This window comes from Pseudomonas sp. ACM7, assembly GCF_004136015.1.
In the GTDB taxonomy this organism is placed as follows: Bacteria; Pseudomonadota; Gammaproteobacteria; order Pseudomonadales; family Pseudomonadaceae; genus Aquipseudomonas; species Aquipseudomonas frigoris.
In genome coordinates, this window is the sequence record NZ_CP024866.1 from 5,245,231 (window position 1) to 5,302,901 (window position 57,671).

The 57,671-nt window shown below is 60.1% G+C and carries 48 protein-coding genes and 3 pseudogenes (1 of these 51 running past the window's edge); 29 read left to right on the forward strand and 22 right to left on the reverse strand.

Annotated features, from left to right (window positions below; all coding sequences use genetic code 11):
* Nucleotides 1-2,599, forward strand: a 2,599-nt coding sequence (locus tag CUN63_RS24990; RefSeq protein WP_129445153.1) for an S-layer family protein, incomplete at its 5' end; no start/stop codon positions are given.
* 624 nt (nucleotides 2,600-3,223) lie between these two features.
* Here CUN63_RS24990 and CUN63_RS24995 read toward each other — a convergent pair.
* Nucleotides 3,224-3,592 carry a hypothetical protein gene (locus CUN63_RS24995; protein ID WP_129443377.1) on the reverse strand — a complete coding sequence of 123 codons (369 nt, stop codon included), beginning with the start codon at nucleotides 3,590-3,592 and terminating at the stop codon, nucleotides 3,224-3,226.
* A gap of 230 nt (nucleotides 3,593-3,822) precedes the next feature.
* Nucleotides 3,823-8,781 carry an Ig-like domain-containing protein gene (locus tag CUN63_RS25000; protein WP_129443379.1) on the reverse strand — a complete coding sequence of 1,653 codons (4,959 nt, stop codon included), beginning with the start codon at nucleotides 8,779-8,781 and terminating at the stop codon, nucleotides 3,823-3,825.
* Nucleotides 8,782-9,159: 378 nt separating this feature from the next.
* Between CUN63_RS25000 and CUN63_RS25005 the strand changes: the two genes are divergently transcribed.
* Nucleotides 9,160-10,098: a hypothetical protein gene (locus CUN63_RS25005; protein ID WP_129443381.1), complete on the forward strand. Its 939-nt coding sequence runs from the start codon at nucleotides 9,160-9,162 to the stop codon at nucleotides 10,096-10,098.
* Between the two features lie 262 nt (nucleotides 10,099-10,360).
* On the opposite strand, the gene CUN63_RS25010 is transcribed toward CUN63_RS25005, so the two are convergent.
* Both CUN63_RS25010 and CUN63_RS25015 read right to left on the reverse strand, forming a co-directional pair.
* Nucleotides 10,361-10,972, reverse strand: a complete 612-nt coding sequence (locus CUN63_RS25010; protein WP_129443383.1) for a glutathione S-transferase — start codon at nucleotides 10,970-10,972, stop codon at nucleotides 10,361-10,363.
* A gap of 76 nt (nucleotides 10,973-11,048) precedes the next feature.
* Nucleotides 11,049-11,969 (reverse strand): MurR/RpiR family transcriptional regulator, encoded by a 921-nt coding sequence (locus tag CUN63_RS25015; protein ID WP_033057626.1) that lies wholly within the window; start codon nucleotides 11,967-11,969, stop codon nucleotides 11,049-11,051.
* Nucleotides 11,970-12,280: 311 nt separating this feature from the next.
* Between CUN63_RS25015 and iolC the strand changes: the two genes are divergently transcribed.
* The 14 genes from iolC (at nucleotide 12,281) to CUN63_RS25090 (ending at nucleotide 30,196) form a co-directional block, all read left to right on the forward strand.
* Nucleotides 12,281-14,218: a 5-dehydro-2-deoxygluconokinase gene (iolC, locus tag CUN63_RS25020; RefSeq protein ID WP_129443385.1), complete on the forward strand. Its 1,938-nt coding sequence runs from the start codon at nucleotides 12,281-12,283 to the stop codon at nucleotides 14,216-14,218.
* Between the two features lie 149 nt (nucleotides 14,219-14,367).
* On the forward strand, nucleotides 14,368-15,261 hold the full coding sequence (gene iolE / locus CUN63_RS25025; protein ID WP_129443387.1) for a myo-inosose-2 dehydratase: 894 nt from the start codon (nucleotides 14,368-14,370) through the stop codon (nucleotides 15,259-15,261).
* The gene (iolB, locus tag CUN63_RS25030; RefSeq protein WP_129443389.1) at nucleotides 15,258-16,100 is read left to right on the forward strand and encodes a 5-deoxy-glucuronate isomerase; all 843 of its coding nucleotides are present in this window, start codon (nucleotides 15,258-15,260) and stop codon (nucleotides 16,098-16,100) included. The genes iolE and iolB overlap by 4 nt, the downstream gene beginning before the upstream one ends.
* A 30-nt stretch (nucleotides 16,101-16,130) precedes the next feature.
* Complete coding sequence (locus CUN63_RS25035) at nucleotides 16,131-17,633, forward strand: CoA-acylating methylmalonate-semialdehyde dehydrogenase (protein WP_129443391.1); 1,503 nt, start codon at nucleotides 16,131-16,133, stop codon at nucleotides 17,631-17,633.
* A gap of 25 nt (nucleotides 17,634-17,658) precedes the next feature.
* Nucleotides 17,659-18,480 carry a TIM barrel protein gene (locus CUN63_RS25040; RefSeq protein WP_129443393.1) on the forward strand — a complete coding sequence of 274 codons (822 nt, stop codon included), beginning with the start codon at nucleotides 17,659-17,661 and terminating at the stop codon, nucleotides 18,478-18,480.
* A gap of 125 nt (nucleotides 18,481-18,605) precedes the next feature.
* On the forward strand, nucleotides 18,606-20,537 hold the full coding sequence (gene iolD / locus CUN63_RS25050) for a 3D-(3,5/4)-trihydroxycyclohexane-1,2-dione acylhydrolase (decyclizing) (RefSeq protein WP_129443395.1): 1,932 nt from the start codon (nucleotides 18,606-18,608) through the stop codon (nucleotides 20,535-20,537).
* Nucleotides 20,538-20,580: 43 nt separating this feature from the next.
* Nucleotides 20,581-21,606 carry a Gfo/Idh/MocA family protein gene (locus CUN63_RS25055; RefSeq protein ID WP_129443397.1) on the forward strand — a complete coding sequence of 342 codons (1,026 nt, stop codon included), beginning with the start codon at nucleotides 20,581-20,583 and terminating at the stop codon, nucleotides 21,604-21,606.
* A 145-nt stretch (nucleotides 21,607-21,751) separates the two neighbouring features.
* Nucleotides 21,752-22,612 (forward strand): sugar phosphate isomerase/epimerase family protein, encoded by an 861-nt coding sequence (locus tag CUN63_RS25060; RefSeq protein ID WP_129443399.1) that lies wholly within the window; start codon nucleotides 21,752-21,754, stop codon nucleotides 22,610-22,612.
* Nucleotides 22,613-22,751: 139 nt separating this feature from the next.
* Nucleotides 22,752-23,804 (forward strand): Gfo/Idh/MocA family protein, encoded by a 1,053-nt coding sequence (locus CUN63_RS25065; protein WP_129443401.1) that lies wholly within the window; start codon nucleotides 22,752-22,754, stop codon nucleotides 23,802-23,804.
* Nucleotides 23,805-23,964: 160 nt separating this feature from the next.
* Nucleotides 23,965-24,891, forward strand: a complete 927-nt coding sequence (locus tag CUN63_RS25070; protein WP_129443403.1) for a sugar ABC transporter substrate-binding protein — start codon at nucleotides 23,965-23,967, stop codon at nucleotides 24,889-24,891.
* 70 nt (nucleotides 24,892-24,961) lie between these two features.
* Complete coding sequence (locus tag CUN63_RS25075) at nucleotides 24,962-26,527, forward strand: sugar ABC transporter ATP-binding protein (protein ID WP_129443405.1); 1,566 nt, start codon at nucleotides 24,962-24,964, stop codon at nucleotides 26,525-26,527.
* A gap of 57 nt (nucleotides 26,528-26,584) precedes the next feature.
* Nucleotides 26,585-27,607 (forward strand): ABC transporter permease, encoded by a 1,023-nt coding sequence (locus CUN63_RS25080; protein WP_129443407.1) that lies wholly within the window; start codon nucleotides 26,585-26,587, stop codon nucleotides 27,605-27,607.
* 328 nt (nucleotides 27,608-27,935) lie between these two features.
* Nucleotides 27,936-28,340, forward strand: a complete 405-nt coding sequence (locus tag CUN63_RS25085) for a TraR/DksA family transcriptional regulator (RefSeq protein ID WP_007907888.1) — start codon at nucleotides 27,936-27,938, stop codon at nucleotides 28,338-28,340.
* A 632-nt stretch (nucleotides 28,341-28,972) separates the two neighbouring features.
* The gene (locus CUN63_RS25090) at nucleotides 28,973-30,196 is read left to right on the forward strand and encodes a methyl-accepting chemotaxis protein (RefSeq protein WP_371928237.1); all 1,224 of its coding nucleotides are present in this window, start codon (nucleotides 28,973-28,975) and stop codon (nucleotides 30,194-30,196) included.
* Between the two features lie 115 nt (nucleotides 30,197-30,311).
* On the opposite strand, the gene CUN63_RS25095 is transcribed toward CUN63_RS25090, so the two are convergent.
* The 3 genes from CUN63_RS25095 to CUN63_RS25105 all read right to left on the reverse strand — a co-directional run bounded on the left by CUN63_RS25095 (nucleotide 30,312) and on the right by CUN63_RS25105 (nucleotide 31,318).
* A complete protein-coding gene (locus CUN63_RS25095; RefSeq protein ID WP_129443411.1) occupies nucleotides 30,312-30,551 on the reverse strand; it encodes a DUF2789 domain-containing protein in 240 nt (79 codons plus the stop codon).
* A gap of 131 nt (nucleotides 30,552-30,682) precedes the next feature.
* Nucleotides 30,683-30,913, reverse strand: coding sequence for a hypothetical protein (locus CUN63_RS25100; protein WP_033057642.1), 231 nt, complete (start codon nucleotides 30,911-30,913; stop codon nucleotides 30,683-30,685).
* 156 nt (nucleotides 30,914-31,069) lie between these two features.
* On the reverse strand, nucleotides 31,070-31,318 hold the full coding sequence (locus CUN63_RS25105) for a hypothetical protein (RefSeq protein ID WP_129445154.1): 249 nt from the start codon (nucleotides 31,316-31,318) through the stop codon (nucleotides 31,070-31,072).
* 413 nt (nucleotides 31,319-31,731) lie between these two features.
* Here CUN63_RS25105 and CUN63_RS25110 point away from each other — a divergent pair, with 413 nt between their 5' ends.
* The 3 genes and pseudogenes from CUN63_RS25110 to CUN63_RS25120 all read left to right on the forward strand — a co-directional run bounded on the left by CUN63_RS25110 (nucleotide 31,732) and on the right by CUN63_RS25120 (nucleotide 33,540).
* Entirely contained in the window at nucleotides 31,732-32,202 is a 471-nt protein-coding gene (locus CUN63_RS25110; protein WP_008151679.1) for a hypothetical protein, read from the forward strand.
* A pseudogene (locus CUN63_RS25115) lies at nucleotides 32,202-32,405 on the forward strand (hypothetical protein). Before CUN63_RS25110 ends, CUN63_RS25115 begins: the two are co-directional and overlap by 1 nt.
* 118 nt (nucleotides 32,406-32,523) lie before the next feature.
* The gene (locus tag CUN63_RS25120) at nucleotides 32,524-33,540 is read left to right on the forward strand and encodes an ABC transporter substrate-binding protein (RefSeq protein ID WP_129443413.1); all 1,017 of its coding nucleotides are present in this window, start codon (nucleotides 32,524-32,526) and stop codon (nucleotides 33,538-33,540) included.
* A 124-nt stretch (nucleotides 33,541-33,664) separates the two neighbouring features.
* Here the strand turns inward: CUN63_RS25120 and CUN63_RS25125 are convergent, their stop codons facing one another.
* A complete protein-coding gene (locus tag CUN63_RS25125; RefSeq protein WP_129443415.1) occupies nucleotides 33,665-35,797 on the reverse strand; it encodes a TonB-dependent siderophore receptor in 2,133 nt (710 codons plus the stop codon).
* Nucleotides 35,798-35,886: 89 nt separating this feature from the next.
* The gene (locus CUN63_RS25130) at nucleotides 35,887-36,273 is read right to left on the reverse strand and encodes a DUF2946 domain-containing protein (protein WP_129443417.1); all 387 of its coding nucleotides are present in this window, start codon (nucleotides 36,271-36,273) and stop codon (nucleotides 35,887-35,889) included.
* Nucleotides 36,274-36,368: 95 nt separating this feature from the next.
* Here CUN63_RS25130 and CUN63_RS25135 point away from each other — a divergent pair, with 95 nt between their 5' ends.
* Nucleotides 36,369-36,806 carry a DUF3995 domain-containing protein gene (locus tag CUN63_RS25135; protein WP_129443419.1) on the forward strand — a complete coding sequence of 146 codons (438 nt, stop codon included), beginning with the start codon at nucleotides 36,369-36,371 and terminating at the stop codon, nucleotides 36,804-36,806.
* A 112-nt stretch (nucleotides 36,807-36,918) separates the two neighbouring features.
* On the opposite strand, the gene CUN63_RS25140 is transcribed toward CUN63_RS25135, so the two are convergent.
* The 7 genes from CUN63_RS25140 to CUN63_RS25170 form a co-directional block, all read right to left on the reverse strand.
* Complete coding sequence (locus CUN63_RS25140; protein WP_033057651.1) at nucleotides 36,919-37,281, reverse strand: Na+/H+ antiporter subunit G; 363 nt, start codon at nucleotides 37,279-37,281, stop codon at nucleotides 36,919-36,921.
* Nucleotides 37,278-37,556, reverse strand: coding sequence for a K+/H+ antiporter subunit F (locus CUN63_RS25145; protein ID WP_129443421.1), 279 nt, complete (start codon nucleotides 37,554-37,556; stop codon nucleotides 37,278-37,280). The genes CUN63_RS25140 and CUN63_RS25145 overlap by 4 nt, the downstream gene beginning before the upstream one ends.
* Nucleotides 37,553-38,041: a Na+/H+ antiporter subunit E gene (locus CUN63_RS25150; protein ID WP_129443423.1), complete on the reverse strand. Its 489-nt coding sequence runs from the start codon at nucleotides 38,039-38,041 to the stop codon at nucleotides 37,553-37,555. Before CUN63_RS25150 ends, CUN63_RS25145 begins: the two co-directional genes overlap by 4 nt.
* Nucleotides 38,038-39,720: a monovalent cation/H+ antiporter subunit D gene (locus CUN63_RS25155; RefSeq protein WP_129443425.1), complete on the reverse strand. Its 1,683-nt coding sequence runs from the start codon at nucleotides 39,718-39,720 to the stop codon at nucleotides 38,038-38,040. The genes CUN63_RS25150 and CUN63_RS25155 overlap by 4 nt, the downstream gene beginning before the upstream one ends.
* Nucleotides 39,717-40,061, reverse strand: coding sequence for a Na+/H+ antiporter subunit C (locus CUN63_RS25160; protein ID WP_007986256.1), 345 nt, complete (start codon nucleotides 40,059-40,061; stop codon nucleotides 39,717-39,719). Before CUN63_RS25160 ends, CUN63_RS25155 begins: the two co-directional genes overlap by 4 nt.
* Nucleotides 40,061-42,979 carry a monovalent cation/H+ antiporter subunit A gene (locus tag CUN63_RS25165; protein ID WP_129443427.1) on the reverse strand — a complete coding sequence of 973 codons (2,919 nt, stop codon included), beginning with the start codon at nucleotides 42,977-42,979 and terminating at the stop codon, nucleotides 40,061-40,063. The genes CUN63_RS25160 and CUN63_RS25165 overlap by 1 nt, the downstream gene beginning before the upstream one ends.
* Nucleotides 42,980-43,251: 272 nt before the next feature.
* Nucleotides 43,252-44,277 carry a DMT family transporter gene (locus CUN63_RS25170; RefSeq protein ID WP_129443429.1) on the reverse strand — a complete coding sequence of 342 codons (1,026 nt, stop codon included), beginning with the start codon at nucleotides 44,275-44,277 and terminating at the stop codon, nucleotides 43,252-43,254.
* Between CUN63_RS25170 and CUN63_RS25175 the strand changes: the two genes are divergently transcribed.
* From CUN63_RS25175 to CUN63_RS25195, 6 genes and pseudogenes are all read left to right on the forward strand, one after another.
* Complete coding sequence (locus tag CUN63_RS25175) at nucleotides 44,272-44,835, forward strand: helix-turn-helix domain-containing protein (RefSeq protein WP_129443431.1); 564 nt, start codon at nucleotides 44,272-44,274, stop codon at nucleotides 44,833-44,835. The genes CUN63_RS25170 and CUN63_RS25175 overlap by 6 nt on opposite strands.
* A gap of 155 nt (nucleotides 44,836-44,990) precedes the next feature.
* Nucleotides 44,991-46,193 (forward strand): SfnB family sulfur acquisition oxidoreductase, encoded by a 1,203-nt coding sequence (locus tag CUN63_RS25180; RefSeq protein ID WP_129443433.1) that lies wholly within the window; start codon nucleotides 44,991-44,993, stop codon nucleotides 46,191-46,193.
* 10 nt (nucleotides 46,194-46,203) lie between these two features.
* Nucleotides 46,204-46,641, forward strand: a complete 438-nt coding sequence (locus tag CUN63_RS25185) for an acyl-CoA dehydrogenase (RefSeq protein ID WP_129443435.1) — start codon at nucleotides 46,204-46,206, stop codon at nucleotides 46,639-46,641.
* Nucleotides 46,641-48,047, forward strand: a complete 1,407-nt coding sequence (locus tag CUN63_RS25190) for an LLM class flavin-dependent oxidoreductase (protein ID WP_129443437.1) — start codon at nucleotides 46,641-46,643, stop codon at nucleotides 48,045-48,047. The genes CUN63_RS25185 and CUN63_RS25190 overlap by 1 nt, the downstream gene beginning before the upstream one ends.
* A gap of 56 nt (nucleotides 48,048-48,103) precedes the next feature.
* Nucleotides 48,104-48,190 (forward strand): annotated as a pseudogene (locus tag CUN63_RS32795) (ABC transporter ATP-binding protein); the annotation flags it as partial.
* 23 nt (nucleotides 48,191-48,213) lie between these two features.
* Nucleotides 48,214-49,653, forward strand: a complete 1,440-nt coding sequence (locus CUN63_RS25195) for an FAD/NAD(P)-binding protein (protein ID WP_129443439.1) — start codon at nucleotides 48,214-48,216, stop codon at nucleotides 49,651-49,653.
* Nucleotides 49,654-49,881: 228 nt separating this feature from the next.
* On the opposite strand, the gene CUN63_RS25200 is transcribed toward CUN63_RS25195, so the two are convergent.
* Nucleotides 49,882-50,106 (reverse strand): hypothetical protein, encoded by a 225-nt coding sequence (locus CUN63_RS25200; RefSeq protein ID WP_129443441.1) that lies wholly within the window; start codon nucleotides 50,104-50,106, stop codon nucleotides 49,882-49,884.
* 107 nt (nucleotides 50,107-50,213) lie between these two features.
* The gene (locus CUN63_RS25205; RefSeq protein WP_129443443.1) at nucleotides 50,214-50,948 is read right to left on the reverse strand and encodes an ABC transporter substrate-binding protein; all 735 of its coding nucleotides are present in this window, start codon (nucleotides 50,946-50,948) and stop codon (nucleotides 50,214-50,216) included.
* 305 nt (nucleotides 50,949-51,253) lie between these two features.
* Between CUN63_RS25205 and CUN63_RS25215 the strand changes: the two are divergent.
* A pseudogene (locus CUN63_RS25215) lies at nucleotides 51,254-51,850 on the forward strand (alpha/beta fold hydrolase); the annotation flags it as partial.
* A gap of 94 nt (nucleotides 51,851-51,944) precedes the next feature.
* On the opposite strand, the gene CUN63_RS25220 reads toward CUN63_RS25215, so the two are convergent.
* Complete coding sequence (locus CUN63_RS25220; RefSeq protein ID WP_129443445.1) at nucleotides 51,945-52,385, reverse strand: NUDIX hydrolase; 441 nt, start codon at nucleotides 52,383-52,385, stop codon at nucleotides 51,945-51,947.
* Between the two features lie 85 nt (nucleotides 52,386-52,470).
* Nucleotides 52,471-53,844: a nucleotide 5'-monophosphate nucleosidase PpnN gene (gene ppnN, locus CUN63_RS25225; RefSeq protein ID WP_129443452.1), complete on the reverse strand. Its 1,374-nt coding sequence runs from the start codon at nucleotides 53,842-53,844 to the stop codon at nucleotides 52,471-52,473.
* 211 nt (nucleotides 53,845-54,055) lie between these two features.
* Between ppnN and CUN63_RS25230 the strand changes: the two genes are divergently transcribed.
* Together CUN63_RS25230 and CUN63_RS25235 are read left to right on the forward strand one after the other, a co-directional pair.
* Complete coding sequence (locus CUN63_RS25230; protein WP_129443454.1) at nucleotides 54,056-54,580, forward strand: DUF3087 domain-containing protein; 525 nt, start codon at nucleotides 54,056-54,058, stop codon at nucleotides 54,578-54,580.
* A 216-nt stretch (nucleotides 54,581-54,796) separates the two neighbouring features.
* The gene (locus CUN63_RS25235; RefSeq protein ID WP_129443456.1) at nucleotides 54,797-56,374 is read left to right on the forward strand and encodes a sensor domain-containing diguanylate cyclase; all 1,578 of its coding nucleotides are present in this window, start codon (nucleotides 54,797-54,799) and stop codon (nucleotides 56,372-56,374) included.
* 2 nt (nucleotides 56,375-56,376) lie between these two features.
* Here the strand turns inward: CUN63_RS25235 and CUN63_RS25240 are convergent, their stop codons facing one another.
* Nucleotides 56,377-57,294, reverse strand: a complete 918-nt coding sequence (locus CUN63_RS25240; RefSeq protein WP_129443458.1) for a LysR family transcriptional regulator — start codon at nucleotides 57,292-57,294, stop codon at nucleotides 56,377-56,379.
* Nucleotides 57,295-57,346: 52 nt separating this feature from the next.
* On the reverse strand, nucleotides 57,347-57,671 hold the 3' portion of the coding sequence (locus CUN63_RS25245) for a DUF2784 domain-containing protein (RefSeq protein WP_129443460.1). It continues 50 nt past the right edge of the window; only the last 325 of its 375 coding nucleotides appear in the window; its start codon lies off the right edge, out of view — the gene reads right to left on this strand; it ends in the stop codon at nucleotides 57,347-57,349.

Here is a 57,671-nt window from a genome sequence, read left to right on the forward strand (position 1 = left end):
GCCGACTGCCCATGTCGACGAGACTTCGGTCGCCGAAGGCGGCACCGTCAGTGGCAACGTGTTGTGGAACGACGTCGGCGGCGCCGATGGCCTCGCCGCAGGGGGCGCGGTAGTCGGCGTGCGTGCCGGTTCCGACACTTCGACCTCAGCCGTTGGCGGCCTCAACACTCAGATCAATGGCACCTACGGTTACCTGACGCTGGACGCCAACGGCAANGCNGTCTACCACAGCAACCCGAACGCCGTGAGCGGNCNCGGGGCGACCGACGTGTTCACCTACACCGTGCGCGATGCCGACGGTGACCAAAGCACCACCACCATCACCATCGACGTGATCAACAGCTGCATCCGAGCGGTCAGTGACAGCGACGTGACCGTCTATGAAAAAGCCCTCGACCTGAACCAGGACGGTCAGGATCTGGCGGCCGGAACCGTCACCGGGAGTCAGCCGGGTCTCACGGCTGAAACCGCCAGTGGCACCCTGGTCGGCTCCGTCACCGGTGCCAGCGGTGCGATCACTTACACACTGGTCGGCAGCGCCACTGGCACCTACGGCCAAATCCTGCTCAATCCCGACGGCACCTACACCTACACGCTGACATCGGCGCCAAGCACCACGCCGCACGCCGACGATGGCGCGAATACCCTCAGCGAAAGTTTCACTTACAAAGCCACCGACGCTCTGGGCCATTCAACCACCAGCACCATCGTGGTCAAAATCGTCGATGACCTGCCGACCGCCAACCCCGACGCGGCCTCGGTAGCGGAGGGCGGCATCGTCAGTGGCAACGTGCTGGCGAACGACTTCAGCGATGCCGATGGGATTGGGGTGGTCGGCGTGCGTGCCGGTTCAGACACCTCGACCTCGGCCATCGGCGGCCTGAACAGCCAGATCAATGGCACCTACGGTTACCTGACGCTGGATGCCGCGGGCAACGCCGTCTACCACAGCAACCCGGACGCCGTGAACGGTCCCGGTGCGACCGACGTGTTCACCTACACCTTGCGCGATGGCGATGGCGACGAGAGGACCACCACCATCACCATCGACGTGAACAATAGCTGCATCAGCGACAACGACCAGGCCAGCTCGGTGTTGACGGTCATTGCGAACGCGCCACCGGTGGCGGTTGATGATCACATCATCACCAACGTGCTGTCGGGCAGCATTGTGGTGCCGGGCGAGTTGCTGCTGGCCAATGACACCGATCCGAATGGCGATCCGCTGACTGCTTCGCCGACCACCATCAGCACCGGTTGGATTGCCAAAGGCGCGGACTTCACCGGCACCAATCAAAACTTCAGCTTCACCGGCGGTAACGCGCAGGCGGTGACCCTCGCCCGCAGTGCATTCGTCGCCAACACGACAGCCATGACGGCGGTGTTGGTAGTCAGCGGGGCGCTGGGAGCGGTCAACAACCCCCACGATGAGGACCGCATCACCGTCGACCTCAAACAGGGTGAAACCCTCAACCTGGATCACAATCTGGCGGCCGGTCATGTCGCCATGGAGTACTCAATCAACGGCGGCGCATGGATCGCCCTCGGGGACGGGCAAACCCTCACCGCAACGTCGGACAGCACCTACCAGATCCACATCACCAACATCGACAACGGTGGTCCGGGCAACAGCGGGAAGGGGGCGGAAAACTACCAGCTGACCATGACCGTCAACTACGCCGGTGCCCACGACATCACGCCAGATGCCCACGGCACCTACGCCGCCAACGACAACCATGGCGGCAGCGACAACGCCGCCGTGACCATCACCTATCAGGACGGCCACACCCTCACCGGCACGGCGGGCGATGATGTACTGGTGGCGGGCGCCGATAACAACGTGATCAATGCCGGCGACGGCAACGACGTGCTCACCGCCGGTTCCGGCAACAACGAAATGCACGGCGGCGCCGGCAATGACTTGCTGTACAGCGGAGCGGGCAACGACCTGCTCGACGGTGGCACCGGCGTCGACACCGCGAGCTATGCCCACGCCACCGCCGGGGTCACGGTCAATCTGGGCGTGCTCGGTGCGCAGAACACCGTGGGCGCCGGCACCGACACTCTGACCGCGATCGAAAACCTCACCGGTTCCAACTTCAACGACGCCCTCACCGGCGACAACCACAGCAACATCATCAACGGCGGCCTGGGTAACGACATGCTCAACGGTGGGGGCGGCGACGACTTCCTGATTGGCGGTCTGGGCAACAACACCCTCACCGGCGGCAGCGGTGCCGACACCTTCCAGTGGCTCAAAGGCAACAGCGGCCACGACGTGGTCACCGACTTCACGCCGGGCATCGACAAACTCGACCTGTCGCAACTGCTGCAAGGGGAAAACAGCACCGCGGCGTCGCTGGATGACTACCTGCACTTCAAAGTCACCGGCAGCGGCGCTTCGGTATTGACCAGCATCGACGTCAGCGCCATGGCCGGTGCGGCGCCGAACCAGACCATCGACCTGGCGGGTGTGAACTTGGCCAGCCATTACGGCGTGACGCCGGGGGCGGGTGGGGTGATTGCGGGGGGGCACGATACGGCGACTATTATCAACGGGATGTTGAATGATCATTCGTTGAAGGTGGATACGGTGTGATCTGAAACGACAAAACCCGCCATCCCTGTGGAAAGAGATGGCGGGTTTTTTGGTGTTTGTAGGTTCGTCGTTCAGTTCGGAATCCATCCCTCACCCTAACCCTCTCCCAGAGGGAGAGGGCACTGACCGGGCGTGGCTCAAGTTATGAAACACACTCAAAAACTTGAGTTCCACACGATTTTTTCAGGTCAATGTAACTCGACCAAACAACTTGGGCCGGTAAATAAATGCGTCCCCTTTTCCTCGCTGTTTCCGAAATTCCCTTGCACCACATGCAACAAACCTAAACTCCATTTACCTCGCACCAGCACTCGAGTTTTTCGCGCTCGGCATCATCCTGTAGCGAGGGCCCGAGCACGGGTAGTACATTAGTCGCTTTTTCTAGAGACCAAAGGTGAAATCACATCCAAGCGTGCGATACCTGCTTTCGAGAACGAAAGATAGGCAACTCTTCCAGGTTCTCCGGTTATTTCAAGCGGCACATTTCCCAGATGAGCACCACTAGCATTATAAAAGCTCACGTACTGGCCACTTTTTTGCACGCCGGCATAGTAAAAGCTGACTCTTGAATAGGTAGATCTGAACGTGAGTCTGCCAAGTTTGGCTGCTGAGAACACTAAAGATCTATTGCCAAAAGCCGGCGAGTAACCAGTGGTGGTATACATCACAATGCCAGACGTTGGAGCATGAGCCGATACCCACCAGGCTGTTGACATCCAGCACGTTGCCCACCGCACCGTCGATAGCTGGCGTGGGCAAGGCACCATCCTGGTTGGGAATGCTCTGCACGTTCAGCGAAAAGGGTTGCGAGGGTTGCGATTGGCCGTTGCGCGTAACGGTGTAGCTGATGGTGACCGGCTTGCCCAGGTTAAAGGCAATCACCGACACCGGTACCGGAATCTCAAGACCGATACTGCTGATGGGGGCCGCCGTGATGGTGTGCGAACCGTCGACCGGGGTGCCGGCAGCGCCGGTCCAAGTCACGCTCAGCATAGGGCGGGTTACCGCCAGGGCGGTACTGTTAGCATCACCACTGCTTGATCGATGTGGGTGGCATGGTCGTAGCCAAAAACAAGGAAACGGGTTCGATCGGTTAACCGATCAGGTTTAACGAGGGAAACACCCTGCCGTTAAAAAGGCAGGGTGGGTAGCTTTGGGATATTGACGTAGNACCGGCTAATGGAGGTCCCCGGATTTCCTCCATCCGTTAAAAACCGATCGTATTACAGAGGCCTGAGCCAGTAGTAACTATGAAACTCCANGTCATCTCCCGGAATNNTGGACGCCACACCTACTCCTATCCTCCATGGCCCGTCGGCGTCAGGGAACCTGAGTGCGTCCGTACCCGTTCGGTGCGGGTAGTTGGGTGAAGGATAGGGGTATGGGTAGCTGGGGCCGCATAACCATCCGCCGACAATATGGATTACCGTCGTGTATTTCGTGCTAACGGCTTGGAGGAATCCAGGGTAATGGGTGGGAGAGGTGCCTTGGGCGGAGGACATTAATCCTCTGACAATACTTATCCGAATGGGAGGTTCCCCCTTGCTATGATGACCTTGTATGATGAAATTGTTGGAACAAGTGATGCTGATACTTTTTTGACGACCCGCGGCATCACCGACTTTGATCGTGGTTGATCCGTTACGCAGGCCAATGATGAGGCCCGTGTTGTCGACGGAGGCTATAAGAGGATTGTCTGAGGAGTAAGTGTAAGGTTGGGTGCCTCCCGAAGCGCTACGCCGCTGGGTCGTTCCGGCTGGATGATTTCCGCTAGGGAACCAATTAAATGTCGGATCAGCGGTAATGTTGAGCCCATTCAGGATCACGGGTGATGTATCCACGACGAGCTCTGCGCCGACGGTAAAGGTCCGTGCCNCCGANGTTACGCCACTGCCATACAACGCTTTGGCGGTGATGCTGTGANNCGCCACNCTCAGCGCAGACACCTTCAAGGTCCAGACCCCTGTGGTCAGGTCAGCCGTCGGCTGGCCTTTGGAGTCGGTGCCGTCGAGCACATCGACCTTTTGACCTCTGCTGGCGGTACCGGTCAGGATCACCGTTGTTTCCGTGGTGGTGGTGTTATGGGGAATCTCGACACCGCTCAGATCGCCTTTGACCGAGGTGATGGTCGGCGCCACGACCGCCGTGACGGTAAAGGTCCGCGCCGCCGAGGTTACGCCACTGCCATACAACGCTTTGGCGGTGAAGCTGTGAGCCGCCACGCTCAGTGCAGACACCTTCAAGGTCCAGACCCCTGTGGTCAGGTCAGCCGTCGGCTGGCCTTTGGAGTCGGTGCCGTCGAGCACATCGACCTTTTGACCTCTGCTGGCGGTACCGGTCAGGATCACCGTGGTTTCCGTGGTGGTGCCGCCGTGGGGAATCTCGACACCGCTCAGATCGCCTTTGACCGAGGTGATGGTCGGTGCCACGACNGCCGTGACGGTNAAGGTNCGCGCCGCCGAGGTTACGCCACTGCCATACAACGCTTTGGCGGTGATGCTGTGAGCCGNCAGGCTCAANCCGGGGANATCCAGCGTCCAGACACCGGTCGTTGGGTCGGCGATGGGTTCGCCTTTGGGGGTCGCACCGTCCAGAATCTGGACCTTNTGACCTCTGCTGGCGGTACCGGTCAGGATCACCGTGGTTTCCGTGGTGGTGCCGCCGTGGGGAATCTCGACACCGCTCAGATCGCCTTTGACCGAGGTGATGGTCGGTGCCACGACCGCCGTGACGGTAAAGGTACGTGGCGGTGCTGAAACCGGGTGCGGGTTGCCGTAAAGGCCCTCGATAGTGATGCTGTGATTTCCAACGGTGGTGCTATAGGACACTGTTGTCCAATCGCCGTTGCCATCGACTGGTCGCGTACCCTGTGGATTACCGTGATCCAACACGGAGACTGTCTGGTTATTGCTCGCCTTGCCGCTCAGCGTCAGAGCGGTATCGACGGTGATGCCACCCTCGGGAACAGGCCCTCTGGAGTCCGACACGGTGGTAAGGGTGGGGGTAATCAATGCCACCGCTCTGATGGTATAGGTGCGTAGCGGGAAGGTCACCGCCGTAGCGGTATCGGCCACCCTATCGAAGTTCACCCGGAAGGTGACCTTTAGCTCGCTGCCGTCCTTGAGCGTTTTCAGCCAGTCCCTGGGAGCCAGCGCGATCAGCCCTGACGACGTAGAATGCACCGCGCCGGCCCAGACGACCCATTCGGTCGATGTGCCGTTATCCAGGATACCGTCATAGCGCAGCCAGACGTTCTGCCTTGCAAGCTGAAACGGCCATTGAGCCACCCGCAGATTCTCAGTGCCTACCAGGCTGTTGACGTCCAGCACGTTGCCCACCGCACCGTCGATGGCCGGCGTTGGCAAGGCGCCATCCTGGTTGGGAATGCTCTGCACACTCAGCGAGAAGGGCTGTGAGTCTTGTGGCCTATTCGTCCCTCGAGTTACGGTGTATTTAACCGTCACCGGCTTGCCCAGGTTAAAGGCAATGACCGACACCGGTACCGGGATCTCAAGACCGATGCTGCTGATGGGGGCCGCCGTGGTGGTGTGCGAACCTTCGGCCGGGGTGCCGGCAGCGCCGGTCCACGTCACGCTCAGCAGGTCGGTGGGTAGCAGGACGCCCTGAGGGACCACCACGGTGAGGGAGTCTTTGGCGGCGATGGGGTTTAGGTTGTTGTCGACGGTTTCTTTAACGGAAGGCGGATTCAGCATGAGGGCTGATTGGACGGTAAAGGTCCGCGCCTCCGAGGTTACGCCACTGCCATACAACGCTTTGGCGGTGATGCTGTGAGCCGCCACACTCAGCGCAGACACCTTCAAGGTCCAGACCCCTGTGGTCAGGTCAGCCGTCGGCTGGCCTTTGGAGTCGGTGCCGTCGAGCACATCGACCTTTTGACCTCTGCTGGCGGTACCGGTCAGGATCACCGTGGTTTCCGTGGTGGTGTTATGGGGAATCTCGACACCGCTCAGATCGCCTTTGACCGAGGTGATGGTCGGCGCCACGACCGCCGTGACGGTCAAGGTCCGCGCCGCCGATGATGCTCCAGCGCCATACAGCGCCTTGGCGGTAAAGCTGTGCGCCGCCACGCTCAGGCCGGTGATGGTCTTGGACCAAATCCCCGTCGTTGGATCCGCAATGGCTTCCTCCTTGCGCACGCCGCCATCCTGGATCTCGACCTTCTGCCCTTTGCTGGCGGTGCCGGTCAGGGTCACCGCGATTTCCACGGTGGTGCCACCCGGAGGAATCTCGACCCCGCTCGGATCGCCTTTCACCGACTCGATGGTCGGCGGATCCAGACTCACCGCTTCACCCACCACAAACTCCAACACATTCGAATAACTCGTCTCATTCGTCGCCGCGCGCCAGATCCGGTAACTCGCGCTCACCTTTTTCCCACGATTGGGTTCGATATATTCAGCCACGAACGCCGCGTTGAGAGAGAAAGGCACGTCCTTGTCCTTGGACAGCGCAGTGAGGGGGATCGAGTCTTCCTTCTTGCCGGTCACTTCGCCGGTCCAGGTGTAGGTCACCACATCCTTGGCCTGGGTCGGTTTCGCGACGGGCCGCGGCGCGGTCAGTTTGCTCACGCCGCCAGGCAGGTCCTTGGGTTCCAGCCTGCCGTCCTTCTCGCCGAGGACGATGGGTTTGACCAGTTCGAACTGTGGCTCGCCAACGTTCAGCAGCGAGGTGCGCACGGATTCACGCCTGACGATCGTGCCGTCTTCCTCACTGAGCAGGGTGTACCACAACTCCAGCGTGCCGCCTTCGAGGGTCTTGAGGTGTTTGCCCTCGACGGTGACGAGGAAGCCCTCGGGATCCTTGGCTTCCTCATCGCTGGGAAAGAACCACTCCAGTTCCGGGTCGTAAATAGTCTGATCGGGCCGCTTGCCGAACCATTTGAGCTCGATCACCATGCCGGCCTGGATGAGCGGGTCAAACGGAATGCGAATGCGGGTGTTCGGCAGGTCAGGGTCGAGCGCGCCGTTCTGTGCGTCCTCAGCAATGGGCGCCGCGAGGCGTTTGGGTTCGCCGACGATGTTGATGAAGCGACCTTTGGAGCGCTGGATGATCACGCCCGCGCGTTCCAGTTCGTAGGAAAACACCCCTTGGGTTTTCGCCAGGGCCCGGGCGGCGGCGTTGGACAGCAGTACCTCGACCACCGAGGGCACGTTATTGATCGTTTCGTGGACCTTGATGTCGATGGTCTCACCCTCAAGGGTGGTGCCCTTGAGGTTCATGATGATGACATCGCCCACCTTGAACTCGGTGGACGACGCCGCCCAGACCTGCAAAATCAACTTTTCATCGCCCAGCGTGTCGAGGTCAAGCTCGTTGCCGTTGGCCTGTTTGAGGATGGGCGCATCCAGCCGCGAGTTGCCGGTGTCGACGACGATGCGCGTTTCCTTGCACCAGTCTTCGGACTGGTTGTGCACCCGGTCACGCACTATGAACGTGACGGCCAGGCCTTCGAGGCCGGAGTCCCCGGCTGCGAGGATGGTTTGTTCGTCGACGTGGACCTTGATCGGGTTGTTCGCCGGGGCGTCGATCTGCGCCTGGGTGACCGGCGCCGACAGCACCAGCTTGCCGCCCCAGCTCGCCGTGATCACGTCGCCCAGCGCAATGTTGGGGTAAGGCAGGCTGGAGCCGCTGCCGGGTTTAGCCTGGATGAGGATGTCGACGCCGTTTTTGGCGCTGTCCTTGTCCACGCCATCCTGGACGATCTCCGCCGGCTCGAAGGTCATGTACAGATTGGAATGCCCATAGTCCGGGTCCGTGTCCTGGCCGCCGGGAATGTCGAGTTTGACGTAGAGCTTGAGCGGCGGGGTGAAGGGTTCGGGTTGCTGATGCAGCCGCGTCACCCGGTAGGACAGTTCCCATGGCCCTGTCTGCAGGCGGCCCGGGGCGACGAACAGGGTGGCGCGCTCGGTCAGTTCGACGGGGGCGCTGATGGTGTGTTGATCGACCACGTTGTTGTTGAGCAGCAGCTCGACCTTGTCGCCCAGGTTCTTGTTCGACCAGATCGGGATCTGGACCTTCAGGCCCTGGTCCGGAAAGTTGAGCTGGGCGGCGGCGAGGTTGATGCCCCAATCCTCAGCCGGTGGCCGGGGCTTGAGGGCGCCGGGGATTTCCGGGGCGAGCAGGGCTAGCGGGCTGAGGTTTTTCAGGGCTTGGACGAGCATGGCGGGCACTCCGGTCGGTGAGAGGCGATGGAGTGATTTAAGGCTGGAGGCGGGAGGGTTGGCTACTGTCAGAAATAACAGGTAAGAGGGTTTGTCGGACGAGTGGTAGGGCTGCGGGTGGCTGCAGATTGGCTCGTAACGCCAAAAGATTGCAGGCTGCGAGCTTTTGATTTTTCCATTGAAAACACCGCTCCCGGTCAATGCATAAAACCCGCCGCTACAGACCGCTTCCTTGCAAATTGCATGGCCATTGGAAGTTCAAACTTTATAACTTATTGAAAACCAGCGATTTATTTAAAGTTGGCGAATGGCACGGTGACTGCAATTCCTCCGTTGAAGAGTTGTAACACCATCTTTCCTGCCTGGAGCGATATAACAATGAATAGATCCTCTGATGGTTTCTATCCTGCCCTCGAAGAAACCAGCACGCTCTCTGGCGTGTCGTGGGGGGCGATCTTCGCGGGGGCCGCTGCGGCGGCGGCGTTGTCGTTGATTCTCGTGCTGCTCGGCTTTGGCCTGGGTTTTTCGGCGGTGTCGCCGTGGGCCAATGAAGGGGTGAGCGCCAAGGGCCTGGGCATTTCAACGATTGTCTGGCTGGCGGCTACGCAAATCGTGGCTTCCGGGCTTGGCGGTTACATCGCCGGTCGTCTGCGGGTGAAGTGGGCGTACATGCACGGTGATGAGGTTTACTTCCGTGACACCGCCCATGGCTTTCTGGCCTGGTGCGTGGCAACGCTGGTGACGGCGACGCTGGTGGTCGGCTCGGTCAGCAGCATTGTCAGCGGTGGCGTGCAGGCCGGGGCGAGCATGGTCGGTGGCGCCGCGAGTGCCGCGACTCAAGCAGCCGGCACGGCTGTCGGCAACACTGACAGTGACCAGTACGGTTATTTCGTCGACAGTCTGTTGCGCGATGATCGCCCGGCGGCGGTCAGTGATGACGCCGTTCATGGCACCGTGACACGCATCTTCGTGCGCAGCCTGAGCAACGACGGTCAACTGGCTGCCGAAGACCGCACCTACCTGGCGCAACTGGTTGCCCAACGGACCAACCTCACTCAAGCGGACGCGGAACGTCGCGTTGATGAAGTGTATGCCCGCACGCAAAAAGCCGTGGCCGACGCCAAACTCGCCGCCCGACAAGCCGCCGACACCGCCGCCAAAGTCGCTGCCTGGACTTCGCTGTGGATGTTCATTGCGCTGCTGATCGGTGCGTTTTTCGCCAGCCTCGCTGCAACCTTTGGCGGCCGTCGTCGGGATGCCGTGGTGTATCTGGAATCCGACGCTAACGTGACCACCACTTCACTGCCTGTTCGCTAACCCCAGGAGAACTACCATGCGCTCATTACTGCTGTTCTTTCTCGGCGTACCGATCCCGATCATCATCCTGATCGCCCTGTTCATGCACTGACTTACGCTGGGGCACATGCCTCTGCCGCTTCTGCCTCGGGTAGAAGCGGCGTTTCGCGTTTTTTTGGGGGGGGGACAAAGCCAAAAGATCGCAGGCTTCGCCAGCTCCTACAGGGATCCGCATACATCCGTAGGAGCTGGCGCAGCCAGCGATCTTTTGATCTTCAAACCATCATTCGATCGGTGTACTGACGAAATCCTCAAGCCCCTCGGCATACGCCGTAAACGCACTGATCTGTGGAAACCGATTCACATCCACCTGATCCGGCACCACCAGATTGGTGAAACTCCACGCCACCGCCAACGTAATCCCGTCTTGAGCAATCGTCCCGTCAGTCTTCAGCGGCTGCATTTCCAGCTCCCGCTCCAGCGCCGAATAGGCTGCCGCCAGTTGCCCTTCGACCCGCTCCACCCACGGTTCAAACTGAATCTCCGCTGGCCGCAGGTTGCGTTCGTAGTAGAGCTGCACGGACTTTTCGCACGCCGCCAGCCCCAGGCCGATCAGGCGCAACGAGCGCAAGCGCTGCTTCAGGTCACTGGGCATCAGGCTGTTGCCAGGACCGGCCAAGGCTTCGAGGTAGTCGAGGATCAACGTCGAGTCGATCAACACCTCGCCGTCGTCCAGCACCAGGGTGGGCGCCTTGACCACCGGGTTGATCTGCTGGAACTGCTCGAAATGCCGAAACACCGAAACCGACTGGTGTTCCAGTGGAATGCCAAGGCGTTTGGCGGAGATGGCGACGCGCCGCACATAGGGTGAATCCAGCATGCCGATCAGCTTCATTGAACCGCTCCTTCAGATGTCCATTTCGGGATGGACAACCTTAGTCTAGCTTCAGCGAGCTGCAAACGGCGTGCTGCTAATCCTCGAAGCCGACCTGTTCGTGAATCTCATCGACCTTCAACTCCAGCCGATACGCCACGGCAATAAACAACGCCTGGCACAGGCACAGCGTCGCACTCAACGAACGGAAGGCAAACGAACTGCCTTCGTTGACCAGCAGCACGGTGTTGGCGCGTTTGGCCAGGGGCGAGAGGTTGCTGTCGGTGATGATCAGGGTTTTGGCCTGATGGTGCTGGGCGATGCGCAGGCAGTGCTGGGTTTCCTTGCCGTAGGGCGTGAAGCTGATGGCGATCACCAGGTCATTGGCGCGCACGCTGCGCATCTGCTCGCGGTAGCTGCCGCCGAGCCCCGAAACCAGATGGATGCGCTTGTTGGTGTGTTGCAGGTTGTAGACCAGGTAGTCGGCCACCGCGAACGAACGGCGCACGCCGACCACGTAGATATTGTCGGCATTCACCACCAGGTCGACGGCCTTGTCGAAGGCCTGGTCATCGAGTTCCAGCCCCAGCCGTTCGATGCCCGACAGGGTCGCATTGATGCACTCGCGCGCCAGGTCGCCGCCGCTGGCCTTCTGCGACTTGTTGGCGATCATGCTGCGAATTCGCTGCTGGTAGTTCTGCACCGGCGTGGTCTTGTGGGTATAGGCCTCGCGGAACAGCGCCTGCATCTCGCTGAAGCCACTGAACCCGAAGCGCTGGGAAAACCGCACGATCGCCGACGGGTGCACTTCGCACTCGCGGGCGATGTCGCTGATGCGGTCGACCATGATCCGGTCGCTCTGCTGGCTCATGTAACTGGCGATGCGTTTGAGCTGGCGCGGCAGGCTTTCGTATTCGTTGGTGATCAACTGCAGCAGACGCTCGGCATTGATCGGGGGGCTGGCGAGATCGCTGTCGGGCGTGCTCTCGGTCGTCGCCGGCTGATCGGTGCGGGTCATAAGGAATCCTTCTGGCTTGTTCTTATAGGGAGGACAGATGGCGTCATCCCCTGACAATAGGTTGGCTGTGCGCAGTCTACAGGGTAGGCCGGAATAAAATCTTGAGCTTGCGGTCAGTACGAGGTGTGCTGAAACGATGCACTGCCTCTGGAACGCTTGCACCCAAGTTTATTGGAAAAAATATTCCACGTAAAAAATATTTGGAATAATTATTGATTGTTCGGTCCCGGACGTTTTAGTCTGCATCCACCAAGAGTGTTCGGCGCGGCCATCGCCCCGAACGCAGGCTGATAAAAATAACAGGAGCCAGCATGGGCCAGACTCGTTTTGCCAGTGGGCGTCAATTGGATCTGATTTGCCTGGGGCGCCTAGGCGTCGACCTCTATGCGCAGCAAGTCGGAGCGCGGTTGGAAGATGTTTCAAGCTTCGCCAAATACCTCGGCGGGTCGTCCGCCAACATCGCTTTCGGCACGGCTCGGCTGGGCCTGAAATCGGCGATGTTGAGCCGGGTAGGGGACGACCACATGGGCCGCTTCCTCGTTGAATCCCTGACCCGCGAAGGTTGCGATGTCAGCGGCATCAAGGTCGATCCGGAGCGCCTGACCGCCATGGTCCTGCTGGGCCTCAAGGATCGCGAAACCTTTCCTTTGGTCTTCTACCGCGAAAACTGTGCCGACATGGCGCTGCGGGCAGAAGACATCAGTGAAGCCTTCATCGCTTCCAGTAAAGCCTTGCTGATCACCGGCACCCATTTCTCCACCGACGGCGTCTACAAGGCGAGCATCCAGGCGCTGGATTACGCCGAGAAGCACAACGTCAAACGGGTGCTGGACATCGACTATCGCCCGGTACTCTGGGGCCTGGCCGGCAAGGCCGATGGCGAAACCCGCTTCGTCGCCGACCAGAACGTCAGCCAGCATGTGCAGAAAATCCTCCCGCGTTTCGACCTGATCGTCGGTACTGAAGAAGAGTTTTTGATTGCCGGTGGCTCTGAAGATTTGCTCACCGCACTGCTCAATGTTCGGCGCGTGAGCGCTGCGACCCTGGTGGTCAAGCTCGGCCCGCAGGGTTGCACGGTGATTCACGGGGTGATCCCGGCACGTCTTGAAGACGGCGCCATTTATCCCGGCGTTCGGGTGGAAGTGTTGAATGTGCTGGGGGCCGGCGATGCCTTCATGTCGGGCTTCCTCGCCGGTTGGCTGGAGGACGCGAGCGACGAGCGCTGCTGTCAGTTGGCCAATGCCTGCGGCGGTCTGGTGGTGTCGCGCCATGCCTGTGCCCCGGCCATGCCGACCCGCGCCGAACTCGACTATCTGTTTAACAGCCCGGTGCCGATTACCCGGCCGGATCAGGACGCGGTGTTGCAGCGTCTGCATCAGGTCAGCGTGCCGCGCAAACAGTGGAAGCAGCTGTTCATTTTTGCTTTCGACCATCGCGGGCAACTGGTGGAACTGGCGCACAAGGGCGGCCGCGACCTGAACGCCATCGGCGAACTCAAGCAACTGTTTATCAAAGCCGTGGAGCGGGTCGAAGCCGATTTGCGCGAGCAGGGCATCGAGGCCGATGTCGGGCTGCTGGCCGATCAACGTTTCGGCCAGGACTCGCTGAACGCCGCCACCGGTCGCGGCTGGTGGGTGGCGCGTCCGGTGGAAGTGCAGGGCTCGCGGCCATTGGCCTTCGAACATGGTCGCTCCATCGGCAGCAACCTGATCGCCTGGCCGCAGGAACAAATCATCAAGTGCCTGGTGCAATTCCACCCTGACGATGAGCCGTTGCTGCGTCTGGAACAGGAAGCGCAGATCAAGGGTTTGTACCAGGCATCGCAGGTCAGCGGTCATGAACTGCTGTTGGAAATCATCCCGCCCAAGGATCACCCGTCGACGCATCCGGACGTGCTGTATCGCGCCCTCAAACGCCTCTACAACCTGGGCATTTACCCGGCGTGGTGGAAGATCGAAGCGCAGAGCGCCGAGGAGTGGAAACAACTCGACGAGCTGATTCAAGAGCGTGATCCGTACTGCCGAGGCGTGGTGTTGCTGGGGCTGAATGCACCGGCAGCAGCACTGGCCGAAGGGTTTCAACAGGCCCGCCAGAGCCAGACTTGCCGTGGGTTTGCAGTCGGCCGGACGATTTTTCAGGAGCCGAGCCGCGCGTGGATGGCCGGTGAAATCGACGATGAAGCGCTGATCCGTCAGGTGCAGGGCACGTTCGTTGAATTGATCGATGCCTGGCGTACGGCACGGAGCTGAACATTTTCAATGTGTGAACACTGAACCTGTGGGAGCGAGCTTGCTCGCGATGGGGCCTTCAAAGGCGCCAAAAGCATCGCGAGCAAGCTCGCTCCCACAGGGTTTAGTGCCGCATTCAATGGTTAGGTAAAACAATAAAAGGTGCAGCCATGCCCGCTATTCGAATTGGCATCAACCCGATCTCCTGGAGCAACGACGACCTGCCGTCCCTCGGTGGCGAGACGCCGCTGAGCACCGCCCTGAGTGAAGGCAAGGAAATCGGCTACGAAGGTTTCGAACTCAATGGCAAGTTCCCCAAGGATGCCAAAGGCGTCGGTGACGTGCTGCGGCCATACGACTTGGCCCTGGTGTCCGGGTGGTATTCCAGCCGTCTGGCCCGCCGCTCGGTGGCCGAAGAAATCGACGCCATCGGCAGCCATGTCGAGCTGTTGGCGAAGAACGGCGCCAAGGTGCTGGTGTACGGTGAAGTCGCCGACTCCATTCAAGGCCAACGCATTCCGCTGATTGAACGCCCACGTTTCCACACCGAACGCGCCTGGCAGGAATACGCCGACAAGCTCACCGAACTGGCGCGCTTCACCTTGTCCCAAGGCGTACGTCTGGCCTACCACCATCACATGGGTGCCTACGTCGAATCCCCGGCCGACATCGACAAACTGATGGCGCTGACCGGCAGTGAAGTCGGCCTGCTGTTCGACTCGGGCCATTGCTACATGGGTGGCGGCGAGCCGTTGCAGGTGCTGCGCAAACACATCGAACGCATCTGTCACGTGCATTTCAAGGACGTGCGCAAACCGGTGGTGCAACTGGCCCGCAACAATCTGTGGAGTTTTCCGGACTGCATCATCAACGGCACGTTCACCGTGCCCGGCGATGGCGACATCGATTTTGGCGCTTTGCTCGATGTGCTGCTGGCTGCTGGTTACCACGGCTGGCTGGTGGTCGAAGCCGAGCAGGACCCCGCGGTGGCGCCGAGTTATGTCTATGCCAAAAAAGGCTATGACACCCTGCGTGCGCTGCTCGACGAGAGGACTGCATTATGAGCCTGCTGGTCAAAAGCAATGCCCGTGGCCGGACCATGGTCGAGCTGGGCAAAGGTGAGCTGGAATACGTCGGCTTCGCCGCTTACCGCCTGAGTCTGGGCGAAACCCTGCCGGTGTCGGCCGGTGATAAAGAACTGTGCCTGGTGCTGCTCAGCGGCCGGGTCAGCATCAAGGGTGAAGCGCCGGGGCAGGGTGCGTTCGACTGGGACAACATCGGCGATCGCCAGTCGGTGTTCGAAGGCAAATCCCCCTTCGCCGCGTACTTGCCACCCGGCAGTCAGGCGCAAGTGGTCGCGCTCAGCGATGTGCAAATCGCCGTGTGCTCTGCGCCTGGATTCACTACTGAAGCTAAAAGCGAAAAGATCGCAGCCTTCGGCAGCTCCTACAGCCCACGGTTGATCAAACCCGACACCATGAAACGCAGCGTGCGCGGCAAAGGCGCCAACACTCGTTACGTCTGCGACATTCTGCCGGACACCGAGCCGGCCCATTCGCTGCTGGTGGTAGAAGTGCGTACGCCGTCGGGCCACTCGTCGAGCTACCCGCCGCACAAGCACGACACCGACGATTTGCCGCACCAGAGCTTTCTCGAAGAAACCTATTACCACCAGATCAACCCACCCCAGGGCTTCGTGTTCCAGCGGGTGTACACCGACGATCGCAGCATCGATCAGGCCATGGCCGTGGAAAACAGCGACCTGGTCGTCGTGCCCAAGGGCTACCACCCGGTCAGCGTGCCGTACGGCTACGAGTCGTACTACCTGAACGTGATGGCCGGCCCGAAACGTGTCTGGCAGTTCCATAACGATCCGCAGCACAGCTGGCTGCTTGATCTCTGAATTCCTACCTTTACACGGAGAACACGATCAATGAGCAACGCCCCGATCATCGGCCATTACATCCACGGTCAAGTGCAAGACAGCAACAGCGAACGGTTCAGCAACGTCTTCAACCCGGCCACCGGCAGCGTTCAGGCGCGCGTCGGGCTGGCCAGCCAGAAGACCGTAGACGAAGCCGTCGCCTCGGCGCTGAAAGCCTTTCCGGCCTGGTCCGAACAATCGTCCCTGCGCCGTTCGCGGGTGATGTTCAAGTTCAAGGAATTGCTCGACCAACATCATTATGAGCTGGCAGAAATCATCAGCCGCGAACACGGCAAGGTGTTTTCGGACGCCAAGGGCGAAGTCACCCGGGGCATCGAAATCGTCGAGTACGCCTGCGGTGCGCCGAACCTGCTGAAAACCGAGTTCAGCGACAACATCGGCGGCGGCATCGACAACTGGAACCTGCGTCAGCCGCTGGGCGTGTGTGCCGGCGTCACGCCGTTCAACTTCCCGGTGATGGTGCCGCTGTGGATGATCCCGCTGGCGCTGATCACCGGTAACTGCTTCATCCTCAAGCCGTCCGAGCGCGATCCGTCCGCCAGTTTGTTGATGGCGAAATTATTGAGCGAAGCCGGTTTGCCGGACGGTGTGTTCAACGTGGTTCAGGGTGACAAGACCGCGGTCGACGCGTTGCTGCAACACCCGGACATCGAGGCGATTTCCTTTGTCGGCTCGACACCGATTGCCGAGTACATCCACCAGCAAGCCACCTCGCGCGGCAAGCGCGTGCAGGCACTGGGCGGGGCGAAGAATCACATGATCGTCATGCCTGACGCGGATCTGGATCAAGCGGCGGATGCCTTGATCGGCGCGGCTTACGGCTCGGCTGGCGAGCGCTGCATGGCGATTTCGATTGCCGTGGCGGTGGGCGATGTCGGCGACCAACTGATTGCCAAACTGCTGCCGCGTATCGATCAACTGAAAGTCGGCAACGGCCTGAAGGGCGACAGCGACATGGGGCCGCTGGTGACCGCCGAGCACAAGGCCAAAGTCGAAGGTTTCATCGACGAAGGCGTGGCCCAGGGCGCGCAGCTGATTGTCGATGGCCGCAACTTCAAGGTGCCGGGCGCCGAGAACGGTTTCTTTGTCGGCGCGACGCTGTTCGACAACGTCACGACCGAGATGAGCATCTACCAACAGGAAATTTTCGGTCCGGTGCTGGGCATCGTTCGGGTACCGGACTTCGCCAGCGCCGTCGCGTTGATCAACGCCCACGAGTTCGGCAACGGCGTGTCCTGTTTCACCCGCGATGGCGGCATCGCCCGAGCCTTCGCCCGCACGATCAAGGTCGGCATGGTCGGCATCAACGTGCCGATTCCGGTGCCGATGGCCTGGCACTCTTTCGGTGGCTGGAAGCGCTCGCTGTTCGGCGATCACCACGCTTACGGCGAAGAAGGCATCCGCTTCTACAGCCGCTACAAAAGCGTGATGCAGCGCTGGCCCGACAGTATCGCCAAAGGCCCTGAATTCAGCATGCCGACGGCCAACTAATTCACCTGTGCGGAGAACAACAATAATGAGCAAACCCCTGCGTTTCGCCCTGAACCGTATGGTCGCCCCACGTTTGTCCCTGCCCGCGTTCATCGAGCTGGCGGTGACCCTCAAGGCCGACGCCATCGAAATTCGCAACGACCTTAAAGGTGTCGAGATCGAAGACGGCACCGCGCCCGAGCGTGTCCGTGACTTGTGTGCCGCCAACGGCATTACGGTGCTGTCGATCAACGCGCTGTATCCGTTTGATGTGTGGAATGACGAGCGTCGTGTGCAGGCCCTGAAGCTCGCCGCTTATGCCCGTGATTGCGGCGCTCAAGGGTTGGTCATGTGCCCTCTCAACGACCGTACCGACTCGCGTAATGAGGCCGCACGCGCTTCAGGTCTGCGTACGGCGTTGACTGAACTGGCGCCGATCCTGCGCGAACACGGCATTCTCGGTTTCATCGAGCCGCTGGGTTTCGAAGAGTGCTCGCTGCACCGCAAGCGCACGGCAGTGGACGCGATCAAGGCCATCGGCGGGCTGGATGTGTTCCGACTGGTGCATGACACCTTCCACCATCACCTGGCCGGCGAACATGAGTTCTTCCCCGAACTGACCGGGCTGGTGCACATCTCCGGTGTCGACGATGCCGAGGCACCGTTGGCGAGCATTCGCGACGGGCATCGGGTGCTGGTGGGCGAGGGCGACATCCTTGGCAACGCGGCGCAAATCGACACCTTGCTCAGCAGCGGATACAGCGGCTACCTGTCGTTCGAACCGTTTGCCGACAGCGTCCATGGCCTGGCGGATATCCAGCAGGCGATCGGCGCGAGCATGAATCACCTGCAAAAATCTTTGACCTGACACATCCCCCGTAGGAGCTGCCGAAGGCTGCGATCTTTTGATCTTGATCTTAAAAAGCAACATCAAAAGATCGCAGCCTTCGGCAGCTCCTACAGGGATCGGGTGTGTATTTGAAAGGATCGGTTATGACTACGACACGACTGACCATGGCCCAGGCCCTGGTGAAATTCCTCGATAACCAGTACATCGAGGTCGATGGGGTTCAAAGCAAATTCGTTGCCGGGATCTTTACCATTTTCGGTCACGGTAATGTGCTGGGCCTGGGGCAAGCCCTGGAGCAGGACAGCGGTGACCTGATCGTCCATCAGGGGCGCAACGAGCAAGGCATGGCCCACGCCGCCATCGGTTTTGCCAAGCAACACCTGCGGCGCAAGATTTACGCCTGCTCCTCATCGGTAGGCCCAGGCGCGGCGAACATGCTGACCGCTGCCGCGACGGCGACCGCCAACCGCATTCCCTTGCTGCTGTTGCCCGGCGATGTCTATGCCTGTCGCCAGCCGGACCCGGTGCTGCAACAGATCGAGCAGTTCCACGACCTGAGCATCAGCACCAACGATGCATTCAAGGCCGTGAGCAAATACTGGGACCGCATCAACCGTCCCGAGCAACTCATGACGGCTGCGATCCACGCCATGCGTGTGCTCACCGACCCCGCCGAAACCGGCGCGGTGACCCTGGCCTTGCCGCAAGACGTGCAAGCCGAGGCCTACGACTACCCCGATTACTTCCTGCAAAAACGCGTGCACCGCATCGAGCGTCGTCCGGCGACTGAAGCGATGCTCGGTGATGCGCTGGCGCTGTTCAAAGGCAAGCGCAAACCGCTGATCATTTGCGGTGGCGGGGTCAGATACTCTGGCGCCAATGCCGCGTTGCAGGCGTTTGCCGAGCGCTTCGATATTCCCTTCGCCGAAACCCAGGCCGGCAAGAGTGCGGTGGTGTCCAGTCACCCGCTGAACGTGGGCGGCATTGGCGAAACCGGTTGCCTGGCCGCGAACCTGTTGGCCAAGGATGCGGACCTGATCATCGGTGTTGGCACTCGCTACAGCGATTTCACCACCGCGTCGAAATCCCTGTTCCAGCACCCGGACGTGCAATTTCTCAACCTCAACATCAGCCCCTGCGATGCCCTGAAACTCGACGGTGTGCAACTGCTGGCGGACGCCTACGTCGGCTTGCAAGCCTTGGCTGAAGCCTTGGGCGATTACCGTTCTGCATGGGGCGATCAAACGCGTCAGGCCAAGGCGCAACTGGACGAGGAAGTCGACCGTATCTATCAGGTCGAATACCAGAGCAAAGACTTCATCCCGGAAATCAACGACCACACGGACCCGGCGGTGCTGCGCGAATTCATCGAGCTGACCGGTTCCTGCCTGACCCAGAGCCGCGTGCTCGGCGTGCTCAATGAAACCCTCGCCGATGACGCCGTGATCGTCGCCGCCGCCGGCAGTCTGCCCGGTGACTTGCAGCGCAGCTGGCGCAGCAAGGGCGTGAACACCTATCACGTCGAGTACGGCTATTCCTGCATGGGTTACGAGGTCAACGCCGCACTGGGCGTGAAACTCGCCGAGCCGGATCGCGAGGTCTACGCGCTGGTCGGCGACGGCTCTTACATGATGCTGCACTCGGAGCTGGCGACCTCGATTCAGGAGCGATGCAAGATCAACGTGGTGTTGCTGGACAACATGACCTTCGGTTGCATCAACAACCTGCAGATGGAACACGGCATGGACAGCTTTGGCACCGAGTTCCGTTTCCGCAACCCGGAAACCGGCAAGCTCGACGGCGGTTTCGTGCCGGTGGATTTCGCCATGAGCGCGGCGGCCTATGGCTGCAAGACCTACAAGGTGAACACCGTTGAAGAGCTGCAAGCTGCATTGGCCGATGCGCGATTGCAGACCGTGTCGACGCTGATCGACATCAAGGTCCTGCCCAAAACCATGATTCACAAATACCTGTCGTGGTGGCGGGTCGGCGTGGCGCAAGTCTCCACCAGCGCGCGTACCGATGCGGTCGCCAAGACCCTGAACGAACGACTGGCCAAGGCCCGTCAGTACTGATTGCCCCTGATACCAACAACAAAGTTTTCACAGGAGAATCTCCATGTCATTGCTCTCTAATTCACTGCGGATCGGCGTCATCGGCACCGGGGCCATCGGCCAGGACCATATCCGTCGTTGCAGCCAGACCCTGCTCAATAGCCAGGTAGTTGCTGTAACCGACATCAACTTGCAGCAAGCCGCGAAGGTCGTTTCCGACCTGAAACTGACCGCCGAGGTCTATCCCGACGGCCACGCGCTGATCAAGGCGCCAGAAGTCGAAGCGATCCTCGTCACCTCCTGGGGCCCGAGCCACGAAGAGTTCGTGCTGGCCGCGATTGCCGCGGGTAAGCCGGTGTTCTGCGAAAAGCCGCTGGCGGTCACCGCTGAAGGTTGCCGCAAAATCGTCGAGGCCGAAGTGGCCCACGGCAAACGCCTGGTGCAGGTCGGCTTCATGCGCCCTTATGACGAAGGTTATCGGGCACTGAAAGCAGTGATCGACAGCGGTCAGATTGGTGAGCCACTGATGTTGCACTGCGCGCACCGCAACCCGACCGTGGGTGAAAACTACAAGACCGACATGGCGATCACCGACACCCTGATCCATGAGCTGGATGTGTTGCGCTGGTTGCTCGATGACGATTACGTGTCGGTGCAAGTGGTGTTCCCGCGCAAGAGCAGCAAGGCCCTCGCGCATTTGAAGGACCCGCAGATCGTGCTGCTGGAAACCGCCAAGGGCACGCGTATCGACGTGGAAGTGTTCGTTAATTGCCAATACGGCTACGACATCCAGTGCGAAGTGGTGGGGGAGACCGGCATCGCCAAACTGCCGGAGCCATCGCAGGTTCAGTTGCGCAGCGGGGCGAAGTTGTCCAACGCGATTCTGATGGACTGGAAGGATCGCTTCATCGCGGCGTACGACGTCGAGTTGCAGGCGTTCATCGATGGCGTGCGGGCCGGGCAAGTCGGTGGGCCTTCGGCGTGGGATGGCTTCGCCGCTGCCGTCGCAGCAGACGCGTGCATCGAAGCACAGAACAGCGGCCAGATCGTCAAAGTCGCACTCCCAGACCGCCCACACTTCTACGGCTAACCCCCGATCCCCTGTAGGAGCTGCCGAGTGAAACGAGGCTGCGATCTTTTGATCTTGATCTTAAAAATCAAAAGATCGCAGCCTCGTTTCACTCGACAGCTCCACAGGGGGGCGGTGTCGAATTTGGGTGAAGGAGAACAATAAAATGCGCATCGCACTAGACCCCTACATGTACCGCACTTTGTCCCTGGGCAAGATGGTCGATAAGGTCGCCGAGCTCGGTTACGAACACATCGAACTCTCGCCCCGGGAAGATTTCCTGCCGTTCTACAAAGCACCTCGCGTCGACAAAGCGCGGATCAAGGAATTTCGCAAAGCCCTGAGCGACACCGGGGTCAAACTGTCTTCCTTATTACCGATGTACCACTGGGCCGCTGCCGACGAAGGCCTGCGTGTTGCCGCCGTACGCAACTGGAAACGGGCGATCCAGATTGCCGTGGAGATGGACTGCGAGCTGGTCAACACCGAGTTCACCGGGCAGTCAGACAACCCGCTGGTGTGCGAGAACCAGTTCATGCGCTCCATGGACGAGCTGATCCCGGAGTTCGAGCGCGAAGGTATCAAGCTGGATATCCAGGCTCATCCTTACGACTTCTGCGAGCGTAACAACGAATCGGTGGACATCATTCGCGGTCTGGATCGCGAGTGGATCAACTACCTTTACGCGGCGCCGCACACCTTCTTCTATGACGACGGCAAAGGCGATATTGCCTCGATGCTCAAGTATGCCGGGTCGAAGCTGAGCCACCTGATCATCGCCGACACCTACAACCACAAGGCTTCTTCCGGGTTGCGCTACATCGTCAACCCGCCGGGTGTCGTTGCCACCGTGCACCAGCATCTGGATATCGGTCAGGGTGAAGTCGATTGGGACGCGTTTTTCGGCACCTTGCGCGAGATTCAGTTCGACGGCATCGCCACGGTCTCGGTGTTTGCCTGGGAAGACCGGCCGGATGAATCCAACCGGATGATGCTTGAACGGGTCAAAAGCGAACTCTGTCGCTGACGACACCACAAACCCCTGTAGGAGCTGACGAGTGAAACGAGGCTGCGATCTTTCAAGATCAAAAGATCGCAGCCTCGTTTCACTCGTCAGCTCCTACAGGACCGTTTCGATCGTCATAACAATAAGAAGGAGTTGATTCATGCGTATCGGACTTGTCGGTTACGGCCATGGCGGCCGGTTTTTCCATGCTCCGCTGATCAGCAGTTTGCCGGCGGCGAAGTTCGTGGGTGTGGTCACCCGGTCACCGGAGCGCCGACAATTGCTGGCGGCCGAGCACCCTGGGGTGCCAGCGTTCGACAGCATCGGCCAACTGGTGGAGGCCGGGATCGATGTGCTGGTGGTGTCCACTCCGCTCAAGGGCCGTCCGGCGCTGGTGCTCGATGGCATCGAACACGGTGTGGCGGTGGTCAGCGACAAACCGTTCGCCGCTGATGCGCAGCAAGCCCAAACCCTGATCACCATGGCCGAGCGCCAGGGTGTGCAGCTCAGCGTCTACCAGAACCGGCGCTGGGATTCGGACTTCCTCACCGTGCGCAAACTCATCGAATCCGGTGCGCTGGGCCGGGTCACCCGTTTCGAATCGCGGATCGAGCGTTACTCACCGCAGGCGGTGAACAACGGCAGTGGCGGTGGCTTCCTGCGCGATCTCGGTAGCCATCTGGTGGATCAGGCAATGCTGTTGTTCGGCCCGGTGACACGGGTCTACGCCGAGCTGGATTACCTGGAAAAAGGCCAGGTCTTCGATAACGGCTTCTTTATGGCCCTGACCCATGCCAGTGGCATCACCTCCCACCTGGGCGGCAGTTGCCTGCAAAACACCCCCGGCCCGCGCTTTCGGGTGACCGGCACCCAAGGTTGTTACAGCGTCGATGGCCTGGACGGGCAAGAAGCATCGACACTCGCCGGGCTCTCGCCCAAATCCGAAGGTGAGCGCTGGGGCGTTGAAGAGCATCGCCGCTGGGGTTGGTTCGAACAGGGTGAAGTGCGCGAGCGGGTTCCCTCCGAACGCGGTTGCTGGAATCAGTTCTATTTACAGCTACAAGCCGCATTGCAGAGCGGTGGCCCGCTGCCTGTGGACGCCCGTGATGCACTGGCGACCACCCGCGTGCTAGACGCTGCGCGACTGAGCGCCGAGCGGCATCAAGTGGTGGAATTGAGCCCGTTCAAGAGCCATGGAATAAAATCAGAATAAAATTCTAAAATGAGTTGATATAGAAATTATTTTCTAATAAAGTCATTTTCAGCGACCTGCCTCGCAACCTGTTTCAACCCTTTTCCTGCTTGCTTGCCTGCTTACTGAAATCGTCACGCCTCATCCATAAAACCAACAAGAATGTGGAGAAAGACTTTTCATGAAGACCAAGACCCGCTTCGCCTCACTTGCCTTGTCCCTGATGTTCGCCAGTGGCGCGGCGCTCGCCGATATGAAGATCGGCGTCAGCATGTCCCAATTCGATGACACCTGGCTGACCTACCTGCGCGAATCCATGGACAAGAAAGCCAAGTCCTATCCCGAGGGCGTACAGCTGCAATTCGAAGACGCCCGCAGCGACGTGGTCAAGCAGTTGAGTCAGGTCGAAAACTTCATCAGCCAGAAGGTCGATGCCATCGTGGTCAACCCGGTGGATACCGCCGCCACCCGTAAAATCACCGAAGCCGCCGTCAAGGCCGGCATCCCGCTGGTCTACGTCAACCGCCGCCCCGATGACCTGAAGCTGCCCAAAGGCGTAGTGACTGTCGCCTCCAACGATCTGGAGGCCGGTGAAATGCAGATGCAGTACCTGGCCGACAAAATGGGCGGCAAGGGCGACATCGTGATTCTGCTGGGCGACCTCGCGAACAACTCCACCACCAACCGCACCAAGGGCGTCAAAGACGTGCTGGCCAAATACCCGAACATCAAGATCGAGCAGGAGCAGACCGGGACCTGGTTGCGGGATAAAGGCATGACCCTGGTCAACGACTGGCTGACCCAGGGCCGCAAGTTTGACGCGGTCATAGCCAACAACGACGAAATGGCGATTGGTGCTGCGATGGCCCTGCAACAGGCCGGCATCGAGAAGGGCAGTGTGCTGATCGCCGGTGTCGACGGTACGCCGGACGGCTTGAACGCAATCAAGAAAGGCAACATGGCGGTCTCGGTATTCCAGGACGCCAAGGGTCAGGCCGACGGTTCGATCGACACCGCCGTGAAAATGGCCAAGAACGAACCGGTTGAACAGGCCGTGTGGGTGCCATACCGCTTGATCACCCCGCAAAACGTCGACACGTTCAAATAGCCCGTCGGTTCAATAACAACAATAAATACGCAAGGTTGCGACCGCGACCTTGCTGATGGAGTACCTGATCATGTTCGCTTCAGCGACTGCTTCGAGCACCCCGTTGGTGGGTATCCAGCCAGCTGCGACACCTGTCGATGAGCCGTACCTGCTGGAGATCATCAACGTCAGCAAGGGATTTCCCGGTGTGGTGGCCTTGTCCGATGTGCAGCTTCGGGTACGCCCCGGTTCCGTGCTGGCCCTGATGGGCGAAAACGGCGCGGGCAAATCCACCCTGATGAAAATCATTGCCGGCATCTATCAGCCGGACGCCGGTGAATTGCGCCTGCGGGGCAAACCGGTGGTCTTCGAAACGCCATTGGCCGCGCTCCAGGCCGGGATCGCGATGATTCACCAGGAACTCAACCTGATGCCGCACATGAGCATCGCCGAGAACATCTGGATCGGCCGTGAGCAGCTCAACGGTTTCCACATGATCGACCACCGTGAAATGCATCGCTGCACGGCGAAACTGCTGGAACGCCTGCGGATCAACCTCGATCCGCAAGAGCAGGTCGGCAACCTGAGCATCGCCGAACGGCAGATGGTCGAGATCGCCAAAGCCGTGTCCTACGATTCCGACATCCTGATCATGGATGAACCGACCTCGGCCATCACCGACAAGGAAGTCGCGCATCTGTTCTCGATCATTGCCGACCTCAAGAGTCAGGGCAAAGGCATCATCTACATCACCCATAAAATGAACGAAGTGTTCAGCATCGCCGATGAAGTGGCGGTGTTCCGTGACGGCGCCTACATCGGTTTGCAGCGGGCCGACAGCATGGACGGCGACAGCCTGATTTCGATGATGGTCGGCCGCGAACTGAGCCAGTTGTTCCCGGCGCGTGAAAAGCCGATCGGCGATCTGCTGCTGTCGGTGCGCGACCTTAAACTGGACGGCATTTTCAAGGATGTTTCCTTCGACCTGCACGCCGGCGAGATCCTCGGCATTGCCGGGTTGATGGGCTCGGGGCGGACCAACGTCGCCGAAGCGATTTTCGGCATCACCCCGAGCGACGGTGGCGAGATTCGTCTCGACGGCGAAGTGCTGCGCATCAGCGATCCGCACATGGCGATCGAGAAGGGCTTCGCGTTACTGACCGAAGATCGCAAGCTCAGCGGCCTGTTCCCGTGCCTGTCGGTGCTGGAAAACATGGAAATGGCGGTGTTGCCGCATTACGCCGGCCACGGTTTCATCCAGCAAAAAGCCCTGCGCGCCTTGTGCGAAGACATGTGCAAGAAGTTGCGGGTCAAAACCCCGTCGCTGGAACAGTGCATCGACACCTTGTCCGGCGGTAATCAGCAGAAGGCATTGTTGGCTCGCTGGCTGATGACCAATCCGCGGATCCTGATTCTCGACGAGCCGACCCGCGGTATCGACGTCGGCGCCAAGGTCGAGATCTACCGGCTCATTTCCTACCTCGCCAGCGAAGGCATGGCGGTGATCATGATTTCCTCGGAACTGCCCGAAGTGCTCGGCATGAGCGACCGGGTGATGGTCATGCACGAGGGCGACCTGATGGGCACCCTCGACCGCAGCGAAGCGACCCAGGAACGAGTGATGCAATTGGCCTCGGGCATGTCCGCGGTTCACTAATGGATGCCGGTGCTGGTTGTGGCCAGCGTCGGCGACGCGATAGAAGGGTGAGTGTTTATGAACGCGATACTGGAAAACAAGCCAGCAACGGCACAGGTCAAGAGTCGCCCGCGCTTTCCGACCGAATTGAGTATTTTTCTTGTGCTGATTGGCATCGGCCTGGTCTTTGAAGTGTTTGGCTGGATCGTGCGCGACCAGAGCTTCCTGATGAACTCCCAGCGTCTGGTGCTGATGATCCTGCAGGTATCGATCATCGGTCTGCTGGCGATCGGCGTGACCCAGGTCATCATCACCACCGGTATTGACCTGTCTTCCGGTTCGGTGCTGGCGCTGTCGGCGATGATTGCCGCCAGTCTGGCCCAGACGTCGGACTTCGCTCGGGCAGTGTTCCCCTCGCTGACTGACTTGCCAGTGTGGATCCCGGTGATTGTCGGGCTCGGGGTGGGACTGCTGGCGGGGGCGATCAACGGCAGCATCATTGCCATCACCGGTATCCCGCCGTTCATTGCCACCCTCGGCATGATGGTCTCGGCCCGTGGCCTTGCGCGTTACTACACCGAAGGCCAACCGGTGAGCATGCTCTCGGATTCCTACACGGCCATCGGACACGGCGCGATGCCGGTGATCATTTTCCTGGTGGTTGCGGTGATCTTTCACATCGCCCTGCGTTACACCAAGTACGGCAAATACACCTACGCCATCGGCGGCAACATGCAGGCGGCGCGTACCTCGGGGATCAACGTCAAGCGGCATCTGGTGATCGTCTACAGCATCGCCGGGTTGCTGGCAGGCCTGGCGGGTGTGGTGGCGTCGGCACGGGCCGCGACCGGGCAGGCCGGGATGGGCATGTCTTATGAGCTGGACGCGATTGCCGCGGCCGTGATCGGCGGCACCAGCCTGGCCGGCGGAGTAGGGCGCATCACCGGCACGGTCATCGGCGCACTGATCCTCGGGGTCATGGCCAGCGGTTTCACCTTCGTCGGCGTCGATGCTTACATTCAGGACATCATCAAAGGCCTGATCATCGTGGTGGCAGTGGTCATCGATCAGTACCGCAACAAGCGCAAACTCAAGCGCTGAGCCTCAGATAAAGCAGCCAATGCGCCACGCCTGTCCCGCGTGGCGCAACCATTTGTCTTCTATATACAGCCGCGTGATTGAATTTCTTGCTATAAACGCACTCCGATAACCACCGCAAAGGCTGCCGTAGAGCACTTTCAGGGCTTTGTCGGACAAATTCGCTGTCTTTTCAGTTGCTGAGGCCTCAAGTCGGCCTTAGACTGCCGCCCCTCGTAAATTGAGTGCCGGGTGGCGCTTGGAATTAAACGGCGCCGTTCCGATGGCCGACCCAGGTCCGCCGGAACGCTCCCTAATTCGCCTTAATGCACGTTTTTTTATAGAGATATCAATGACAAAGGACAAGTTGCTGGCCATGCCGGCGGATGACTACATGAATGCCGAGCAACATGCTTTTTTCTCTGAGCTGTTGCAGAACATGAAAGTCGAAACCCATGAGCGCATCGAACAGAACCGCATCGCCATCGAAAGCCTGGACACCCCGGCCGATCCGGCCGACGCTGCTTCTGTTGAAGAAGAGCGCACCTGGCTGGTGAACGCGATCGATCGCGACCAGCGCATGCTGCCTCAGTTGGAACAGGCTCTGGAACGCATCAAAGAAGACAGCTTCGGCTGGTGCGACGACAGCGGCGAGGCCATTGGCCTGAAGCGCCTGCTGATCAGCCCGACCACCAAATACTGCATCGAAGCTCAAGAGCGTCACGAACAGATCGACAAGCACCAGCGTCAGGCCTGATTCTGCGAGGCAACCCATTTAATGTGGGTTGCCTTTGAAAAGATCGCAGCCTTCGGCAGCTCCTACGGGTTTAAGCGAACTCCTGTAGGAGCTGCCGAAGGCTGCGATCTTTGCTTTTTGACGTCTGCGAAAAATCCTGCGCACTTCTATTGATCTGCTGCAACGCCCACTACTAATGGACCATAGATAATGGCCTTGTAGTGGCGTTTAATGCCGATACAACAATTAGAATGACTCGGGGGATGACGAAGATGACGCGTGACGGATCTGTGGTTGCAGCAGTGTCTGCACCCGTACTTTTGCCGAAAAACCTTTGGCTGACGCCGACCCTGCAAAGCATCGCCCTGATGCTGTTGTTGTGCGGCATGACGCTGGGCGGCTGGTCGCTTTACCTTGGCCTGCCATTGGCGGTGCTGGTGATCTGGCTACCTCGCTTACGCTCGCGCGCCATCCCTGAGGCAGCCCCCGTCGACAGCGCCAGCGCGATTGCCGAGTTGACTCGCGATCTTTCCTACACCACCAGTCATAACGCGTTGTCTGCCGCCGGTGTGGCCTTTTCGGTCAAGCAACTGGCCGACAAACTGCAATCGCAGCTCGGTGCCGCGGCGCAGATAGTCAGCAACGCCGAAGTGATGATCGCGACCGAACAAGCCACCTCGACACTCAGTCGGGAAGCCCTCAGTGCGGCCAGCGAGGCCCATCGGAGCAGCGCGGCAGGACGTACGGAGTTGATCGAGTCCATCGCCCGTATGCATCAACTCAGTCAGCGCGCCAGTAACAGCCGTGAACTGATCGAAGCCCTGAGCCTGCGCAGTGACGATATCCAACGGGTCACCCTGGTGATCCAGTCCATTGCCAGCCAGACCAATCTGCTGGCATTGAACGCGGCTATCGAGGCGGCGCGGGCCGGCGAGCATGGTCGCGGATTTGCGGTAGTGGCCGATGAGGTTCGCGGTCTGGCCGCGCGCACGGCGACGGCCACTGGCGAAGTCGGGGAGATGGTCGCTGATATTCAGCAACGCACCGCGCAAGTGGTGGAGCAGATCCGTCAACTGTCCAGCGACCTCGACACCGGTGTCGAACAGGTCGAGCACACCGGTCAGCACCTGGAGAACATTGCACGTCTGGCCGCTGGCGTCGAAAGCCAGGTCGGGGAAATCGCCAGGGGCGCCGACACCAACCGCGAACAACTCGATAGTCTGTTTCACGCCATCGAACAGATGCGCAGCGACCTGGCGATCAGTGACCAACAGACCCAGCGCCTGGCCCAGGCCGCGGTGCAAATGGAAGGTCAGGCCGAAACCATCAGCGAGCGCCTCGCCGAAGTCGGGCTGGATGACTATCACCAACGGATTTATGACCTGGCCCGCGAAGGCGCGAGTCAGATCGCGGCGCGCTTTGAAGCGGATATCGACGAGGGCCGCGTGAGCCTCGATGACCTGTTTGACCGCAATTACCAAACCATTCCCAACACCAGCCCGGCCAAATACCAGACCCGCTTCGATCGCTACGCCGATCAGGTCTTGCCGGCGATCCAGGAACCCTTGTTGCCGCGCCATGAGGGCCTGGTGTTCGCCATTGCCTGTACGCAGCAGGGCTATGTGCCGACCCACAACAAGGTCTTCAGCCAACCACTGACCGGTGATGCGCAGGTCGATACCTTGCAGAACCGCACCAAACGCAAATTCGCCGACCGCACCGGGATCCGCTGTGGCAGCCATCAGCAGGCCGTACTGCTGCAAACCTACACCCGCGACACCGGTGAGCTGATGCACGACCTCTCAGTGCCGATCATGCTCAAGGACCGGCATTGGGGTGGTCTGCGATTGGGTTACAAGCCGGAAAACCCTCGTTGAGACCCATAGATGTAGGAGCTGTCGAGTGCAACGAGGCTGCGATCTTTTGATCTTCGCTTTTAAAACATCAAAAGATCGCAGCCTCGTTGCACTCGACAGCTCCTACAGATGCAGGCTAGTGAGTCTGATGCATGCGCAGGTTCAGGTCGTCGACCACCCGCGCCCAATCAGCGTCTTCACGCAATTGTTCTTTCAGGAAGCCGGCCTGCTGCGGGGTCCAGAACTCGGCATCGATGAGTTTTTTGTTGTCAGCCAAGGGCGAATGGCTGGCGATGAAATCGTCGATGGCTTTCTCGTTGGAGTCCAGACCGAGTTGGTCGAACAAGCCTTTCAAGTCATGTATGGGTGAATCCATGTTCATCTCCTTGCGGGTCGCGTCGAGTGCGAGATCTGAGGGGCGGCTTCATTGCATCTGAGGGAGCCGCGCTTCAGGAGTTCGATGGCGATGTTCGTAAGCAAAAATGAGCATAGACTGCAAACCGACTATCAGGCTTTCAATGCGCCTTCATCGACTGCAAGCTTCAGCGCCTTGGCGGCTTCCTGCGCAGCGATGGCGGCGACGTCCGACGTCTTGAACCAGCGATCCTTCTCGACCTGGTGATACGTCACGGTGGTCAGCGGTGGTTTGGCGCGCATGATAATGACTGCCTGGAATTCGCCTTCGACTTCTCTGGCTTCGCCCCGGATAAAAAATTCACCGATATCAAATTCCGTCACGTAGCAGCCTTCCCTTGAAATATTCTGTTGTTTTGAACGCCGCCCACCCTGGGGACGGGTTTCATTGGTCGGGCAGTATGGCAGTAGTTGTATGCCGGCGGCTGAGTTAAGTCGCCGGCATGACGAAGCGTCTATGGAATTGAACGGGCGGGACCGTCAACTGCGTAACTCGAGCGAGCGGGCAAGGGCGCAGGCTTCGTTATGATTGCCGCGGAAACCTCTGACGCGGCCGGTGGAAATTTCCTTGATATGAAAAAAGGCATTGCCGGCCAGAATGACCCGAAAGCGTGGCCGGGCGAGCTCTTCAGGGTAGTATTCATGCGATTGAAACATCCCCGGGGGCAGTGTCCTCGAGCTGTTCGTATTGGGCGCCTGAGGGTGAGCAAAATGTGTCAGCGTGCACATATGAAGTCCTTTTCGTTGTTTTACCGACGTGTGTACGTGGTTTTGGGTAGTCTCGATGAGCATCGCTGCTCTAGAATCACCGTCAGTGTTTGGCGATCGATGTTCATCTAAAGCAATTTTTTGCTGGCGATATGTCGGAAAAGTGCTTTTGTTAAAGAGATTTTTCCCTAAAGTTGGTAGTCCCGTTTTTCTGGCCGTCGCAAGGGCTTTTTCCTTCAACCTCTGACGAACGCCAGGCAAGACGACGTGAGTGTTGTTCCAGTAGTCTTCTCAAGCCTCGCGATGGATGAGCCCTCTGCTCGTTTCAGGATTTCAACCTGGGCCTTTTTGCGACACCTTCGGCATTGCCGCTTTTTTCTGCTGTGCGCTGTTTTCCTGTGTGCAGCATCATTTTCAGATGTGGGGATGTTTCCTTGGCAGTAAGTAATCTCGATATGCATGCTTTGTTCGTGCTGGGTGATTTGCGCGCAAAGCTGGTTAAACAGTTCCAGTCACGTTTTGTTTACATCACCGAACAGAACGCTGAAGGCATTTATATTGCCGAGATCGACACCGAAGAGGCGCTGGTGGTTGATGACAAACCCGGGCTTAAACTCAAGGTCGGCGATCATTTCAGCGCCTCTGTATTGCCCAGCCGCGAAGGCGGCAAGCTGGACATCAAGTTCCGCGAAATCAAACTGACGGTGTACGGCCTGGGTGATTACGCGTTCGTCACCACCGCTGATGGCCATGGGATCGTGTTCAAGGAAGGCCATAGCGTGGTGATGGTGTTCGCCGCTCACCAACAGTTGCAGGAAGGCCTGACCAAAACCCTGAAAGCCGTCACCGCCAAGGCTGCCAAGTGGCGCAAAGGGGAACTGGTCACCTTCAAGGCCAGCGAATAATGACCCTGACCCGCGCCGACTTCCACGAACAGAACCAGGCCAGTGCGCAAGCCGAAGCCCAGCGGCTGTTCGATCAGAAGGCCGTTTTGCAAGGTGCATGGCTGGGTTGGGTGGCGTCATAGATCTATACGTTACGTCCGGCGGAGTACGCCAGCATGGTACGAAGAGCGCTGTCGCGCTTGCAGGAACCTCCCGAAAACTGATTGACCTCCCTCGAAAGCAGGAACCTCTACTACAGTCAGTGGACTGAGTATTCAGAGGCTTTGCGGTCTTCTGCCAGGCCATCCTGCTATTGCTGTGAACAGCACGAGGTGCAAAAGAATGAACGGATTTCGACGGTTGCTGGCCGCTACTATGGCCACTTTCGGATTGTTGGCTTCACCCGTTCCGGTGTTCGCTGCCCAGGCGCCGATCCACTTCGCCGATCTGAACTGGGAAAGCGGCAGCCTGATCACCGATATCCTGCGGATCATTGTCGAGAAGGGCTACGGGCTGCCGACCGATACCTTGCCGGGGACGACCATCACCCTGGAGACCGCACTGGCCAACAATGACATTCAGGTCATTGGCGAAGAGTGGGCCGGTCGCAGTCCGGTCTGGGTCAAGGCTGAGGCCGAAGGCAAAGTCGCGAGTCTGGGCGATACGGTCAAGGGCGCCACCGAAGGTTGGTGGGTGCCCGAATATGTAATCAAGGGCGACCCGGCGAAAGGCATCAAGCCGCTGGCGCCGGGCCTGCGCAGTGTCAGCGACCTGCCGAAATACAAGGACGTGTTCAGAGATCCGGAAACCCCGGGCAAGGGGCGCTTCCTCAACAGCCCGATCGGCTGGACGTCGGAAGTGGTCAACAAACAGAAACTCAAGGCGTATGGGCTGGACGACAGCTATGTGAATTTTCGCAGCGGCTCCGGGGCAGCGCTGGATGCGGAGATCAGTTCTTCGATTCGGCGCGGCAAACCGGTGCTGTTCTATTACTGGTCGCCTACGCCGTTGCTCGGCCGCTTCAAACTGGTTCAGCTGGAAGAGCCGCCGTTCGACGCCGATGCCTGGAAAACCCTGACCGACGCCGACCACCCGAATCCGAAACCGACGCGCTCACTGCCCTCCAAGCTGTCCATTGGCGTGTCCACGCCATTCCAGAAACAGTATCCGCAGATTGCCGAGTTCTTCACCAAGGTCGACTTGCCAATCGATCCATTGAACAAGGCGCTGGCCGAGATGAGCGAAAAACATACCCCGCCACGGCAGGCGGCGCAGGCGTTCATGAAGGCGCACCCGGACGTGTGGCAGGCCTGGGTGCCCAAGGATGTGGCGGATAAAGTCTCCGCCGAACTGAAATAAACCGATAATCCTGTAGGAGTTGCCGCAGGCTGCGATCTTTTGACTTTGTTTTTAACAACAAGATCAAAAGATCGCAGGCTTCGCCAGCTCCTACATGAAGCGGGTACATCCGGTAGATCGATGATTAAAACCGGGTTTGCACCGTCAACTCGAAGGTACGCGGTGTGCCGAGGTAATACGCCGGTGACACATGGGCAAACTCGGCATACACCTCATTGGTCAGGTTGCGCACCCGCCCGGTGACGGTGGTGTGTTGATCGACCTTGTAGCTGAGGAACGTTCCGTAGAGCGTGTACGACGGTACGGTCAGGGTGTTGGCGCTGTCGGCAAACACCGAGGCCACATACCGCGCATCGACACCGCCCCGCCATTGCGGCGCGAAGTCATAGGTCAGCCATAGATTGCCGATCCGGTCCGGCACGTTGGTCGGTGTGTTGCCTTTGCGTGAAACCACGACACCCGCCGCATTCTTCTCGTTGAATTCGTCGTACTGCGCATCGACCCAGGCGAAGTTGCCTTCGGCCAACAGCTTGTCGGTGATTCTGAACGAACTGGCCAGTTCGATCCCTTTGGAGGTCTGTTGACCCACGGGAATGCTGCTGGTCGGATCCAGTGGATCGGTGACTGCGAAGTCCTTTCGCTCGATCGTGTAAGCCGCCACTGTCGCCGAGCCGCGACCGTCCAGATAGTCGAATTTACTGCCGACTTCCCATTGCTTGCCGGTGGACACGTCGAAATCTTGCGTGCCGTTGGGTTGTTCGGCGGCGGTGCTGTATTGCACGTAGACGTTGGCTTCGGGGATGAATTGGTAAGTCAGGCCGACCCGACCGGTCACCGGCTCCCAGCTGCGCTTGAGGTGCCGGGGGTTGCTGGCGGTCACGACGCGGTGGTTGGTCACGTCCAGGTCGATGTCGTCGTAACGCAGGCCGGTCAGCAGCGCGAGTTTGTCGGTGAGGGCCAAACGGTTCTCGGCGAACAGGGCTTTGGTGGTGACTTCGTTGGTCTTGTCGCTGACAAAACCCGGTCGGGCGCCCGGGATGTCGTAGAAGTGACCCGGCTGAAAGTGATTCGGGTCGACGGTGTTGGCACCTTTGACGTTCAGCGGCGAGTTGGTGGTCTGGTTGACCTTGTACTCGAAGCCGCCGGACCAGGTCGTGTCCAGCCCGAACAACGTGTTGTCGTGACGCAGTTCGAACTGGTTGCCGTTCTGCTCGCCCTGATGCCGGACCTGATACGCCGTGGAACGAGTCACCGCACTGTTGTCGGTGTTGTACTGGTAGGTTTCCAGGTTGCGGTAATCGCGCTGGCTGTCGAGGTGGTAAAGGGTGTTGCGCAGGGTGGTGCTGTCGTTGATCCGGTAGTCGATGATCGAGCGCACCCAGATCGAGCGCTGCTCGTAGCGGCCGTCCTCGACGTTGTAGTTGTTGAATCGGTTGTGCTTGTCGATCTTCAATTCGCCGGCCTTGGGGTTGAGCACCGGCGTGCCCCAGTAAGGGCTGTCTTCGTGTTCATCCTGATATTCCAGGGCCAGGGTATGGGACAGGTTGGGCGTCAGGTCGCTGAGCAGCGAGAACGCCACGCTCCACGCATCACGCTCCTGACGGTCGATGTAGCCGTTGCCGGTGTTGTGGCTGACGTCGAGCCGCGCGTAGTGCTGCACATCCGCGCTGGCATCGCTCAGGGCGTGGTTGAGACCGAATGCGGTCTCGGTGGTGTCGTAACTGCCGTAGCTGACCCGGCCTTCGATGGCTTGCTCTTCACGCGTCGCCAGTTTGGTCACGTAGTTCAGCGAACCGCCCACGGAGCCAGCACCATTGATCAGCGATGACGGGCCGCCCACCAGCTCCACGCGATCATAGATCCAGGCGTCTACCGGCCGGGAGAGGCCGCCGGAGACATTGATGCCGTTGAACATCTGGGTGATCTGGCTGCTGGTGAAACCGCGGTAGGAGACGAACCCACCGAAGCCCGGCGGTGCGCTGGCGTTGACGCCCGGCAGGGTGTTGGCGGCGTCCTGGAAGTTCTGCGCGCCGTGGCGCTCGATGTCGTTGCGGTTGGCCACGGCTACCGAGGCGGGGGTTTTGCGCACGCTCAGGCCAAGCCGCGACGCCATGCCGCTGGACTGATCCAGACTCAGCCCCGGCTCATCCGCCGCTTCGCCGTCAATGGTGATGGGGGCGAGGTTGACGGTGGATTGTGCCCAGGCGTTAACAGACAGGCAGCCGAACAGGCTTGCCAGTAAAGGAATGCGTTTCATCGATGAATCCTGAATGCTTGACTAGGAAACAGCGCACAGGCGAACGCTACGCGTTGGCGAGGTGGGCTGATCGGAAAAGGCGAAGAAGTTCAGGCGACAGGCGGAGCGCGAGGGTTGGCCGAGGGCCAGGTGAAGCGGGCAGGGAGGTCAGCATTGGCGACGACGGCCAAGGGCGGACTGTGTTGCTGCGGGAGGATCGCCAGGGTCAGGCTGGAGTTGAGCGCCGGGCCCATGCCGCCGGTGGAGCACAACGGGCAGCCGAAGGCCTTGGACAGGGTCGGCAGTTTGTCTTCGGAGGTGTTCGACGAGGCCGGCAGCTGGCTGGCCGGGTCGACGGTACAGAATTGGCCGCCGATGCCGTTGAGCTGCATCCCGACCATTTGCCCGTGACCGATACTGCAGGCGAACACGTTGAACAGGACGCAGCAATAAAGCATCCAGGCCATCAATGTGCGATCAGTTCGGGCGAGTTTCATGGGGCGGCACTTTATCATCGCCAATGACGAATACCCTTACAAAATCGTTCAAGGAAGTTCATTCTGCTGCGACATTTCACGCTGGAAGTCCGAACATGAGCCTATTGATCGCGCAATGGATGGCTGCCATCTTCCTGTTGATCAGCCTGATCCACCTGTACTGGGCGGCAGGTGGCACGTTGGGTAGCGAGGCGGCGGTCCCGCGAATATCCGCAGAGGGCGGTGGGGAATCCAGGCCGGCCTTCAAGCCTTCAGGCTTTGCCACGTTGCTGGTGGCGGTCGGGCTGCTGCTGATTGCGATGCTGGTGTGCTTGCGGGTCGGCCTGTATTTGCCGACGGTGCATCACTCGTCGTTGCAATGGGTGATCAGCGCGATTGCAATGCTGATGTTCGCCCGGGCGATCGGCGATTCGAATTTGATTGGGTTCTTCAAGCAGGTGAAGGATTCGAAATTTGCCCGGCTCGACACCTGGGCGTATTCGCCGTTGTGTGTGGTGCTGGGGGCGGGGTTGTTGGCAGTCGCCTGGATCTGAGGCAAGGCAAGATCAAAAGATCGCAGCCTCGTTTCACTCGACAGCTCCTACATGGGTTTTGCATTCCCCTGTAGGAGCTGTCGAGTGAAACGAGGCTGCGATCTTTTGGCGTCTAACTCCCACTCTCCGTGCGCCGACTGCTCACCTCAGCCGGCACATCATCCCCCGCCATGCGCTTGCGAAACAGCGCCGCCCGCGCCAGCAACAGCGTGGTCACCGGCACCGTAATCGACAACAGAATCGGAATCAGCCAGGCATGCAGCACCGGCCCGGACTTGAGTGCCGAAAAATAAATGATCGAGGCCAGCGCCACGCACCAGGCGCCCAATGTCGACGCCAGCGCCGGCGGGTGCATGCGCTGGAAGTAGTCCTTCATCCGCACGAGGCCAATGGCACCGATCAGCGCAAACAGACTACTGAGCACCAGCAGGATCGCCACCGGAATTTCAACCCACAGAGACAGTTCAGCGCTCATTCGATCACCTCGCCACGCAGCAGGAATTTCGCCAGGGCAAACGAGCCGACGAAACCGAACAGCGCAATCAGCAGCGCTGCCTCGAAGTAAGTGTCACTGGCATAACGAATGCCCAGCGCCAGCATCATCAGCATCGCGATGATGTACAGGTAATCCAGCGCCAGAACCCGGTCCTGGGCCGACGGCCCCTTGAACAGCCGGATCAGCGTCAGAATCATCGCCAGGGAAAAGATGAACAGGCTCAGCAGGATCGCGTCCGACAGCAAGGCGCTCATTCGAAGATCTCCATCAAGGGGCGCTCGTAGGTCGCCTTGAAGTGCTGGATGAACAGCGCTTCGTCATCCAGATCGAAGACGTGCAGCAATAAAATGCTGCGGTCCAGCGCCAGTTCCGACCACACGGTGCCGGGAATTACCGTGCAGATCATCGACAACGCGGCCAGGCCGTTGGCGTCACGCAAGTCCATTGGCACCTTGATGAAGCGCGAACGCGGTGGACGGCGACCGCTGTTGAGCACGCCCCAGGCCACGGCGAGGTTGGACACCACCACATCGCGACCGACAAGAAAGAACAAACGCACCATCACGCCCGGCCGACGAATGCGGATCGGCAGTGGCCGCAGCTTGCGCATCATCAGCGGCGCGCAGAACCCCAGCACCGCGCCCAGCAGCAGATTGCCGGGACTCATCGACAGGTTCAGCACCAGCCACAACAACCACAGTGCCAGCGACAACCAGGGAGCAGGAAACAGTCGCTTCATGGTTTGGCCTCCGCGATCGCGGCTTTGGCTTCCGGGCTCGGAACCGCACGGGTGCCGAGTACCGCCATCACGTATTGCTGCGGGTTGTTCAAAGCTTGGGCGGCCGCCTGGGTGTAGCGCAGCAGCGGTTCAGCCTTGAAGGTCAGCGTAATGCTCAAGCCCAGCAGCGCAATGATTGGCACGCATTCGAAACGTCGCAGCAACGGCGACGGCCGCTCCTCGGGTGTCCAGAACCGCTGGATGCCCAAACGCGAGAAGGCAATCAACGACGCCAGACCAGAGAGAATCAGCAACGCCAGCAAGCCCCACGCCGCGTTCGAAACCGGCTCATCGCTGCCATTGCCCAGGCCCAACGGACTGAGCAGGGCGCTGAGCAAGCCGAGTTTGCCAATGAATCCCGAGAGCGGCGGCATGCCGATGATCAGCAGCGAGCAGGCAATGAAGCTCAACCCGAGGAACGCCTTGGTCCAGGGAATCACCTGGCCGACCACGGCTTTCTGTTCGTCATCGAGGTTGATGCCTTTGGGCGGCTGCAAGGATTCCATCGGTCGCGGCAGATCGCCGTCATCGAACAACGGCATTTCATTGGCCGAGCGCGAGCGCTCGATCAACTCGGCCAACAGGAACAACGCGCTCAACGCCAGGGTCGAGCTGACCAGATAGAACAGTGCCGCGCCGATCAGGTTGGGCTGGGCGAAACCGATGGCCGACAGCAGAATCCCGGCCGACACCAGAATGCTCAGGCTGGCCAGGCGCTCCAGTCGTTGTGCGGCCAGGATCGCTACCGCCGCGCAGACGATAGTCGCCATGCCGCCGTAGATCAGCCAGTCGCCGCCAAAGTACGCCGACGCCCCGGCCTGGCCGGAGAACAGCAGGGTCCACAAACGCAGCAAGGTGTAGACGCCGACCTTGGTCATGATCGCGAACATCGCTGCCACCGGCGCGCTCGCCGCGGAATACGCCGGCACCAGCCAGAAGTTCAGCGGCCACATCCCGGCCTTCGCCAGGAACGCCACGGCCAGAATCCCCGCGCCGGCATGCAGCAGGCCGCGATCGGCTTCCGGCACCAGCGGAATTTTCAGCGCCAGGTCGGCCATGTTCAGGGTGCCGGTGACGCCGTAGATCAGCGCCGCGCCGATCAAAAACAGTGACGAGGCCAGCAGGTTGATCGAGATGTAATGCAGCCCCGATGACACCCGCGCCCGACCCGAACCGTGGAGCATCAGGCCGTAGGAGGCCGCGAGCAGCACTTCAAAAAACACAAACAGGTTGAACAGGTCCGCCGTCAGGAACGCGCCGTACAGGCCCATCATCTGAATCTGGAACAGCGCGTGGAAGCTCGAACCGGCGCCGTCCCAACGGGCCATGGCGAACAGCAGGGCGCTGACGCCTATGATCCCGGTCAGCACCAGCATCAGCGCCGACAGTCGATCGACCACCAGCACGAGACCGAACGGCACCTGCCAGTTGCCCGGCAGGTACACGCCGATGGAGCCGGGGACGCCCGTTTCCTGAGTCCATTGCAATAACAGCACGGCAATGCCCAACCCCACCAGGCTGGAAAACAGGTTGATCTTGGCCTTCAGCGGACGGTGTTTCTCGCCCAGCATCAGCATCACGGCGGCGGTCAGCAGCGGCAGCAGAATCGGTGCAGCGATCAGGTGCGGCATCAGATTCATTCTTTAGGCTCCCGGCCATCCACATGGTCGGTACCGGTCAGGCCCCGGGAAGCCAGTAGCACCACCAGAAACAACGCGGTCATGGCGAAGCTGATCACGATGGCGGTCAGCACCAGCGCTTGCGGCAGCGGGTCGGTGTAGTGCAACAGGTCCTGCGGCACGCCGTCCTTGATGATCGGCTCCTTGCCGATAAACAGGCTGCCCATGCTGAAGATGAACAGATTGACGCCGTAGGACAGCAGGCACAGGCCCATCACCACCTGAAACGTCCGTGGCCGCAGGATCAGCCAGACGCCAGACGCGGCCAACACGCCGATGGCGATTGCGATGACTTCTTCCATCAGACGGCTCCTTGCGTGGCGACAGATCTGGGCAGGGCAGCGGTCTTGTGACCCCGTACCGATTGGTGAGCGAGGGCGGTGAGGATCAACAGGGTCGAACCGACCACCACGGCGTACACGCCAATGTCGAAGAACAGCGCACTGGCGATGTGAATGTCACCGAACACCGGCAGTTCGAAATGCCAGGTGTGGGTGGTCAGGAACGGATAACCGACCGCCATTGCCCCAAGTCCGGTGACCGTGGCGAACAACAGACCGGTGCCCATCCAGCGCAGCGGTCGCAGGCTCATTTGCGCTTCGACCCACTGGGTGCCGGCGACCATGTATTGCAGGATGAACGCCACCGACATCACCAGACCTGCGACAAAACCGCCGCCTGGCTGATTGTGGCCGCGCATGAACAGGTAGACCGACACCACAAATGCGATCGGCAACAGCAGTCGCACCAGCACCGCCGGCACCATCATGAAGCCGAGCGCGGTATCGCTGGCGTGACGCGGATTGACCAAATCGGTCACCACGTCCGGTGCCAGCAGACGCTGCTGGGCCGGCAACTGCAGGCTTTCTTTTGGCGGGCGGAAGCGTCGCAGCAGGGCAAACACCGTCAGGGCCACGGCCACCAGTACGGTGATTTCACCGAGGGTGTCGAAGCCGCGGAAGTCCACCAGCATCACGTTGACCACGTTGCTGCCACCGCCTTCGGGCTGGGCGCGGCTGAGGTAGAACGAAGAAATGTCGTTCGGGGTCTGGCGCGTCAGCATCGCGTAAGCCAGCAACGCCATGCCGCCACCCACCACGGTCGACAACAGCAAGTCGCGGATACGGCGGATGCGTGCCTTGCGCAGGCTGCTCGGCAACGGCGACACCTCTTCGATCCGTCGAGGTAGCCAGCGCAGCCCGAGGAGGATCAACACCGTGGTCACCACTTCCACGGCCAATTGCGTCAGCGCCAGGTCCGGCGCCGAGAACCAGACAAAGGTCACGCACGTCATCAGACCACAGACGCTGACCATGGTCAGGGCCGCGAGCCGGTGATACTTGGCCTGCCAGGCTGCGCCGAGGGCGCAGGCAATCGCCAGCAGCCAAAGGATCACGAACACGATCGAACCCGGAATCTTCGGCCGGTCGCCCCAGCTCAGGCTGCTGTGGAGCATCGGGATCACTCCGGCCAGGACTGCCGCGAGCACCACCAGGAACAATTGGGTTTGCAGGCGCTTGGTGCTGATCCGCCGCTCGAGACGACGGGCCAGGCGCATCATGATCACCAGGCTGCGTTCGAACAGGCGCTTGCCGTTGAATCGGCCAATGATCGGCGGGTACTTGAAACGCCCGTGTTTGAGCTGATTGCGCAACAGCAGGTAAAGCACGATGCCGCAGGACATGGCGATCAGGCTCATGATCATTGGCGCGTTCCAGCCGTGCCAGATCGCCAGGCTGTATTCAGGCAAGGTGCCGCCCACCACCGGCAGGGCAGCCGCGGCCAGCAACGGGCCGACCACCTGCGCCGGGAAAATCCCCACGACCAGGCAGGCGAACACCAGCAACTCCACCGGCGCGCGCATCCAGCGGGGCGGCTCGTGTGGGGTGTGCGGCAAATCGGTGGCGGTCGGGCCGAAGAACACGTCGACGGTAAAGCGCAGCGAGTAGGCGACGCTGAAGGTACCTGCAATGGTCGCGACGATGGGCAGCGTCATCTCGATCCAGGCCGTGGCGTTGATGAACACGGTTTCGGCGAAGAACATCTCTTTGGAGAGGAAGCCGTTGAGCAGCGGCACACCGGCCATGGAAGCACTGGCGACCATGGCCAGGGTGGCGGTGAACGGGATCAGCTTGATCAGGCCGCTGAGCTTGCGAATGTCCCGGGTACCGCTTTCGTGGTCGATGATCCCGGCGGCCATGAACAGCGAGGCCTTGAACGTGGCGTGGTTGAGGATGTGAAACACCGCAGCCACAGCGGCCAGCGGACTGTTCAGGCCCAGCAGCAGGGTGATCAGGCCCAGGTGGCTGATGGTCGAGTAGGCCAGCAAACCTTTGAGGTCGTTCTGGAACATCGCGCAATACGCACCGAGCAACAGGGTGCAGGCACCGGCGCCGCTGACGATGTAGAACCATTCTTCACTGCCGGACAGCGACGGCCAAAGCCGTGCAAGCAGAAACACCCCGGCCTTGACCATGGTCGCCGAGTGCAGATAGGCCGAGACCGGTGTCGGCGCCGCCATGGCGTGGGGCAGCCAGAAGTGGAAGGGGAATTGCGCGCTTTTGCTCAGGGCGCCGATCAGGATCAGGGGTAGCAGAATAGGGTAGAGGGCGTGTGCGCGAATCAGATCGCCGGCGGCCAGGACCTTGTCCAGGTCATAGCTGCCGACCACATGGCCGAGCAGCATGACCCCCGCCAGCAAACACAAACCGCCTGCGCCGGTGACCATCAGCGCCATATAAGCACCGCGTCGCGCATCGGCGCGGTGGTGCCAGTAGCCGATCAACAGGAATGAAAAGAGGCTGGTCAGCTCCCAGAAAAACACGATCTGGATCAGATTTCCGGAGATCACCAGCCCGAGCATGGCGCCCATGAACGCCAGGAAAAATGCGAAGAACCGCGGCACCGGATCGTCCGGCGACATGTAGTAGCGGGCGTACAACGAAACCAGCGTGCCGATGCCCAGCACCAGCATCGAGAATAGCCAGGCGAACCCGTCCATGCGCAGGACGAAGTTCAGGCCAAGGCTGGGCAACCAGAAAAATTCTTCGCGGATCACGCCGCCATCGGCGATTTGCGGGTACAAGAGGGCGACCTGAAAGGTGCCAATCAAGGCAACCAGGCCAGCCAACAAAGATTCGGTGTTTCGCGCGTTGTGCGGCAGCAACGCTGCCAGACAGCTGCCGATAAAAGGCAGAAGCAGTAGAACTATCAGGGACATAGGCTTCTAATCTGCGGAAGTTTGTGAAGCATCATACGTGCCAGTTCCCGGATCGCCAAACGCCAAGCTGTCGCAGAATCCTACAAGGTAGGCGGAAAAAACCTGATTCGCATTGTTTCAAAGGTCTGTTTTCAGCAGGTCTGGCCCCTTCGCGAGCAAGCCCGCTCCCACAGGGTCCAGTTGTGTTCACACCATTGCGGTACAACACAGAACCCATGTGGGAGCGGGCTTGCTCGCGAAGGCTATCTATCAGGCGCCACAGATAGTGCGGCTTAACCCTGCGTTTCCCGCCCCAACTCTTCCTCAGACGCAGCAGCCTTACCCTTGGTCTTCAACTCACTGACAATCACCGCCGCCACAATCAACCCCGCCCCAACCAACGCAATCGCCGGCAACCGCTCCCCCGCGATCCGCCCGACAATCCCGGCCCACACCGGCTCACCCGCATAAATCAACGTCGCCCGGGTCGGCGAAACGCTCTTTTGCGCCCAGTTCATCGCCACTTGAATCGCCGCACTGGCCGCGCCCAAGCCCAACGCGCTGCATAACAGCAGCCAGGAGAAGTCCGGAATCCTTTCCTGAGTCGGCACCACCATCAAAAACGCCAGTACCGAGGTGACCGCCAATTGCACCACCGTCACCCGCCGCACATCGACCTGGCCGGCATACGTGCTGATCAGAATGATCTCCGCCGCAATCGCCACGGCGCTGATCAACGTGGCGATTTCACCCGGGCTGAAATTGAATGAAGCGCCGGCCGGTCCCGACAGCAACATCAACCCGGTAAACGCCAACATGATCCCGATGCTCGGCATCAGCCCCGGACGCCGCCCCAGCACCAGCCATTGCAGCAACGGCACGAAGGGCACGTACAACGCGGTAATAAACGCCGACTGACTGCTGGGAATGCTCTGTAACCCGACGGTCTGCAATCCATAGCCAAGCATGATCGCCACGCCGATAAAGGCCCCAGCCTTGAGTTCGAACAGCGTCAGCTCCCGCAGATGACGCCAGGAAAACAGCGCAACAATGATCGCCGCCGCGGCAAAGCGCAGACCGACGAAGAACATCGGCCCGCTGACGGTCATCGCATGTTGCACCAGCAAGAAGGTGCCGCCCCAGACCATGGTGATCAGCACCAGCACGCACTCGGCCTTGCTGAACCGCGAGAAACGGGAGGAAGTGTGAGGGGTATTCACCGACGTCATGACCTTGCGCGCTACCTGAGGGGGACGCACAATGCGCCGAATGTTGCGCAGTATACTGCCCAACCCCACTAAGTGAGCAATATAGTGCACAAAGATTCCACGCAACGGACTTCGGTCCTTCAGCACGTCAGCCAGAACGTTCGGCGCTTGCGCCACGCCGCCGACATGAGCCAGGCGACGCTGGCGGAAAAATCCGGGGTCAGCCGCCGGATGTTGGTAGCCATCGAGGCCGGCGAGAAGAACGTCAGCCTGACCACCCTCGACCGCGTGGCCGAAGCGCTGAACGTCGCATTCAGCGACCTGATCCAGGCCCCGGATGCACGCGATCCGAGTCGCATCAACGAAGTGGCCTGGGCCGGGACGATTCCTGGCAGCAAAGCCGTTTTACTCTCCAAAGCCACCGCCACCCGTGAGGTGGAACAATGGGAGTGGTGCCTGCAACCAGGGGAGATTTATCCGTCGCAACCGGACGCCGAGGGCTGGAGTGAGCAGATCTATGTGTTCGAAGGCTGCCTGACGCTGATGCTGGGCGATACACCGCATGAGATCGCTGCCGGCGAGTTCTACATGTTCGCCAGCAACCAGCCCCACGCCTATCGCAATGAAGGGGATGTGGCGGCGCGGTTTGTGCGAAATGTGGTGATCTAACTGTTTGCGGATCAACACTGGATAGACACTTTGCTGTTTTAAAGCTGCGAGCCTTTCTCGGATAATTATTTAACATATTGAAAATAAAGTGATTTATTTTCAGGCACGACTCCTGCAAAAGCTCTGGTGCATTCACCAGATCCCGGAGTCGGCCCATGACAGCCTCTGCCCAACCCCTTCGCACCGCCCATGTGATCCGCTCGGACGCCGAGGCGATTGCCGTCGCCCATAAGCTCGCCGCACGCTTCGCCATCGAGGCCAGTGTCCGCGACCGCGAGCGACGCCTGCCAGTCGCCGAGCTCGACGAGTTTTCCGCCAGCGGCCTCTGGGGCATCACCGTTCCCAAGGAATACGGCGGCGCCGGCGTGTCCTACGTGACCGTCGCCGAAGTGATCAAGATCATTTCCGCCGCCGACTCATCCCTCGGCCAGATCCCGCAAAACCATCTCGGGGTGCTCGACATCCTGCTGCAAACTGCCACCGAAGAGCAGAAGCGTTACTACTTTGGCAAAGTCCTGCGGGGCTACCGTTTCGGCAACGCCTTCTCCGAATCCAAAAGCAAAAATGTCGGTGCCTTTGAAACCCGTATCCGCTTCGATAAAGACACCGCGCAAATCGATGGCGAAAAGTTCTACTGCACCGGCGCCTTGTTCGCGCACATCGTGCCAGCGGTGGCGGTCAATGAAGAGAACAAAGCCTTCATCGCGTTCATCGAGCGTGACAATCCCGGCTTGACCGTTATCGACAGCTGGGACGGTTTCGGCCAGCGCACCACGGCCAGCGGTGGCGTCACCCTGAATGCGGTGAAAGTCCCGCTCAGCGCGGTCATCCCTGCTCACAAAGCGTTCGACGAACCCACCGCCGACGGTCCGATTTCACAAGTCATCCAGGCCGCCGTGGACACCGGCATTGCCGTCGGCGCCCTGGAAGAAACCAAACGCTACGCCCGCGAAGCCCGACCCTGGATCGACAGCGGACAGGATCACGGCTGGCAGGACCCGTTCAGTATCGCTGCGATCGGCGACCTCGAATGGCGGATCCACGGCACCGAAGCGATCCTCAAAAAGGCCGGCCGCGCAATCGACCACGCACTGCTCAACCCCAATGAAGACACGGTGGCCCGTGCTTCGGTGGTGGTTGCCCAGGCGAAAGTGCTGTCCGCCGAGATCGCCTTGCTTGCCAGCAGCAAACTCTTCGAACTGGCCGGTACTCGCTCTGTGCTCGGCAAGTACAACCTCGACCGCCACTGGCGCAACGCCCGGACGCACACCCTGCACGATCCGGCACGCTGGAAATATCACCTGATCGGCAACTACCTGCTCAACGGCGTGAAGCCTGCGCGCCACGCCTGGAACTGAGGAGCCCACCATGAACGCTTTGACTCAACCGATTGTTGCCGGGCAGCCCCTGGCCAAAAGTCAGCAGGATTTGCACAACGCTCGCAGCTTGCTTGATGCGACGTTGCGTTTCGTCCGGCAGCAGACCCAAACCACGGATGACCCTTACGTCATCAGCCGTTTTGGTGACTTGCACATCCGCATTGAAGTCGCCGCCGCGCTGCTCGAACGCGCCGAAGACTTTCTGAACAGCGTTGATGACGACACGGAAATCAGCGTCGCCATCGCCGAGTCGCACCTGGCCAGCGCCGACGCGCTAAATGCCGTCAGCAACGCTGAATTCGAACTCACCGGCCAACGCACCCTGTTGCCCGGATCGTTGCATGACCCATTGCACCGGAAACTCCACCTCATCGGTAACTTCCGCCTCAACGGCATCCATCCCCCAAGCTTTCGGAGTGCGGTTTGATGGCCCGTGAAATCCGCCTCAACGCCTTTGACATGAACTGCGTCGGCCATCAGTCGCCCGGCCTGTGGGCGCATCCGCGAGATCGTTCCTGGCAATACAAGGATCTGGAGTACTGGACCGATCTGGCGAAAATCCTCGAACGCGGCAAGTTCGACGGTTTGTTCATCGCCGATGTGCTGGGTATCTACGACGTCTACAACGGCAATGGTGACGCGGCGATCCGTCAGGCGGCGCAGGTGCCGGTCAACGACCCACTGCAATTGATTCCGCCGATGGCGCTGGTCACCGAGCATTTGGGTTTCGGCCTGACCGCCTCGCTGTCCTTCGAACACCCGTATCCGTTCGCCCGACGCCTGTCGACGCTCGATCACCTGACCAAGGGCCGCGCCGGCTGGAACATCGTCACCTCTTATCTGGAAAGCGGTGCGAAGAACCTCGGCCAGAAAAACCAGACCGAACACGACGCTCGTTACGACTTCGCCGAAGAGTATTTGGAGGTTTGCTACAAACTGTGGGAAGGCAGTTGGGAAGAGGGTGCGATTCTGCGGGATCGCGAGCGGCGGATCTTCAGCGACCCGAGCAAAATCCACGAAATCCAGCACGTCGGTAAGCACTTCCAGGTGCCGGGCATTCATCTTTGCGAACCCTCGCCGCAACGCACGCCGGTTCTCTATCAGGCTGGCGCATCCAGTCGCGGCAAGCAGTTTGCCGCCGAGCATGCCGAGTGTGTGTTCGTTGCTGCACCGTCGAAAGTGCTGCTGAAGAAAACCGTCGCCGACATCCGCCGTCGTGCTGCCGAAGCCGGGCGCGATCCGTCGAAGATTCTGATCTTCAACCTGCAAACCGTGATCCTCGGCGAGACCGACGCCAAGGCCAAAGCCAAGTTCGAGGAATACAAAACCTGGGTCAGTTACGAAGGGGCGATGGCGTTGATCTCTGGCTGGACCGGGATCGATTTCAGCCAGTTCAAACCCGATGAGCCGCTCAAACATGTGCATACAAACGCCATTCAATCGGCGGTGGAAGCGTTTTCCACGGCGGACCCGAACAAGGTCTGGACCCCGAATGAACTGGCTGACTGGGTGGGCATAGGCGGTTTTGGTCCGTTGTTTGTCGGCAGTCCCGAGACCGTCGCCGATTTGCTGCAGGAGTGGGTCGAGGAGACCGATGTGGACGGCTTTAACCTGGCCTATGCATTGACCCACGAAACCTTCATCGACGCTGTGGAATTGCTGGTGCCGGAGTTGCAGAAGCGTGGGGTCTACAAAACCGAATACGCGCCGGGGACCTTGCGCGAGAAGTTGTTCGGTGAAGGGCCGCGATTGCCGGAGATTCATCCGGGCGCGGGTTATCGAGACCTGGCGGCGTTGCGGCAGCAGGAGAAGAAAGTCGCGTCCTATTCATGATCGTTCCCACGCGCAACCTGCGCCTGCCCGGCTATCCGATTCCATCCTGCAAGTCAGCGGTATTTCTCTGTCCTACTTTGGTACTGCTTGATGAACCTTCCATGGGTTTGGCGCCTATTATCGTCCAGGAGATTTTCGAGATGAAACATTGATCAGTGAGAACGCCATGACTGAAACCCAAAGCGGACAGGCCACCGACGCCATTCGCCACGCGGACATCCTGATCGTCGGCGGCGGCCTCAGCGGCGCAATGCTGGCGGCGCAGTTGCTGCGCCTGCCGGGCAAACGCCAGGTGCTGGTGATCGAACCCCGCGCCGAACTGGGACGGGGCGAGGCGTACAGCGCGGTCGAGTTGGGCCACACGCTCAACGGCAATGCGGCGCGGATGAGCGTCGACCCGGACAACGCCGACGACCTGACCCAATGGCTGACCGATTACATCGCGGCCGGCGGCTGGCCGGAGTCTGACGAGCAACATGTGCCGGTCAGCGAGTTGTTCCCGCCGCGGGGGATTTTCGGCCTGTACGTGCAGCAGCGCCTGGCGGAAGCGCAAGCGGTGGGGGTGTTGAACGGTTCAACGGTCGAGCATGTGCGGGCCGAGGTGATTGACCTGCAAACGACGGACGATTCGGTGCGGCTGACCTTGAGTGACGGGCAACGCTTGCAGGGCGCCTATGCCGTACTGGCGACCGGGATGTTTCCCGCTGCACGCACGCCACAGACCGAGTCCAGCGGCTTGAACGCCGCTGCGCTTGATCCGTGGGACGTCGCGGCCATGCAGCAATTAGATCCGCAGTCGACCGTGCTGATCATCGGTTCGGGCCTGACCATGGTCGACGCCGTGGTGTCGCTGGAACAGGCCGGGCATCGCGGGCCGATTGAAGTGTTTTCCCGGCATGGCTTGCTGCCTCATGTACGTCGTCAGCCGCCGGCCTGGGCAGATTTTCTTGCCGAGGATCAGAGCATTCGCACACCGCGACAGCTGGTGCGCGAACTGCGTCGGCATTGCCGGGACGCCATCGCTCAAGGCATCGACTGGCAGGCGCCGCTCGACACCGTACGGGCGCACATTGGCCGCTTGTGGAATCAGGCGACGGACGTGCAGCGTCGGCAGTTCGTGCGGCATGTGCGGCCGTGGTGGGAAAGTCATCACCACCGCTCGCCGCCGTTGAGTGCCGAACTGGTGGCGCGGCTGCACAAGGAAGGCCGATTGCGGATTCAGGCGGCGTCGTTCAAAGGGCTGGAGCCTTCAGCGCACGGAGCAGTGAGCATCCGCATTCGGCGTCGTGGTGAAGCAGAAACTACCATTGTCAGCGGCGCGGCATTGATCAACTCCAGCGGCATCGAATATGACTGGCGACGGGTCGCCCGACCGCTGCCACAGCAACTGCTGGCGCGCGGACTTGTCCGGCCGGGGCCGTTGGCGCTGGGGATTGCAGCGGCAGTCGATGGCGCGGTGCTGGATGCCGATGCACACGTCGCCAGTCGTCTGTTCGCCATGGGCCCACCGTTGCGCGGCATGTGGTGGGAAAGCACGGCGGTGACTGACGTGGCGAGCCAGGCCAAGGCACTCGCCGCTCGCCTGACAACAACGCCGCCCCTGTAGCAGCTGCCGAGCCTGCGAGGCTGCGTTCGAGCGCGCAGCGGTCGCAGAATCAGGTAATGCGTTTTTCAGCCAGACCGTGCACTCAGGTTTTACGACCGCTGCGCGCTCGAACGCAGCCTCGCAGGCTCGGCAGCTGCTACGGATTTTGGTGATCAGCTATTACGAAGAAACCCCGGGTAGATCGGATCTACCCGGGGTTTGTTGTTTAAAGCCGCGCAACGCCGTTGATCAATAACGCTGATACTTCGAACCGAACTCAGGGCGGTTTTCAGCGACGTAGAGTGTGCTCGCCTGGTTGTCTTTGTGATCAACGCCGACGGTGTTCACGTTCAGTGTGGCCGGTTGGCTGACTTTGGCCGCTGCAACGACCTGTGAGGTGGCGTGAGGGGCGGCGATGGCGGAGGTAGCGCCAAGAACCGAAAGGGCGAAACCAAGACCGATAATGCTTTTCATGATAGTGCTCCAGAGCGTGGGGAGAAGATGTGGCCACTGTAGTGCTGGAGCATCGCGATGAAAAAAAACCCTGACGCATAGTTGTTATCGAGAGCGTTGATCCGTTGTCAGCGGGGTGTGTTGTCGCTGAGCCAGCGCTGCTTGAGTTGTTCCAGGCGCCCATCGTGGTTCATCTCGTCCAGCGCCTGTTGCCAGCGCGCGACCTGGCGCGCATCGGTTTGCGGGGAAAACGCGATGTAGGTGCCTTGCTTCATCAGCGGCATCTGGTAATGCAACTGGTCGGGCGGCAACCCTTCTTCACGGGCCATTGTGGCGGCGGAAAGGGTGTCGGCCACCACATACTCGGTGCGGCCCAGGCGCGCCAGACGCATCATTTGCTCGGGGGTTTCCACGCCGTATAGATTGTTCAAACCTTGTTTTTGCAAGTAGCTGTAGACCAGCCATTTGCGCGGGACGGCGATGCGGCCCAGGTTGCCGGCGTCTTGCAAATTGCGCACCGGTTGCTGGGTGCCATTGGCGGAATAGAGCGCCGTTTCCACGTCCATCAACGGGCCGACCCACTGGTACTGGCCATCGCGCTCGGCAGTGCGCAACACGGTAAACACCCCGGTAGCGGGCTCGGTCGTGGCGATGAGCAAGGCGCGCAGCAGGGGGACTTGTTGGAAATGCACCTGGTCGCCGGCACTGTCGGCCAGCGCCTTCACCACATCCACGCCAAACCCCACCAGTTGGTTACCCTGCTGAAAATGCAAGGGCGGATGGTTGTCGGTGAGCAGGTTCAGATCAGCCGCAAGCGCCGTAAAGGTCAGGAAAGACAACAGGCAACCGGCAATGCGCTTCATGAATCGTCCTTGATGAAGTGAAGCGCAAATCTTAGTACGGGTGTGCTGCATATGTCCCGAGGAATTATCGGACTATTGCGTCAGATCTCAGGACTTAGGGGCTTCTGCATGGGGAGATGCAGATGGGTTTTGTCTGACGGAACACATTCAAATGTGGGGGTAAGCTCGCTCCCACCTTCGTTCTCTGTCTTGATGTAGATCGCGATCAATACCGCTGATATTTCGAGCCGAACTCGGCGCGGTTTTCCGCGACAACCACACCACCGCGTACCGCATTGCTCAGGCTGACCGAGGCCACACGGTCGGGCGGCTACGACTGGGGCGCGCGCTCGGCGGACATCGTTTCGGCGCTCTGGCCGGAGCGGGTGGAGGCGCTGGTCTCGGTGAGCGGCTACCTCATCGGCAATCAGGCCGCAGGCAAGAATCCGTTGCCGCCCAAGGCCGAGCTGCAATGGTGGTACCAGTTCTACTTCGCTACCGAACGCGGCCAGGCCGGTTACGAAAAAAACCGCCACGACTTCGCCAAGTTGATCTGGGAGCTGGCCTCCCCGAAATGGACCTTCGACGACGCGACTTTCGATCGCAGCGCGGTGGCCCTGGACAACCCCGATCATGTGGCTATTACGATCTTCAACTATCGCTGGCGGTTGGGCATGATTCAGGGCGAACCTCAATATGAAGCGCTGGAGCAGCGGCTGGCCAAGGCGCCGGTCATTACGGTGCCGACCATTACCATGGAAGGTGACGCCAACGGGGCGCCACATCCGGCTGACGAAGATTATGCCAAGCGCTTCACCGGCAAATATGAGTACCGACTCATCAATGGCGGCATCGGCCACAACTTGCCGCAGGAAGATCCGCAGGCCTTTGCCAAGGCAGTGATCGACGCGGATCACCTCTGAGCATTAGTGCCGCGAATAGTGTGCTCGCTGATCGTTCCCACGCGGGAGCGTGGGAACGATCTTTATTACATTTTTGTTATTCGTCAGGCACTGGTCAGGCCTGCTCCATCATTTGGATCAGGTTTTCTGGCCAGACTGTTTCAGCGGTATCTTTCAGCTCAGCGACTGACCACCATTTGTGTTCAGTCATCACCCGGGTTTCATCGGCAGTCCAGCCATCACGCGTCAGCCGTTCACCGTCAGCTCGGACGATGAAGTAGCGTTCCACGGACAAGACGGTTTCGCCGCTGGGCAACATCATCGAAAAGCTGCGCTCTGCCACGCTAGTGTCCACTGTGTCGACATGCAGTCCGGTCTCTTCATGCAGTTCGCGTATGGCGGCGGCTTCAAAGGTTTCACCTTCCTCAAGACCGCCGCCCGGCGTAGCCCAATAGTCGCGTCCGTCCAAAGCATCGCCCTTGTGCTGGAAGCGAAACAGCAAGACCTGACGGGCGGGATTGATCACAAGGAGTCGTGCAGCGTTACGTTGGCGCATCAAAAATTCTCTTTCCATAGACGTTACAGCTCAAGTTGCTGATCGTTCCCACGCGGGAGCGTGGGAACGATCTTTATTAGCTTTGTTACGCAACCACTTGATAACACGGCACATACGCCGCGCCGCCCGGCAGTTTCATCCGGTGCTGGGCGACGAAGGCCTTGAGCAGTTGATCCAGCGGTTGCATTACCGCCGCATCGCCACGGATCTGGTAAGGCCCGTGCTCTTCGATCAGGCGGATGCCCTTGTCCTTGACGTTGCCGGCGACGATGCCGGAGAACGCGCGGCGCAGGTTGGCGGCCAGTTCGTGGGCCGGCAGGTTGCGGCTCAGTTTCAGGTTGGCCATGTTTTCGTGGGTTGGATCGAACGGACGCTGGAAGCCTTCGTCGATCTTCAGCAGCCAGTTGAAATGGAACGCGTCATTGCGCTCGCGGCGGAACTGTTTGACTGCCTTTAGACCTTGAGTCATTTGACGCGCGACTTCAGCCGGGTCGTCGATGATGATTTCGTAATGTTGCTTGGCAGCGTCACCCAAGGTGGCGCCGACGAACGCATCCAGTTGCTCCAGATACGGCGCGGCATGTTTCGGTCCGGTGAGGACCACGGGGAAGGGCAGGCCAGCGTTGTCCGGGTGCATCAGGATACCGAGCAGGTACAGGAACTCTTCGGCGGTGCCGGCGCCGCCCGGGAAAATGATGATGCCGTGGCCGACGCGGACGAAGGCTTCCAGACGTTTTTCGATGTCCGGCAGGATCACCAGTTCGTTGACGATCGGGTTCGGCGCTTCGGCAGCGATGATGCCCGGCTCGGTCAAACCGAGGTAGCGGCCGCCGTGGATGCGCTGTTTGGCGTGGGCGATGGTCGCGCCTTTCATCGGGCCTTTCATCACGCCAGGACCGCAACCGGTGCAGATGTCGAGGCTGCGCAGGCCCAGTTCGTGGCCGACTTTCTTGGTGTATTTGTATTCTTCAGTATTGATCGAGTGGCCGCCCCAGCACACCACGATCTTCGGCTCGACGCCGGGGCGCAGGGTGCGGGCGTTGCGCAGCAGGTGGAACACGTAGTCGCTGATGCCCTGGGAGGTGCTCAGGTCGATGCGCTGGGCGTCGAGTTCGTTTTCGGTGTAGACGATGTCGCGCAGGGCGCTGAAGAGCATTTCCCGGGTGCTGGCGATCATTTCGCCATCAACGAAGGCGTCGGCCGGGGCGTTCAGCAGTTCCAGGCGTACGCCACGGTCCTGCTGGTGAATGCGGATTTCGAAGTCCTTGTAGGCCTCGAGGATGGTTTTTGCGTTATCGACATGGGCGCCGGTATTGAGGATGGCCAGGGCGCACTGGCGGAATAAGGTGTAGGTGCTGCCGGATCCGGCTTCGCTCAGTTGCTGTACTTCACGTTGAGAAAGGGTTTCCAGGCTGCCTTTTGGGCTGACCGAGGCGTTGATTACTTGTCGTTGGGTCATTCAATGATCCTTAAAACGATGCCATTCATACAGTCAAATGGCATCCGAATAGTATGTATCCATGAAAGAAGATGGCACGAACTGCGCTGTATCGCCATTTCCCCGTTTGACGATGAAAAGATGAAAAGGAGCCTCAGCATAGCTAAATCCCCTGCAGAGGCGATAATGCCCCGCAGCCTTTTTACCCATGCCCTCAAGGAACCCCGTCGCGATGTTCGAAATCCAGCCGCAGAACCCCGAGCGCTATCGAAGCCAGACGCGACGCAGCACGATAATCATAGCCTTGATTTTCCTGGCCCTGGCGATGGTGTTGTCCACCACGGCGGTGGTGTTGTTCGGCGAACCCGGTGGCGACAATCTGCGATTTAACGTCGGCGGCGTGTTTGTGTCGGTGCTGCTGATGGCAGCGCTGATGCGCGGCACGTTCTGGACCCAGCCATGGATGGCCCCGGCGGTTTACGGCTGGCAGCTCAAGCGCAGCCTGATGAGCATCACTAACGTCATGCATCAGGTGACGGCGGCGGTGGAGAAGGAGGATCCGACGGCCATGAAGCTGCTGCGTTTCTACCATCTGGGGTTGAGCCAGATGCACGAGTTGGACGGCAACTCCAGTGATCACAGCCAGTTGACCCGCGAGATGGATCAGCACAAGGCGCGGATGGAAGCGCTGGGCATCGAGACTGATCAGACGCAATTGAATCCTGCCTGGATAGAGGCCGTGAAGCAGGCCTCGTAGTAAAAACTGTGGTGTAGGCGAAATCCGCAGTATTGGCTGAGGACGTGGAAGAACAGTATTCCTGGCGAGCCGGTGGTGAGAATAGTTCTCGCGCAAATCACCTATCCGGTGTTTGATGAGGCATAGTCGCCTGCCACCAGGCGGCTTATACCCGTCATGGGTCATAAAAAGGGCGAACGGGAAGATTCGCCGTGTGATCAGCATTCAGGGAGCGTCATGGGTCATCCGTCCGTCAACAATCGAATTGAACAATCGCGCCATGGCGTGCCTTGGGTCGCCGAGCAAGCCGGGGCAACTCTCAAGGTTCGCTCTGCGGTGATTCTGCTGGTCGCGGTGTGCCTGTCCATGACGGCTATCGTGATTTGGGAAGCCTGGAACTCGCGCCAGTACCATCTGCATGACAAGGAAGTGGCGATGTCCAACCTTGCGCAGACCCTGGCCTCGCAAGCACAGGCGTCGATCAAGCAAGCCGATACGCTGCTGTTGACCCTGGTGGATCGCCTCGAAAACGACGGCATCGACCAGGCCCGGATGCCCCGGCTGGAGCGTTTACTCAAGGCCCAGCGCAGTGAGTTGAGCCAGCTCCATGGCTTGTTTATCTATGATGAAGAAGGGCGCTGGATTGCCAATTCCAATGGCGCCGTCGTGCCGGATGCCAACAACGCCGATCGTGAGTATTTTATCTTCCATCGCAATCATCCCGACCGCGGTCCCCACATCGGCCCCTCGATCAAGAGTCGTTCGAGCGGTGAATGGATCATGACGGTGTCCCGCCGCGTCAATCATCCGGATGGCCGTTTTGCCGGCGTGGCGTTGGCAACGATTTATCTCAGCCATTTCCTCGGGCTCTACGACAGCATCGACATGGGTCATAACGGCGTGATCAACCTGATCGCCGACGACGCCACCATCGTCGTCCGCCGGCCGTTCAAAGAAGCTGAAATCGGCATCAGCGTCGCCAAGGGACCGTTGTTTACGCAACTGTTGCCCAAGGGCAATTCAGGCACGGCAATGGTCCCGTCCTATGTGGATGGCGTCGAGCGTGTGGTCGGATTTCGCAGGGTCGACGGTTATCCGCTGATCATCTTTGCGGCGCTGAACAAAGATGAAGTCCTGGCCGCCTGGCGTGAGGAGGTACTGCTGAGTGCCGGGATCGTCTCGTTATTCCTGGGGTTTCTGGGCGTCCTCGGTTATCGCCTCATTCGCCTCATGAGGCAGCAGAACCATGTGCAGGGCGTATTGCTGGATACGCAGGAAAAACTGATCGAGGTCAACCGCAGTCTTGAGTTGCTGGCGCTGGAGGACGCGCTGACCGGACTGTCCAACCGGCGTCAGTTCGATCTGTTCATCCTCGCCGAAATGGGCCGCGCCAGGCGCAACCAGACCCACCTCGCGCTGCTGATGATCGATGTCGATCACTTCAAGAGCTTCAATGATCTTTACGGCCATGTGGCCGGCGATGAGTGTTTGCGCAACATCAGCACGATCATCCGGGACAACATCAAGCGCCCCGGTGACCTGTCTGCCCGCTATGGTGGCGAAGAATTTGCGGTGGTACTACCCGGCACCGACTACGTGGGGGCGTTTCTGGTGGCGGAAAAAATCCGCCGCGCGGTTCAGCAGGCCGGCATCCGACACAGTGAAGGGGCTGAAGGCACGGTGACGGTCAGCCTGGGGGTCGCCGCTTACGATCCGGCGTCACAAGCCCAGCCCAGCGACCTGGTGGGGGCCGCCGACAAGGCGCTTTACGTGGCCAAGGCCAGCGGCCGGAACATGAGCGTCATTGCCAACTGAATTCAAACAAACCGGTCACTGCCCTGAACCAGTTTGGTTGACAGGTACGATTGCTTGAGTTTTTCCAGCCACCAGCCCAAGGCGCGGCCGTCGTGATCGCCACGCCAGCCGGCATACAAGATATTCGGCTCACGCGGGTCGGCCATCTGTTTTTCAACCAGCGTGCCGTTTTTCAGCAACGAGCCGACCCGATGCTTCGGTAACCAACCCACGCCCAACCCGTCGCACTGGGCGAGGATCTTGGCGCGCATGGTCGGCACAGCGAGCACCGGTTGGCCGCCGGAGACGCCGTAAGTGCTGCCCTCGGTAACCCTGGACGAATCGGCCACGACAATCGCCCGATGCTGCGCAACCATGGCGCGTGAAATCGGCTCCTGGGCCCTGGCCAGCGGGTGCCTGGGTGACACCGCGAACACCCATTCCATTTCCCCCAGTTGCATCCAGCGCAAGGAGGGGATCGCCAGTGGCTCGTTGGTGGCGCCGATGATCAGGTCCGCGCGGCCTTCACGCAGGGCTTCCCAAACACCTTTGAGGACTTCCTGAGTGATGCGCAACGGCACGCCGGATTCCAGCGCATCGAACTCGTGAATCACCGGGATCAACGCTTCGAATTCGAGCAACTCATCGGTGACGATCCATAGCCGGCTCTCCCAGCCATTGGCCACTTGCTGCACCCGCTGGGTCAGCCGCGAGACGTCTTGCATCAGTCGCGCCGCCTCGTTCACCAGCAACTCACCCGCCGGGGTCAGTTGCAAGCGGTAGCGACGACGGTCGAACAGCAAGGCGTCAAAGCGTTCCTCCAGTTGTCGCGCGGCGTAGGACACCGTCGAGGGCGCCTTGCCCAAGTGGGCCGCGGCCCGGGACAGGCTTCCGGTTTCCCGGATGGCTTCGAGCAGCGTGAGATCTTCAATCGACAACATGGGCAGAGTCCTTGAACGAACAAGATCAAAAGATCGCAGTCTGCGGCAGCTCCTACGCGCCCGTTGGGCGCTGCCACAGCCTGATCAACCGAAGGTAGACCACCACGTTGATCGCCAGCACCACGCTGCCCAGTCCCAGCTGAATCGCCGGTGTCAGGCCCGCCGGGTAAATGACCGGCCACACGTAGTGTTCGATGAAACCGCCGCTATAACCGGTTTGCCCGGCCGCGTCGCGCATGAGGTTTTCCCACTGCGTCAGCGGGCAGGTCAGGTGGAAGACTTCCACCGACACACCCCACACCGCCGCGGGCAGGTGCCACCAGATCAGGGGGCGCCATTTGAGCACCAGCAGCCCGCCGAACAGCACGAACAGAATG

Coding starts and splice junctions, on each gene's coding strand:
- CUN63_RS24995 (WP_129443377.1), bottom strand. CDS start 3,592: ATGCTGAGCGTGACTTGGACCGGCGCTGCCGGCACCCCGGTCGACGGT.
- CUN63_RS25005 (WP_129443381.1), top strand. CDS start 9,160: ATGAATAGATCCTCTGATGGTTTCTATCCTGCCCTCGAAGAAACCAGC.
- CUN63_RS25010 (WP_129443383.1), bottom strand. CDS start 10,972: ATGAAGCTGATCGGCATGCTGGATTCACCCTATGTGCGGCGCGTCGCC.
- CUN63_RS25015 (WP_033057626.1), bottom strand. CDS start 11,969: ATGACCCGCACCGATCAGCCGGCGACGACCGAGAGCACGCCCGACAGC.
- iolC (WP_129443385.1), top strand. CDS start 12,281: ATGGGCCAGACTCGTTTTGCCAGTGGGCGTCAATTGGATCTGATTTGC.
- iolE (WP_129443387.1), top strand. CDS start 14,368: ATGCCCGCTATTCGAATTGGCATCAACCCGATCTCCTGGAGCAACGAC.
- iolB (WP_129443389.1), top strand. CDS start 15,258: ATGAGCCTGCTGGTCAAAAGCAATGCCCGTGGCCGGACCATGGTCGAG.
- CUN63_RS25035 (WP_129443391.1), top strand. CDS start 16,131: ATGAGCAACGCCCCGATCATCGGCCATTACATCCACGGTCAAGTGCAA.
- CUN63_RS25040 (WP_129443393.1), top strand. CDS start 17,659: ATGAGCAAACCCCTGCGTTTCGCCCTGAACCGTATGGTCGCCCCACGT.
- iolD (WP_129443395.1), top strand. CDS start 18,606: ATGACTACGACACGACTGACCATGGCCCAGGCCCTGGTGAAATTCCTC.
- CUN63_RS25055 (WP_129443397.1), top strand. CDS start 20,581: ATGTCATTGCTCTCTAATTCACTGCGGATCGGCGTCATCGGCACCGGG.
- CUN63_RS25060 (WP_129443399.1), top strand. CDS start 21,752: ATGCGCATCGCACTAGACCCCTACATGTACCGCACTTTGTCCCTGGGC.
- CUN63_RS25065 (WP_129443401.1), top strand. CDS start 22,752: ATGCGTATCGGACTTGTCGGTTACGGCCATGGCGGCCGGTTTTTCCAT.
- CUN63_RS25070 (WP_129443403.1), top strand. CDS start 23,965: ATGAAGACCAAGACCCGCTTCGCCTCACTTGCCTTGTCCCTGATGTTC.
- CUN63_RS25075 (WP_129443405.1), top strand. CDS start 24,962: ATGTTCGCTTCAGCGACTGCTTCGAGCACCCCGTTGGTGGGTATCCAG.
- CUN63_RS25080 (WP_129443407.1), top strand. CDS start 26,585: ATGAACGCGATACTGGAAAACAAGCCAGCAACGGCACAGGTCAAGAGT.
- CUN63_RS25085 (WP_007907888.1), top strand. CDS start 27,936: ATGACAAAGGACAAGTTGCTGGCCATGCCGGCGGATGACTACATGAAT.
- CUN63_RS25090 (WP_371928237.1), top strand. CDS start 28,973: ATGATCGCGACCGAACAAGCCACCTCGACACTCAGTCGGGAAGCCCTC.
- CUN63_RS25095 (WP_129443411.1), bottom strand. CDS start 30,551: ATGGATTCACCCATACATGACTTGAAAGGCTTGTTCGACCAACTCGGT.
- CUN63_RS25105 (WP_129445154.1), bottom strand. CDS start 31,318: ATGTGCACGCTGACACATTTTGCTCACCCTCAGGCGCCCAATACGAAC.
- CUN63_RS25120 (WP_129443413.1), top strand. CDS start 32,524: ATGAACGGATTTCGACGGTTGCTGGCCGCTACTATGGCCACTTTCGGA.
- CUN63_RS25125 (WP_129443415.1), bottom strand. CDS start 35,797: ATGAAACGCATTCCTTTACTGGCAAGCCTGTTCGGCTGCCTGTCTGTT.
- CUN63_RS25130 (WP_129443417.1), bottom strand. CDS start 36,273: ATGAAACTCGCCCGAACTGATCGCACATTGATGGCCTGGATGCTTTAT.
- CUN63_RS25135 (WP_129443419.1), top strand. CDS start 36,369: ATGAGCCTATTGATCGCGCAATGGATGGCTGCCATCTTCCTGTTGATC.
- CUN63_RS25140 (WP_033057651.1), bottom strand. CDS start 37,281: ATGAGCGCTGAACTGTCTCTGTGGGTTGAAATTCCGGTGGCGATCCTG.
- CUN63_RS25145 (WP_129443421.1), bottom strand. CDS start 37,556: ATGAGCGCCTTGCTGTCGGACGCGATCCTGCTGAGCCTGTTCATCTTT.
- CUN63_RS25150 (WP_129443423.1), bottom strand. CDS start 38,041: ATGAAGCGACTGTTTCCTGCTCCCTGGTTGTCGCTGGCACTGTGGTTG.
- CUN63_RS25155 (WP_129443425.1), bottom strand. CDS start 39,720: ATGAATCTGATGCCGCACCTGATCGCTGCACCGATTCTGCTGCCGCTG.
- CUN63_RS25160 (WP_007986256.1), bottom strand. CDS start 40,061: ATGGAAGAAGTCATCGCAATCGCCATCGGCGTGTTGGCCGCGTCTGGC.
- CUN63_RS25165 (WP_129443427.1), bottom strand. CDS start 42,979: ATGTCCCTGATAGTTCTACTGCTTCTGCCTTTTATCGGCAGCTGTCTG.
- CUN63_RS25180 (WP_129443433.1), top strand. CDS start 44,991: ATGACAGCCTCTGCCCAACCCCTTCGCACCGCCCATGTGATCCGCTCG.
- CUN63_RS25185 (WP_129443435.1), top strand. CDS start 46,204: ATGAACGCTTTGACTCAACCGATTGTTGCCGGGCAGCCCCTGGCCAAA.
- CUN63_RS25190 (WP_129443437.1), top strand. CDS start 46,641: ATGGCCCGTGAAATCCGCCTCAACGCCTTTGACATGAACTGCGTCGGC.
- CUN63_RS25195 (WP_129443439.1), top strand. CDS start 48,214: ATGACTGAAACCCAAAGCGGACAGGCCACCGACGCCATTCGCCACGCG.
- CUN63_RS25200 (WP_129443441.1), bottom strand. CDS start 50,106: ATGAAAAGCATTATCGGTCTTGGTTTCGCCCTTTCGGTTCTTGGCGCT.
- CUN63_RS25205 (WP_129443443.1), bottom strand. CDS start 50,948: ATGAAGCGCATTGCCGGTTGCCTGTTGTCTTTCCTGACCTTTACGGCG.
- CUN63_RS25220 (WP_129443445.1), bottom strand. CDS start 52,385: ATGCGCCAACGTAACGCTGCACGACTCCTTGTGATCAATCCCGCCCGT.
- ppnN (WP_129443452.1), bottom strand. CDS start 53,844: ATGACCCAACGACAAGTAATCAACGCCTCGGTCAGCCCAAAAGGCAGC.
- CUN63_RS25230 (WP_129443454.1), top strand. CDS start 54,056: ATGTTCGAAATCCAGCCGCAGAACCCCGAGCGCTATCGAAGCCAGACG.
- CUN63_RS25235 (WP_129443456.1), top strand. CDS start 54,797: ATGGGTCATCCGTCCGTCAACAATCGAATTGAACAATCGCGCCATGGC.
- CUN63_RS25240 (WP_129443458.1), bottom strand. CDS start 57,294: ATGTTGTCGATTGAAGATCTCACGCTGCTCGAAGCCATCCGGGAAACC.